The sequence below is a fragment of the Erythrobacter sp. 3-20A1M genome (assembly GCF_018636735.1).
GTDB lineage: Bacteria > Pseudomonadota > Alphaproteobacteria > Sphingomonadales > Sphingomonadaceae > Alteriqipengyuania.
Genome location: NZ_CP045200.1, coordinates 225636 through 283306, shown reverse-complemented (window position 1 = coordinate 283306; position 57671 = coordinate 225636). Strand labels below are relative to the sequence as shown.

46 protein-coding genes, 1 pseudogene and 1 riboswitch (1 of these 48 only partly in view) are annotated in these 57671 nt (G+C 64.4%); of the genes and pseudogenes, 20 read left to right on the top strand and 27 right to left on the bottom strand.

The genetic code is table 11. From position 1 onward, the window contains the following. The 7 genes from odhB to F7D01_RS01280 form a co-directional block, all read right to left on the bottom strand. Positions 1-819: the 5' portion of a 2-oxoglutarate dehydrogenase complex dihydrolipoyllysine-residue succinyltransferase gene (gene odhB, locus F7D01_RS01310; RefSeq protein ID WP_215228486.1), read on the bottom strand. Its footprint begins 456 nt before the window's first position; the window shows 819 of its 1275 coding nt (coding positions 1-819); its start codon is at positions 817-819; its stop codon lies off the left edge, out of view. Positions 820-822: 3 nt separating this feature from the next. Continuing rightward, positions 823-3684, bottom strand: coding sequence for a 2-oxoglutarate dehydrogenase E1 component (locus tag F7D01_RS01305; RefSeq protein ID WP_215228485.1), 2862 nt, complete (start codon positions 3682-3684; stop codon positions 823-825). Positions 3685-3783: 99 nt separating this feature from the next. Further along, positions 3784-4674: a succinate--CoA ligase subunit alpha gene (sucD, locus tag F7D01_RS01300; RefSeq protein ID WP_215228484.1), complete on the bottom strand. Its 891-nt coding sequence runs from the start codon at positions 4672-4674 to the stop codon at positions 3784-3786. A 7-nt stretch (positions 4675-4681) separates the two neighbouring features. Continuing rightward, positions 4682-5251: a hypothetical protein gene (locus tag F7D01_RS01295; protein WP_215228483.1), complete on the bottom strand. Its 570-nt coding sequence runs from the start codon at positions 5249-5251 to the stop codon at positions 4682-4684. A 99-nt stretch (positions 5252-5350) separates the two neighbouring features. Next, positions 5351-6316 (bottom strand): malate dehydrogenase, encoded by a 966-nt coding sequence (gene mdh / locus F7D01_RS01290; RefSeq protein ID WP_215228482.1) that lies wholly within the window; start codon positions 6314-6316, stop codon positions 5351-5353. Positions 6317-6569: 253 nt separating this feature from the next. Then, on the bottom strand, positions 6570-8570 hold the full coding sequence (locus F7D01_RS01285) for a bifunctional diguanylate cyclase/phosphodiesterase (RefSeq protein WP_215228481.1): 2001 nt from the start codon (positions 8568-8570) through the stop codon (positions 6570-6572). 78 nt (positions 8571-8648) lie between these two features. Further along, on the bottom strand, positions 8649-8984 hold the full coding sequence (locus F7D01_RS01280; RefSeq protein ID WP_215228480.1) for a hypothetical protein: 336 nt from the start codon (positions 8982-8984) through the stop codon (positions 8649-8651). Positions 8985-9213: 229 nt separating this feature from the next. Beyond that, positions 9214-9414, top strand: a riboswitch (cobalamin riboswitch). A 90-nt stretch (positions 9415-9504) separates the two neighbouring features. On the opposite strand from F7D01_RS01280, the gene F7D01_RS01275 reads away from it, so the two are divergent. The 4 genes from F7D01_RS01275 to F7D01_RS01260 are packed head-to-tail and all read left to right on the top strand — an operon-like array spanning position 9505 to position 14031. Next, on the top strand, positions 9505-11409 hold the full coding sequence (locus F7D01_RS01275; protein WP_215228479.1) for a TonB-dependent siderophore receptor: 1905 nt from the start codon (positions 9505-9507) through the stop codon (positions 11407-11409). Further along, positions 11406-12356 (top strand): ABC transporter substrate-binding protein, encoded by a 951-nt coding sequence (locus F7D01_RS01270; RefSeq protein WP_251566973.1) that lies wholly within the window; start codon positions 11406-11408, stop codon positions 12354-12356. The genes F7D01_RS01275 and F7D01_RS01270 overlap by 4 nt, the downstream gene beginning before the upstream one ends. Further along, positions 12353-13306, top strand: coding sequence for an iron ABC transporter permease (locus tag F7D01_RS01265; RefSeq protein ID WP_215228478.1), 954 nt, complete (start codon positions 12353-12355; stop codon positions 13304-13306). Before F7D01_RS01270 ends, F7D01_RS01265 begins: the two co-directional genes overlap by 4 nt. Next, positions 13303-14031, top strand: a complete 729-nt coding sequence (locus F7D01_RS01260; protein ID WP_215228477.1) for an ABC transporter ATP-binding protein — start codon at positions 13303-13305, stop codon at positions 14029-14031. Before F7D01_RS01265 ends, F7D01_RS01260 begins: the two co-directional genes overlap by 4 nt. Positions 14032-14099: 68 nt before the next feature. On the opposite strand, the gene F7D01_RS01255 is transcribed toward F7D01_RS01260, so the two are convergent. The 3 genes from F7D01_RS01255 to F7D01_RS01245 form a co-directional block, all read right to left on the bottom strand. Continuing rightward, positions 14100-16310: a M3 family metallopeptidase gene (locus F7D01_RS01255; protein ID WP_371819731.1), complete on the bottom strand. Its 2211-nt coding sequence runs from the start codon at positions 16308-16310 to the stop codon at positions 14100-14102. 251 nt (positions 16311-16561) lie between these two features. Then, on the bottom strand, positions 16562-17221 hold the full coding sequence (locus tag F7D01_RS01250; protein ID WP_251566971.1) for a hypothetical protein: 660 nt from the start codon (positions 17219-17221) through the stop codon (positions 16562-16564). Continuing rightward, positions 17193-17807: a lysozyme gene (locus tag F7D01_RS01245; protein WP_251566969.1), complete on the bottom strand. Its 615-nt coding sequence runs from the start codon at positions 17805-17807 to the stop codon at positions 17193-17195. Before F7D01_RS01245 ends, F7D01_RS01250 begins: the two co-directional genes overlap by 29 nt. A 504-nt stretch (positions 17808-18311) precedes the next feature. Between F7D01_RS01245 and F7D01_RS01240 the strand changes: the two genes are divergently transcribed. Beyond that, a complete protein-coding gene (locus tag F7D01_RS01240; protein WP_215228475.1) occupies positions 18312-20543 on the top strand; it encodes a DUF305 domain-containing protein in 2232 nt (743 codons plus the stop codon). Positions 20544-20814: 271 nt separating this feature from the next. Here the strand turns inward: F7D01_RS01240 and F7D01_RS01235 are convergent, their stop codons facing one another. Together F7D01_RS01235 and F7D01_RS01230 are read right to left on the bottom strand one after the other, a co-directional pair. Continuing rightward, a complete protein-coding gene (locus F7D01_RS01235; RefSeq protein ID WP_215228474.1) occupies positions 20815-21147 on the bottom strand; it encodes a hypothetical protein in 333 nt (110 codons plus the stop codon). A gap of 245 nt (positions 21148-21392) precedes the next feature. After that, positions 21393-22010 (bottom strand): flavin reductase family protein, encoded by a 618-nt coding sequence (locus F7D01_RS01230; RefSeq protein WP_215228473.1) that lies wholly within the window; start codon positions 22008-22010, stop codon positions 21393-21395. A 126-nt stretch (positions 22011-22136) separates the two neighbouring features. On the opposite strand from F7D01_RS01230, the gene F7D01_RS01225 reads away from it, so the two are divergent. The 7 genes from F7D01_RS01225 (at position 22137) to F7D01_RS01200 (ending at position 30352) form a co-directional block, all read left to right on the top strand. Further along, entirely contained in the window at positions 22137-23165 is a 1029-nt protein-coding gene (locus F7D01_RS01225; RefSeq protein WP_251566967.1) for a glycoside hydrolase family 43 protein, read from the top strand. Further along, a complete protein-coding gene (locus F7D01_RS01220) occupies positions 23165-24091 on the top strand; it encodes an alpha/beta hydrolase (protein WP_215228472.1) in 927 nt (308 codons plus the stop codon). The genes F7D01_RS01225 and F7D01_RS01220 overlap by 1 nt, the downstream gene beginning before the upstream one ends. Before the next feature lie 155 nt (positions 24092-24246). Beyond that, positions 24247-27207, top strand: coding sequence for an excinuclease ABC subunit UvrA (gene uvrA / locus F7D01_RS01215; protein WP_215228471.1), 2961 nt, complete (start codon positions 24247-24249; stop codon positions 27205-27207). Continuing rightward, a complete protein-coding gene (locus tag F7D01_RS15355) occupies positions 27200-27325 on the top strand; it encodes a hypothetical protein (RefSeq protein WP_256443713.1) in 126 nt (41 codons plus the stop codon). The genes uvrA and F7D01_RS15355 overlap by 8 nt, the downstream gene beginning before the upstream one ends. A 43-nt stretch (positions 27326-27368) precedes the next feature. Next, positions 27369-28238 carry a hypothetical protein gene (locus F7D01_RS01210; RefSeq protein WP_215228470.1) on the top strand — a complete coding sequence of 290 codons (870 nt, stop codon included), beginning with the start codon at positions 27369-27371 and terminating at the stop codon, positions 28236-28238. After that, on the top strand, positions 28231-29133 hold the full coding sequence (locus F7D01_RS01205; RefSeq protein WP_215228469.1) for a thymidylate synthase: 903 nt from the start codon (positions 28231-28233) through the stop codon (positions 29131-29133). Before F7D01_RS01210 ends, F7D01_RS01205 begins: the two co-directional genes overlap by 8 nt. A gap of 190 nt (positions 29134-29323) precedes the next feature. Further along, positions 29324-30352: a hypothetical protein gene (locus tag F7D01_RS01200; protein WP_215228468.1), complete on the top strand. Its 1029-nt coding sequence runs from the start codon at positions 29324-29326 to the stop codon at positions 30350-30352. Here F7D01_RS01200 and F7D01_RS01195 read toward each other — a convergent pair. From F7D01_RS01195 to rlmN, 8 genes are all read right to left on the bottom strand, one after another. Then, entirely contained in the window at positions 30321-30965 is a 645-nt protein-coding gene (locus F7D01_RS01195; RefSeq protein WP_215228467.1) for a hypothetical protein, read from the bottom strand. The genes F7D01_RS01200 and F7D01_RS01195 overlap by 32 nt on opposite strands. A gap of 120 nt (positions 30966-31085) precedes the next feature. Further along, entirely contained in the window at positions 31086-31595 is a 510-nt protein-coding gene (locus tag F7D01_RS01190) for a septal ring lytic transglycosylase RlpA family protein (RefSeq protein ID WP_215228466.1), read from the bottom strand. Between the two features lie 885 nt (positions 31596-32480). Further along, complete coding sequence (locus F7D01_RS01185; protein WP_215228465.1) at positions 32481-33713, bottom strand: argininosuccinate synthase; 1233 nt, start codon at positions 33711-33713, stop codon at positions 32481-32483. 63 nt (positions 33714-33776) lie between these two features. After that, positions 33777-35030: a cyclopropane-fatty-acyl-phospholipid synthase family protein gene (locus tag F7D01_RS01180; RefSeq protein ID WP_215228464.1), complete on the bottom strand. Its 1254-nt coding sequence runs from the start codon at positions 35028-35030 to the stop codon at positions 33777-33779. Between the two features lie 116 nt (positions 35031-35146). Beyond that, positions 35147-35896, bottom strand: a complete 750-nt coding sequence (locus F7D01_RS01175) for a molybdopterin-binding protein (RefSeq protein ID WP_215228463.1) — start codon at positions 35894-35896, stop codon at positions 35147-35149. Then, a complete protein-coding gene (locus tag F7D01_RS01170; RefSeq protein ID WP_215228462.1) occupies positions 35893-36558 on the bottom strand; it encodes a cytochrome b/b6 domain-containing protein in 666 nt (221 codons plus the stop codon). The genes F7D01_RS01175 and F7D01_RS01170 overlap by 4 nt, the downstream gene beginning before the upstream one ends. After that, positions 36555-37340 carry an SDR family oxidoreductase gene (locus tag F7D01_RS01165; RefSeq protein ID WP_215228461.1) on the bottom strand — a complete coding sequence of 262 codons (786 nt, stop codon included), beginning with the start codon at positions 37338-37340 and terminating at the stop codon, positions 36555-36557. The genes F7D01_RS01170 and F7D01_RS01165 overlap by 4 nt, the downstream gene beginning before the upstream one ends. Next, entirely contained in the window at positions 37337-38584 is a 1248-nt protein-coding gene (gene rlmN / locus F7D01_RS01160) for a 23S rRNA (adenine(2503)-C(2))-methyltransferase RlmN (protein ID WP_215228460.1), read from the bottom strand. Before rlmN ends, F7D01_RS01165 begins: the two co-directional genes overlap by 4 nt. Before the next feature lie 218 nt (positions 38585-38802). Between rlmN and F7D01_RS01155 the strand changes: the two genes are divergently transcribed. Beyond that, on the top strand, positions 38803-39471 hold the full coding sequence (locus F7D01_RS01155) for an outer membrane protein (protein WP_215228459.1): 669 nt from the start codon (positions 38803-38805) through the stop codon (positions 39469-39471). A 65-nt stretch (positions 39472-39536) separates the two neighbouring features. On the opposite strand, the gene F7D01_RS01150 is transcribed toward F7D01_RS01155, so the two are convergent. Genes F7D01_RS01150 through F7D01_RS01140 form a run of 3 tightly spaced genes read right to left on the bottom strand, consistent with a single transcriptional unit; the run spans position 39537 to position 42340 of the window. After that, positions 39537-40031 carry an invasion associated locus B family protein gene (locus F7D01_RS01150; protein WP_215228458.1) on the bottom strand — a complete coding sequence of 165 codons (495 nt, stop codon included), beginning with the start codon at positions 40029-40031 and terminating at the stop codon, positions 39537-39539. Further along, positions 40024-40506 carry a GreA/GreB family elongation factor gene (locus F7D01_RS01145; RefSeq protein WP_215228457.1) on the bottom strand — a complete coding sequence of 161 codons (483 nt, stop codon included), beginning with the start codon at positions 40504-40506 and terminating at the stop codon, positions 40024-40026. Before F7D01_RS01145 ends, F7D01_RS01150 begins: the two co-directional genes overlap by 8 nt. A gap of 19 nt (positions 40507-40525) precedes the next feature. Beyond that, positions 40526-42340 carry a lytic transglycosylase domain-containing protein gene (locus F7D01_RS01140; RefSeq protein ID WP_251566965.1) on the bottom strand — a complete coding sequence of 605 codons (1815 nt, stop codon included), beginning with the start codon at positions 42338-42340 and terminating at the stop codon, positions 40526-40528. A gap of 226 nt (positions 42341-42566) precedes the next feature. Here F7D01_RS01140 and dapA point away from each other — a divergent pair, with 226 nt between their 5' ends. From dapA to alaS, 6 genes are all read left to right on the top strand, one after another. Beyond that, entirely contained in the window at positions 42567-43448 is an 882-nt protein-coding gene (dapA, locus tag F7D01_RS01135; protein ID WP_215228455.1) for a 4-hydroxy-tetrahydrodipicolinate synthase, read from the top strand. A 31-nt stretch (positions 43449-43479) separates the two neighbouring features. Further along, on the top strand, positions 43480-43962 hold the full coding sequence (smpB, locus tag F7D01_RS01130) for an SsrA-binding protein SmpB (RefSeq protein WP_215228454.1): 483 nt from the start codon (positions 43480-43482) through the stop codon (positions 43960-43962). A gap of 185 nt (positions 43963-44147) precedes the next feature. Continuing rightward, positions 44148-44681 (top strand): DUF2062 domain-containing protein, encoded by a 534-nt coding sequence (locus F7D01_RS01125; protein ID WP_215229601.1) that lies wholly within the window; start codon positions 44148-44150, stop codon positions 44679-44681. Beyond that, entirely contained in the window at positions 44678-47113 is a 2436-nt protein-coding gene (locus tag F7D01_RS01120) for a response regulator (RefSeq protein WP_215228453.1), read from the top strand. The genes F7D01_RS01125 and F7D01_RS01120 overlap by 4 nt, the downstream gene beginning before the upstream one ends. Before the next feature lie 113 nt (positions 47114-47226). Continuing rightward, positions 47227-48285: a recombinase RecA gene (gene recA, locus F7D01_RS01115; RefSeq protein ID WP_215228452.1), complete on the top strand. Its 1059-nt coding sequence runs from the start codon at positions 47227-47229 to the stop codon at positions 48283-48285. 407 nt (positions 48286-48692) lie between these two features. Beyond that, positions 48693-51344: an alanine--tRNA ligase gene (gene alaS / locus F7D01_RS01110; RefSeq protein WP_215228451.1), complete on the top strand. Its 2652-nt coding sequence runs from the start codon at positions 48693-48695 to the stop codon at positions 51342-51344. A 16-nt stretch (positions 51345-51360) separates the two neighbouring features. Here the strand turns inward: alaS and F7D01_RS01105 are convergent, their stop codons facing one another. From F7D01_RS01105 to F7D01_RS01095, 3 genes and pseudogenes are all read right to left on the bottom strand, one after another. Beyond that, entirely contained in the window at positions 51361-51549 is a 189-nt protein-coding gene (locus F7D01_RS01105) for a hypothetical protein (protein WP_215228450.1), read from the bottom strand. 52 nt (positions 51550-51601) lie between these two features. Then, positions 51602-53365: a cation:proton antiporter gene (locus F7D01_RS01100; RefSeq protein WP_215228449.1), complete on the bottom strand. Its 1764-nt coding sequence runs from the start codon at positions 53363-53365 to the stop codon at positions 51602-51604. A 417-nt stretch (positions 53366-53782) separates the two neighbouring features. Next, positions 53783-55434 (bottom strand): annotated as a pseudogene (locus tag F7D01_RS01095) (GNAT family N-acetyltransferase). Positions 55435-55573: 139 nt separating this feature from the next. Here F7D01_RS01095 and F7D01_RS01090 point away from each other — a divergent pair. Then, positions 55574-56266, top strand: a complete 693-nt coding sequence (locus tag F7D01_RS01090; protein WP_215228448.1) for a tetratricopeptide repeat protein — start codon at positions 55574-55576, stop codon at positions 56264-56266. 73 nt (positions 56267-56339) lie between these two features. Here F7D01_RS01090 and F7D01_RS01085 read toward each other — a convergent pair whose 3' ends face one another. Then, a complete protein-coding gene (locus F7D01_RS01085; RefSeq protein ID WP_215228447.1) occupies positions 56340-57560 on the bottom strand; it encodes an NADP-dependent isocitrate dehydrogenase in 1221 nt (406 codons plus the stop codon). Positions 57561-57671 lie beyond the last annotated feature (111 nt).

Genomic DNA, 57671 nt, shown 5'->3' with positions numbered 1-57671 from the left:
GGCGTTGGCGGAGGGCACGTCCTTCAGGGCAAGGCACGCCGCCTTCGCGAAGAAGCCCATGAAGCCCAGCTTGATGTCGTGCTTCTTCGCGAACAGGTCCTTGTACTTCTCGCGCGCTTCCATGACCGCGGTCATGTCGCAATCGTTGAAGGTGGTGAGCAGCGCGGCGTTGTCCTGCGCGCCCTTCAGCCGCTTGGCGATGGTCTGGCGCATCCGGGTCATCTTGACCCGCTCTTCCTTGCGCTCGCCCGACGCGGACGGGGTGGGGGAGGGGGCAGGCGTGCTCTGACTCGGCGAGGGCGTATCGCCCTTCGCCTTGGCGGCAGCGATCACGTCCTCCTTGGTCAGGCGACCGTCCTTGCCCGTACCCTTGATGGTCGAGGGATCGACCCCGTGTTCCAGCACCGCACGCCGGACCGACGGGGACAGGGCCTGCGTGTCGTCGCTTGCCGGGGATTCACCAGAGGGAGCCTGCTGACCCGCATTCTCGGGCTTGGCCGCGTCGTCCGACTTGCCTTCCTTGGGAGCGGGGGAGGGCGATGGCGCCGGCGCGCTGTCACCGCCGCCGCTCTTCGCCTCGGCACCTTCGTCGACCGTCGCGATCACCGCGCCGACTTCGACCGTGTCGCCTTCGTTCGCGACATGCTCCGCGAGCACGCCCGCGACCGGGGATGGAACCTCGACCGAGACCTTGTCGGTTTCCAGGCTGGCGATGGGTTCGTCCACCTCCACTGCATCGCCCGGCTGCTTCAGCCATTCGGCGATCGTGCCCTCGGTGACCGATTCACCGAGCTGGGGGACCTTGATTTCGGTTGCCATGCGTCAGCCCTTCGCCTTCTTCTTGTCGTCTTCGATGCGGCATTCGCGTGCCGCCACGCCGCCGTCCGCCAGGCCGAGAGCGACCTGAACCAACGATTCCTGTTGTACCTTGTGCCGGTTGGCGAGGCCAGTTGCCGGGCTCGCCGCGACTTCACGACCGGCATAGCATGGGCGCATCCCTTCGCGGCCCGCCTTTGCCAGCGCCTGTTCGATCAGCCCGTCGACGAAGAACCACGCGCCGTTGTTCTTCGGCTCTTCCTGGCACCAGACCACGGTTTCGAGGTTCTTCATCCGCTCCAGCCGCACCGCCAGCGGATCGCCGGGGAAGGGATAGAGCTGCTCGATGCGCACGATGGAAACGTCGTCCAGTCCCTCGGCGTCGCGCTTCTCCATCAAGTCGTAGGCGACCTTGCCGCTACACAGGACCAAGCGGCGCACCTTGTCGTCGGACACGTCCACCGGGTCCGACAGGATACGCTTGAACTGGCTGTCGCCGGTGAACTCTGCCGCCGCGCTCTTCGCCATCGGATGGCGCAGCAGGCTCTTGGGCGTCATGATCACCAGCGGTTTGCGGAAACTGCGCAGCATCTGGCGACGCAGGACGTGGAAATAGTTCGCCGGGCTGGTGATGTTGCAGACCTGGATATTGTCGTTCGCACACATCTGGAGGAAGCGTTCCAGGCGGGCGGAGGAGTGCTCCGGCCCCTGGCCCTCGTATCCGTGCGGTAGCAGCATAACGAGCCCGTTCGCGCGCAGCCACTTGACCTCGCCGCTCACGATGAACTGGTCGATCATGATCTGCGCGCCATTGGCGAAGTCGCCGAACTGCGCCTCCCAGAGCACCAGTGTCTTGGGATCGGCCAGTGCGAAGCCGTATTCGAAGCCGAGCACGCCGTATTCGGACAGCGGGCTGTCATAGACCTCGAACTTGCCGTGAGGCAGGGTGGCGAGCGGGATATGCTTGTGCTCGTCCTTCTGGTCGACCCAGACGGCGTGCCGCTGGCTGAAGGTGCCGCGCCCCGAATCCTGCCCCGACAGGCGCACCCCGAACCCTTCGGTGACGAGGCTGCCGAAGGCTAATGCCTCGGCTGTCGCCCAGTCGAGCCCCTCGCCCTTCGCGAACATTTCGCGCTTGGCATCGAGCACGCGGTTGAGGGTCTTGTGGATGTTGAGCCCCTCGGGCACCTCGGTCAGCGTGCGGCCAAGGCTGTCGAACAGCTTCTTCGGGATCGCGCTTTCGACGTTGCGGCGCGCGGTCTCCGCGTCGGCGGGCTTGTTGAGGCCTGACCAGCGGCCGCTGAACCAGTCGGCGGCGTTTGGCTTGTAGCTTTCGGCGGCGTCGAATTCCTCGGCCAGATGCGCCGTGAAATCCTTCTCGTAGGTGCCGACGAATTCGCCGTCGATCACCTTCTCGTCCTTGAGCCGGTCGGAATAGAGCACGCTCACCTTCGGATGCTTCCGGATGCGGTCGTACATCAGCGGCTGGGTGAAGCTCGGCTCGTCGCCCTCGTTATGGCCGAAGCGGCGATAGCACCACATGTCGATCACGATGTCGCGGCCGAAGCGCTGGCGGTACTCGATCGCCAGCTTGCAGGCGAAGGTCACCGCTTCGGGATCGTCGCCGTTCACGTGCAGGATCGGTGCCTGCACACCCTTGGCGACATCGCTGGGGTAAGGGGACGATCTGGCGAATTGCGGGCTGGTCGTGAAACCGATCTGGTTATTGATCACGAAGTGAATGCAGCCGCCCGTGTTGTAGCCGCGCACGCCGGAGAAGCCGAGGCATTCCCACACGATGCCCTGGCCCGCGAAAGCAGCGTCGCCGTGGATCAGCACGGGCAGCACCTGCTCGTGCTTCTTCAGATCGTCGCGGATCGCCTGCTGCGCGCGGGTCTTGCCCAGCACGACCGGGTCGACCGCCTCGAGATGGCTCGGATTGGGGACCAGGGACATATGCACCTGGATCCCGTCGAATTCGCGATCGGTGCTGGTGCCCAGGTGATACTTCACGTCGCCCGATCCACCGACATCGTCGGGGTTGGCGCTGCCGCCCTGGAATTCGTGGAAGATCACTTTGTACGGCTTTGCCATCACGTTCGAAAGCACGTTCAGCCGGCCGCGGTGGGCCATGCCATAGATGATCTCGCGCACGCCCATCTGGCCGCCATACTTGATCACCGCTTCCAGGGCCGGGATCATGGATTCGCCGCCGTCGAGGCCGAACCGTTTGGTCCCGACATATTTCTTGCCGAGAAAGTTCTCGAACTGCTCGCCGCGGATCACGGCGGCCAGGATCGCGCGCTTGCCCTCGTCGGTGAACTGGATCGTCTCGTCCGGGCTTTCGAACCGTTCCTGCAGGAAGCGACGCTCCTCCACGTCGGAGATGTGCATGTATTCGAGGCCGACCTTGCCGCAGTAATCCGCGCGCAGCTTGTCGACGATTTCCTGCGGGGTCGCCCATTCGAGACCCAGCGTGCCGCCGACATAGACCTCGCGCTTCAGCGCGTCGCCGGTGAAGCCGTGCCAGTCCAGCTTCAGGTCCTGCGGAATCTCACGGTGGCTAAGTTCGAGCGGGTCGAGATTGGCGGAGAGATGCCCGCGTACGCGATAGGTGCGGATCAGCAGCATGGCGCGGATCGAATCCGCCGCCGCCTGCTCGATCGAAGCGGCATCGGTCGGCTTGCCCGCCTTCTTCGCCGCTTCCTTCACCGCGATCTTCATCGCGGTGGGATCGAGCGCCTGCGTCAGCTCGCTTTCGGACTCCACCCCGGTCAGCGGCCAGCGCGGGTTGCCCCAGCTCGGCCCCTGCTGCGGCCCGTCCTGGTCGCCCAGCTCGGGGAGGAAATCGTGTGCTTCGTTACCCATGCCGGGTCACCTTTTGCATAGCGCGTTTGTCGGCGGTGTATTAAGCCAATGCCCGAACGCCGCGGTCGGTCCCTGAACCCACCGCGGCGTAAGGAAGTGTCAGGCCGTTTCCTTCAGCATCGCGTCGAGCGTGGTGCCGAGTTCGCTCGGGCTGGGCGAGACGCGAATGCCCGCATCCTCCATCGCCGCGATCTTGTCGTCGGCACCGCCCTGGCCGCCCGAGACGATCGCGCCGGCATGGCCCATGCGGCGGCCCGGAGGGGCGGTGCGCCCCGCGATGAAGCCGACCATCGGCTTCGACCGGCCCTTGGCGCGCTGTTCCTTGATGAAGGCCGCGGCCTCTTCTTCCGCGCTGCCGCCGATCTCGCCGATCATGATGATCGACTTGGTTTCCTCGTCGTCAAGGAACAGGTCGAGCACGTCGATGAAGTTGGTCCCGTTGACCGGATCGCCGCCGATACCGACCGCGGTCGACTGGCCCAGGCCGACCTGCGTCGTCTGGTGTACCGCCTCGTAGGTAAGGGTGCCCGAACGCGACACGACGCCGACCGAACCCTTCTGGAAGATGGAGCCGGGCATGATGCCGATCTTGCACTCTTCGGGCGTCAGCACGCCGGGGCAGTTCGGACCGATCAGGCGCGACTTGGAGCCTTCCAGCGCCGCCTTGGCGCGCACCATGTCCAGCACCGGGATGCCTTCGGTGATGCAAACGATCAGCTCGATCTCGGCATCGATCGCCTCGCAGATCGCGTCCGCGGCGAAGGGCGGCGGCACGTAGATGCAGCTGGCGGTCGCGCCGGTGGCGTCCTTCGCTTCCTTCACCGTGTCGAAATTGGGCAGGCCGATATGCGTGCTGCCACCTTTGCCCGGCGTCACGCCTGCCACCATCTGCGTCCCGTAATCGAGCGCCTGCTGGGTGTGGAAGGTACCGGTATCGCCGGTCATCCCCTGCGTGATGACCTTGGTGGATTTGTCGACGAGGATGGACATAGGTGGGTTATTCTCCGGGTTGGACCACGACCGCGAGGGCGACGAGGCCCTGTTCGTCGTCGTCTTCGAAAGTGAGGACGATCATGTTCGCCCCCTGTCGATAGATGGTCTGATCGGCGCTCGCGCCGTCTTCGTCCGCTTCCTCGCCCGCCGTTTCGCCGGCTCCGAAGGCGTCGGTGAACGCGGCCTTCACCGCTTCCTTGCCCGCATCCCCAGCGGACAGGACGCCCATCGAAACGCATACCGGCGCTTCGTCCTGCGACTGCGGCACGATCACCAGCGGATCGCCGTCGCCACGTTGCAGGAAGGTGACGGGAATCGGCAGCGCGGCACCATCGCCGTCGGTCAGCGCGAGTTCGCTCCAGCCGGTGCCGGTGAAGCGCGCGATATCCACCGCGCTGCCGTCGCTGGCCGCAGCGCAGGTCGTTGCCGCGTCGCGCAGGCTGGTTGCCTCAACATCGGGCAGGTTCTCTGTCGGATCGGCAGAGGCCTCCTGCGCCAGCGCGGCGGAGGGGAGGGCGATGGCGGCGCAAGCCAGCGCCAGACCGCGGATTGAATGCGTAATTCCGTAAGCCATCACTTCACTCCTCGACAAAGGGGCTTTCCCCATACGAACCGGGGAAACGATTCCGGGACCATGCATGAACGCCGCCGGAACCGTGTCCCCGTTCGGCGCTCAGTTCTTCAGGCTGCTATCGATACCCTTGCACGCATCGAGGAGTTCCTCGACGGCGTCAGTCGATACCTTGAGGTTCGACTTCTCCTCGTCGGAGAGCTCGATCTCGACCACGTCCTCGATCCCGTCCGCGCCGATGATGGCAGGGACACCGACATACAGGCCGTCGACGCCATACTTGCCCTCGACATAGGCGGCGCACGGAATGACGCGCTTCTGGTCGCCGAGATAGGCTTCCGCCATGCTGATCGCGCTGGTGGCCGGGGCGTAGAACGCGCTGCCGGTCTTGAGCAGCCCGACGATTTCGCCGCCGCCCTTGCGGGTACGATCGACGATCTCGTCGATGCGGCCCTGGTCGACGCCCTTGATCTTTGCGAAATCCTTCACCGGGATGCCGTTGATCGTGGTGTAGCTGGTGACCGGGACCATGGTGTCGCCGTGGCCGCCCAGAACGAAGGCGTTCACATCCTTCACCGACACGTCGAATTCCCACGCGAGGAAGGTCGCGAAGCGCGCACTGTCGAGCACGCCCGCCATGCCGACGACCTTGTTGTGCGGCAGGCCGGAGAATTCGCGCAGCGCCCAGACCATCGCGTCGAGCGGGTTGGTGATGCAGATCACGAACGCGTCGGGGCAATTGTTCTTGATGCCTTCGCCGACCGCCTTCATCACTTTCAGGTTGATGCCGAGCAGGTCGTCGCGGCTCATGCCCGGCTTGCGCGGGGAGCCGGCGGTGACGATCACGACGTCCGCGCCCGCGATGTCGGCATAGTCGTTGGTCCCGGTAATCTTGGCGTCGAAGCCCTCGACGGGTCCGCACTGGCTCAGGTCCAGCGCCTTGCCCTGGGGCAGCCCCTCGGCGATGTCGAACAGGACGATATCGCCCATTTCCTTCTTCGCGGCGAGGTGGGCGAGCGTGCCGCCGATCATGCCGGAGCCGATGAGCGCGATCTTCTTGCGAGCCATAATCCTTGGACTGTCCTTCCTGCGCGCGGGACCGGATCGGTATGACCGGAGGCCGACCCCGTCGTCCCGCGAGCGGGGGGCCCGGATGATCGGGGCCGAGTTAGGCGTCGCGGAAGGGGAATGCAACCGGGAATAGTAGCGATCTCAGGCGGATGAATGAGATTGGTTCGCAATTGCAATAAGTGCTGTGGCTGGAGCGCTCGCTCGCGCTGTGGTCGGGGTTCGGCAACGCCGCGCCGTTGCCGTGAGCCAGCTAGCCCAACCGCCGTTCGGTCGGATTCTCCGTAACCTCCGCCGGTTCGTCCGCAGGGCCGAAATCGTCGCGCTCGCGCGCCAGCAGCATCGACGCCAGATAGTCCGGCACCGCGCGGCTGAAATAATACCCCTGGCCGAGCGTGCACCCGGCCCGGGCGGTCGCGCGCGCCTGATCGAGCGTTTCGATCCCTTCCGCGACGATTTCGAGATTCAACTGCGCGCCCATTTCCGCCACCGCGCGGATGATCGCCTCCGCCTTGCGCCCGGCCTGCGGGCCGGAGACGAAGCTGCGGTCGACCTTGATCTTCGAGAACGGATATTTGTTGATGTAACCGAGCGAAGAGTAGCCCGTCCCGAAATCGTCCATCGCGAAGCGCACGCCGAGCGCGGAAAGTTCGTGGATGAAGCCATCGGTCCCCGCGCTATCTTCCACGAACAGGCTCTCGGTCACTTCCAGCTCGAGCCGTTCGGGGGCCAGCCCCGCATCGCGCAGCGCCGCCTGGATGCCCAGCGCCGCACCGGGGGCCTTGATCTGCAAGGGCGACAGGTTGACGGCGACGCGGACGTCGTCGGGCCAATGCGCGGCGGTTTTCGCGGCTTCGCGCGTGATCCAGTTGCCAAGCGTGACGATCAGCCCGGTTTCCTCCGCCACCGGAATGAATTCGCCGGGGCTGAGTTCGCCCTTTTGCGGATGGAACCAGCGCACCAGCGCCTCGAAACAGCGGATGCGACCGGTGGCGAGATCGACCACCGGCTGGAAGAACACCGACAGCTCGTCGCGCTGGATCGCGCCGCGCAGTTCCTCTTCCAGTTCCCGCTTGCGAGCGAGGTCGCGGGTCATGGCGGCATCGAAGAAGCGGGCGCGGTCCCGCCCTTCGATCTTCGCGTGGTACAGCGCGAGATCCGCCGCCTTCATCAGCGCCTCCGGTTCGCCCGCATCTTCGGGCAGCAGGGCGACCCCGATCGAGGTGTTGATCTCCAGCCGGTCGCCGTCGAAGCGCATGGGGGCGAGAAACTGCTCCAGGAGCTGGTTGGCGAGATATTCCGCCGCGCCCCGATCGTCGACCTCGCAAAACAGCACGAATTCGTCGCCGCCGAAGCGGGCGAGCGTCGCCGTGGCGGGCATCGCGCTGCGCAGCCGGTTTGCGACCTCTTCCAGGACCCGGTCGCCGATCTGGTGCCCGAGCAGGTCGTTCACTTCCTTGAACCGGTCGAGGTCGAGCCAGAACAGCGCCAGTTGCCGGTCTGCCGGCACGCGCATCAGCGACTTGACCAGCGACTGGTTCAGGCCGGCGCGATTGGCGAGGCCGGTGACGACGTCGGTCAGCGCCAACGATTCCATCTTGCGCGCCAGCCGCTCGCTGGTCTGAGCCGCCGCGACCGAATCGCGCAGCGTATTGAACACCGTCATGGTGATCGAACCCATCGCCGGGCCGACCATGATCATGGTCAGGGCCAGAACCACCAGCGCATGCGAACCGTCGAGCAGGCAGGCGATAATGACGGGCACGAAAGTCAGGCCCAGCTGACCCAGCGCGATGTACGGACGGCCCGCATTGCGCGCGCAGATACCGATGCCGTAGCACAAGGCATTGGCGACCATCAGCGTCATCACCGCATCGCCCGGGCGATAATGAACGGTCAGCGCGGCGGCGATGCCGTAGAACAAGGCGTAGGAAAACGCCCCGATCTCGTAGATCCGTTCCAGATGGCGCGTGGTGTTGCGCACATCGTCGGGCGAAAGGAAATATGCGACCGCGACCCGCGCGGCCGCGATGGCACCGAATACTACGGCAATGGCGTTGAACAGCGGACGATCGATGAGCCAAGCGGCGATCCCGACCGCCATCAAACCATTCAGCGCGCCGATCGCCAGGCTGATGGGCTGGCTGTAAAGCGACACGACAAGCAAATGGCGCGCCTGGTTCGACAGCTCGTCGTCCCGGCGACGCGCCTGTCTTCTACGACGCTTCCGCACACGCTCGAAAAGTCTCGACATTCTTTGCGGGATAGTCCCGGGCATCTCTCTATTTGGTTAATGTCGCTATTACTGGCATCGCCAGCGGTTGATGGGGGCCTATGCGGGTGTCATTTCGCGGGAGGAGCGAAAGCGGTCCGCGAGTTCTTCCGCCAGTCGGCGGTCCAGCGTCTTGCAGATGCCACGCCACCATTCGTAGCGCTCCCGATCGCCGGCGAAGAAGGCGGTCTCGGCTTCCTCGGCGGCTCGGCTCGCGGCGTGGAGCCCGTGCTGGGAAAAGTGACGCAGCGCGGCGTTCACCATCTTCGGGTCGGTGGCGGGGTTCTGCGAGCGATTGCCATTATCGTTCGCCGCCCGTGCGCTCGCGCGCCTGGAAAGAGCGCGCACGACTGGAGAAGGCGCCACGCTGCGCGCCGCGGCATAGTAGAACTTCATGATGTACAACCCACCCCGACAGTGATCCCCGGCGACCGTAACCGCCCCTCAGCCATCTGTAGTGCGCGCAGGCTAAGGCTTTGCTGCCGCGAAAGGTTTCGGGGGTGTTAACATTTGCCCGTCCCGCCTCCGGCCGGACCGCCTTTCGTAAACCGTCATGGCCAAATGCGCGTCAACACGCGCGCAAAGGCTTGCCGCGCGCAGGACCGGGCCCTAAGGGGCGCGCGACGTCACGGGTTGTCCGGCGGGCGAGGGATCGACCGGCGGGCCTAAGAGGGAAGAGGGTGGAATACCCTCGCTGCCCCCGCAACTGTGACCGGGGAGCGCGCCTTCCAACACGCCACTGTCCCGAGCAAGTCGAAGGGTGGGAAGGCGGACGGCGCGCGACGATCCGGGAGCCAGGAGACCTGCCTGTGCGTGTCGTTCGGCCGGCGGGCGGGGTGTACCGGTGGCAAGCGGAGCGGGCATTTTCACGCCTGCATTCCGTCATGGGCGACATTTCGCACATGATGGAGAAGTTATGCGTAAATACCTGATACTCGGCGTTTCCCTGGCGGCGATCGCGGCGCCCGCGCTGGCCCAGCCGCCCGCACAGCCCGACGAGAACACCGATCCCTACGCGCTCGAGGAGACGGAGATCACCGTCACCGCGACCGGCACCCGGATCGAGGTGGAGGACACCGGCCAGCCGGTAACCGTGATCGGCCGGTCCGAGATCGAGAGTATCCAGGGGGCCGACATCACTCGCCTGCTCGAACGCGCGCCCGGCGTCACCTTCACCCGCAACGGCCCGCCCGGAGCGACCACCGGCGTCAACGTGCGCGGCGCGGAAACCGCGCAGCTGCTGGTGCTGGTCGACGGGGTGCGGCTGAACGATCCCTCCAGCCCCGGCGGCGGGTTCGATTTCGGCAATCTGCTGTCCGGCACGCTGGCGAAGCTCGATCTGACGCGCGGCTCCAACTCCACCATTTGGGGGTCGGATGCGATCGGCGGCGTGCTGGAGGCGACCACGCGCAGCACCACCGGGATCGACGCGAGCGCGGAATACGGCGCGCGCGACACCGTCTATACGACCGCCACGGCGGGCATCGGCGGCGATACCGGCTATCTCGGCATCGGTGGCGATTATTATCGCACCGACGGTTTCTCCGCCGCCGCCGTCGGTACGGAGCCCGACGGGTTCGAGCATTATTCCATCAACGGGCGGGCGCGATACTACCTCGACCCGGCCAGCGAGATCTTCGCCACGGCGCGCTACGCCCATGGCGACCTCGATATCGACGGGTATCCCGCGCCGACCTATACCTTCGGCGATACTCCGGAGACCCAGCGCACCAAGCAGCTCTCCGGCGCGGTCGGCGCGCTGCGCGATACCGGCACGCTCTACCTGAAGGCCTATTACTCCTTCGCCGATACGGACCGCGACTCCTACGCCTCCGATACGAGCGACACGCCTGCCTACAGCTACAAGGGCCGGTCGGACCGCATCGACGCGCGCGGCGAATACCGGTTGATCGGGCCGCTGCTGGTGGATTTCGGCGGCAGCTACGAATGGACTTCGTTCGAAAGCACCTACGACGCGCGGCAGAGCACCGGTATCGGTGGCATCTACGCGCAGGCGGGGATCGAGTACGGCGCGCTGTCCGCCCATGCGGGTGTGCGCCATGACGAGCACCAGGATTTCGGCGGCGCGACCAGCTTCGGCGCGGATGTCAGCTATGCCATCGTGCCGGGGCTGCGCCTGCGCGCCAGCGTGGGCGAGGGCTTCAAGGCACCCACGCTCTACCAATTGCTGTCCGATTACGGGAACGAGACCCTGGTGCCGGAAAACAGCACCAGTTTCGATCTCGGCCTTGCCTGGGGCGACCGCTCGAAGGACGGCTACGCCGCTGTCACGCTGTTCCGGCGCGATACCGACGACCAGATCGACTTCGTGAGCTGCACCGGCCAGACCACCGGCATCTGCACGAACCGGCCCTTCGGGACTTACGACAATGTGGGCAAGACCCGCGCGCAGGGCGTCGAGGTGGAGCTGGGCAGGGATCTGGGGGCGAACCTGTCCACCCGGCTCGCCTATGCCTTCACCGATACCGAGAACCGGACGCCGGGCGATGCGCGCGAGGGCAACGATCTCGCCCGCCGTCCGCGCCACGCGCTGACCGCCTCGCTCGACTGGCGCTCTCCGCTCGCCGGGCTGGTGCTGGGCGGCGACGTGCGGCTGGTGAGCGACAGCTTCGACGACAATTTCAATGCCACCCGGCTCGACGGTTACGCACTGACCACGCTGCGCGCCAGCCTGCCCGTGGGCGAGCGGTTCGAGCTGTATGGCCGGGTCGAGAACCTGTTCGACGTCGATTACACGAGCGTCGTCGGCTACGGCACGCCGGGCCGATCCGCCTATGTCGGGGCGCGGCTGAAGCTGTGAACCCGCGCGGCTGGACGGCCGCTTTCGCGGCGGCGGCGCTGGCGGGTTGCACCGCCGCGCCGCCGGTGCGCCAGACCGGTGCGGCGCATCCGACGATCGTCAGCCTCAACCCGTGCACCGACGCGATCCTGGGCGAGATCGCCCCGCCGGGCCAGGTCCTGGCCCTCTCGCATTACAGCCGCGATCCGGCGGCGAGTTCGATGCCGGTCGCGCGGGCGCAGCGTTACGGCACCACCGGCGGCACGGTGGAGGAGATCGCCGCGCTCGCGCCCGACATGGTGGTGGCGAGCGACTTCATCGCGCCCGCGACGCGCGCCGCGCTGACCGACATGGGTATCCGCGTGGAAACCTTCGGCATCGCATCCACAGTCACGGACAGTCGGGCGCAGGTTACGCGGCTGGCGGAGCTGACCGATCGACAGCGGGAAGGCGCGGCTCTGAATGCGCGGATCGCGGCGGCGGTGGCGCCCGTTGCCGATGCGCCGGTTTCGACCGTGTTGTGGCAGCCGGGCGGCATCGTTCCGGGCGACAACACGCTGGCGACCGAATTGATGGCCCGGGCGGGGCTGGCCAGCCTGTCCGTCCAGCGCGGGCTGCGGCAGGCCGATTATCTCTCGCTGGAGCGGCTGACGGTCGACCCGCCGCGCCTGCTGCTAGTGGCGGGGAACGAGCGCGGCCAGCGCCACCCGGCGCTGCGCGAGATTCCCGGCATGGAAGTCGCGCGTTTCGATCCCTCGCTGCTCTATTGCGGCGGCCCGACGATCATCCGCGCGATGAAGCGGTTGCGAGAGATACGCGCGCAGCTTTCCCCTCTCCCGCGTGCGGGAGGGGCCGGGGGTGGGCCTGCAACGCTATCGGCCAGCCTCGAAGTCCACCCCGCTGCGACTAACTTCGCCGTTGGCGAAGCAAGTCTCGCTGCCCCTCCCGTGAACGGGAGGGGTGGATGAGTCGCCTCTCCGCCATTCTCCTCGCGCTGCTGGCCCTCGTCTTCGGGCTTTCGTTGCTGGCTGGTCGCGTCTGGCTCGACCCGGCGAGCACGCCCAATGCCGCGATCATCCTGGCCGAACTGCGCCTGCCGCGCGGTGTGCTGGCGATCGTGGTCGGTGCGGGGCTCGGCGCGGCGGGCGCGGTGATGCAGGGCTATCTGCGCAATCCGCTCGCCGATCCCGGCCTGTTCGGGATCGCGCCGGGCGCGGCGCTGGGCGCGGTGGCGAGCTTCTGGTTCGGTCTGACGGCTAATGCCTGGCTGTTGCCGCTGTTCGCGCTGGCCGGGGCCGCCGGGGCGATGGCGCTGCTGGCCGCCATTGCCGGGCGGACGGGCGGGATCGCGCTGTTCACGCTCGCCGGGCTGATGATCGCGAGCCTCGCGGGCGCACTCACCAGTCTCGTCATCAGTCTTGCGCCCAATGCCTTCGCGATGAGCGAGATCGTGACCTGGCTGATGGGCGCGTTGACCGATCGTAGTTGGCGCGAGGTGTGGATCGCCGCGCCGCTGACGATCGCCGGGATCGCCTGCCTATGGCGCACCGCGACCGCGCTCGACGCGCTGACGCTGGGCGAGGGCGCGGCCCGCTCGCTCGGCATGCAACCGGGGCGCACGCTCGCCTGGCTGGTCGTCGGCATCGGGCTGACCGTGGGTAGCGGCGTCGCGGTGGCGGGAATTATCGGCTTCGTCGGACTGATGGTGCCCCATATCGTGCGCCCCTTCACCGACCGGATGCCGAGTTCGCTGATCGGGCCGAGTGCGCTCGCGGGCGCGCTGCTGGTGCTGGTCGGGGACAGCGCGGTTCGCGTGCTGCCCACGGTTACGGAGCTTCGCCTTGGCATCCTGCTGAGCGTGCTCGGCGCCCCGTTCTTCCTCTGGCTGCTGATCCGCATGCGGCGGGGCCTCGCATGACGCTGGCCGCGTGCAACCTCGTCGTGCCCGGTCGGCTGGACCGCGTCTCGCTGGTGCTGGAGCCGGGCGGCATCACCGCGATCTGCGGCCCCAACGGGGCGGGCAAGTCGACCCTGCTGCAATGCCTTGCCGGGCTGCTGGTGCCCGGCACCGGCGATCTCGTGCTCAACGGCAAGCCGCTCGACAGGCTGCATCCGCGTGCCCGCGCGCAAGCGATCGGCTACCTCCCGCAGGAGCCGCAGGTCGCGTGGGACGTCGCGGTCCGGTGGCTGGTCGCGCTCGGACGGCTGCCCCATGGCGACCGGGGCGACGCGATCGTGGCGGAAATCATGCGGCGGCTGGATCTGACCGACTTCGCCGATCGCCCCATCTCCACGCTGTCGGGCGGAGAGCGAGCCCGTGTGCTGCTCGCCCGCGTGCTGGCGGGCACGCCGCGCTGGGTGCTCGCCGACGAGCCGCTGGCGGCGCTCGACCTCGCGCATCAGCGCACGATCCTGCGCCATCTGCGCCGCGCCGCGCGCGACGGCGCGGGTGTGGTGATGGTGGTGCACGACCTCGCCCAGGCGATGAACCACGCGGATCGCGTCGTGGTGCTCGATCGGGGCAGCCTGGCGGCCGACGGCCCGGCGGAGGAAGCTCTGCATCGCGACCTGGTGGAGCGGGTGTGGAACATCCGCGCGCAGTGGATCGGCGAACAGGGGCGCCGCGCGCTGATCACGCTATAGCCGAAACGAAGGCGGGCCGGGTTTCCCATGTGGAGACCCGACCCGCCATTACAGGTTACGAAATGTAACTACTTGGTTACCGGAGTTTGCGCGGTTGCGGTCGTCTGCCCCGGCAATTCGCCGTCCGACGTGGTTCCGGTCGCATCGCCGCCTTCGTCACCCGCGATCAGGCCGTGCGCCTCCAGCAGCGGCTTCACGTCCGGATCGCGTCCCGCGAACGCTTCGTACATCTTGAAATAGTCCTGCGTGCCGCCCTGGCTCAGCACCGTGTCGCGGAAATGCTGGCCGTTCTCCCGCGTCAGACCGCCGTGATCGAGGAACCATTGGCGGCTGTCTCGGTCCAGCATCGCGGTCCACAGATAGCTGTAATAGCCGGCCGAATAGCCGGTCGGGCTGGAGAAGATGTGGTTGAAATAGCTGCTGCGATAGCGCGGCGGGACCAGGTCGATTTCCAGCCCCAGATCGGTCAGCGACTTGCGCTCGTAGGCGTCGACCTCTGCCGGCGTGTCGATCGCCTTGGCCTGCGCGGCGGAGAGCGAGTGCCATTTCATGTCGAGCAGCGCAGCCTCCACGACCTCGCCGAAATCATAGCCCTGGTTGAACTTCGCCGCCGCCTCGATCTTGTCGATCATCGCGGACGGAATGGGCGCACCCGTCTGGTAGTGCTTCGCATAGTTCTCCAGCACCTCGGGATAGGTCGCCCACATCTCGTTCACCTGGCTGGGATATTCCACGAAGTCGCGCGCGACCGCGGTGCCCGACATGCTGGGATAGGTCTGGTTGGCGAAGAAGCCGTGCAGCGCGTGGCCGAATTCGTGGAACATGGTGTTCACATTGTCGAAGCTGACCAGCTGCGGCTGCCCGTCGGGGGCCTTGGGAATATTGAGCACGTTGTAGATGACGGGCTTCGTCCCGTAGAGTTTGCTCTGCTCCACGAAATTGCTCATCCACGCGCCGCCGCGCTTGGACGGGCGCTGGAACGGATCGAAATAGAACAGGCCCAGCTCCGACCCGTCCTTGTCGTAGACGGTGTAGGTCCACACGTCCGGATGATAGGTCGGGATGTCGGTGCGCCGCTTGAAGGTCAGGCCGTAAAGCTTGTTCGCGGCGAAGAAGACGCCGTCTTCCAGCACCTTGTCCAGCTGGAAATACTGCTTCACCTGGTTTTCGTCGAGGTCGAAGCGTTCCGCCTTCACCTGGTTGGCATAGCGATACCAGTCCCACGGCTGGACCTCGTAATCCCCGCCATCGGCCTTGATCGCGGCGTCGAGCATTTGCGCATCGCGCCGCTGCGTCGCGGCGAGGGCCGGGACCATCTGGTTCATGAAGCCGAGCGCGGTCTTCGGATTCTTCGCCATGCGGTCCCACATGGCGTAGGTTGCCCAGTCGGGCTCGCCGAACAGCGCCGCCTTCTGTGCCCGCAGCGCGGCGATCTTCGCCAGCAGCACGCGGGTGTCGTATTCGGGATTGGTGCCGTCGGCGCGGTGGATACTGCGCATGAACAGCCGCTCGCGCACATCACGGTTTTCCAGGCTGGGGAGCAGCGGCTGCTGGGTCGTGTTCTGCAGCGCGATGGCGAACTTGCCCGGCATCCCCTTTTCCACCGCCAGATCGGCCGCGGCCTTGATCTCGCCGTCGGTCAGGCCCGCCAGTTCCTCGCGCGTGTCGACGATCAGCGGCTGGTCGTTGGTGGCGGAGCGCACGTCCTGGCCGTATTCGGTGGTCAGCGTCGACAGCTCGGTATTGATAGCCTTCACCTGCTCGCGCTGCTGCGCGGTCAGCTTCGCGCCGGCATGGACCATTCCCTTGTAGGTTTCCTCGAGCAGCTTGGCCTGCTCGTTGTCGAGGCCCAGCGTATCGCGCCGGTCATAGAGCGCCTGCACCCGCGCGAAGAGGGCCGGATTGAGCGAGATCGAGTCGGAATGGGCCGACAGCTTCGGACTGATATCGGTATTGATCTGGTCGAGCCGGTCGGTGGTGTTCGTACCCGTCAGGGCGAAGAACACGGTCGCGACGCGGTTCAGCATCCGGCCCGATGTCTCCAGCGCGACGATGGTGTTGTCGAAAGTCGGCGCGGCGGGATTGTTGGCGATCGCATCGACCTCCGCCTGGTGGATCGCCATGCCTTGCTCGAACGCCGGAACGTAGTCGTCTTCGGAAATCTGGCGGAAGTCGGGCGCCTGGAACGGCAGCGTGCTGTCGCTGGCGAAATAGCCGGTCCCTTCCGGAATATCGGCACCCGCCATCACCTCGGCGTCGGAAGTATCGGCAACGGCCATGTCGTTCTCCATCGTGGTCGCGCAGGCCGACAGGGCAAGGGCGATACTGGTAGTGGCGAGGATACGGGCTTTCATGAAGTCTCTCTCCGGCAAACGTCGTAGATGGTCCCCGGTTTCGCGAAGGCGGCGGGGAAGGATGTCTTGTGTAGCGAACCGTGCTTGAACCGAAGATTGATTGCGATTGCAACCGCCCTGCGCCCGCAACCCGGTGACAGCGCGCCGGTTACAGCGCCCCGGTCACAGCGCCCCGGTCATAGCGAACGACGCGACCCGTCGCCCGGGGCGTGCCGGGCCGCCGTTGCGGCCTCGCCCAGCGCCTGGTGGTTGACGGTGACCAGACGCGGGCGTCCACCCTTGCGGTCGACCACCAGCCACAGCGATCCCAGCTCGAAGAACGCGCCGCGATCCGGCACGACGGTGAGCTGCGAGAGATCGAGCCGCTGGAGCAGGGCCAGCATGCGATCGTCGAAGACGGTGTCGAAGGTTGCATCGATCGCCGCGGGATCGGTGATTTCGCGCCGGTCCCCGCGACCGTCGATGAACAGCAGCGGCATCCCGACCTGTTTCAGCAAGGCGGCGCGGTCGCCGCTCTTCGCCGCGTCGCGCAGCGTTTCGATCGCCGCTTCGAATTCGCTGGCGGTCGTTCCCGTCGCGCAGGAAATCGCGCCTCCATCGGCCGCATCGTGCGCCCGGTCGAAAGAGGCATCGGGGTTTTTCTGTTCCTGCCAAACCACCAGCAGGCAGTCCTCCGCCGGGCGGACATCCGGCGCGCGCACTATCTGCGCCAGGGCTTTCTCGGTCGGTCGCGGGCCCGCGCCTTCGTTGCGGGAAGCGGGACCATCGGAACACCCGGCGACGAGCAGCGCGGATGCCGCCAGCGCGCTAGCTGTTGACGAGCCTCGGGTTCGCATAATTTCCATCCAAAAAGATATTGGCGCGGCGCTCCGACCGGTGGACGAGGCCACCGGCAACCCTGCCGCCGGCGGTCGTGTAGTCGAGTTCGCGCGCGATGCCATCGTAATCACCGGAAGCGATCGCAGCGTTGAGCATCGGGCTGTCGTCCGGCCCGGCGCCCCCTTCGCCGACGTTGAAGACGAGGTCCACCAGCGCATCGAACTCGCGCTGGTAGAGGGGCAGATTGCCGACCAGTCTCGCGACGGCTTCCTCGGCGGTTTGCAAATCCTGCTTCAGGAATGCGAGCGCCTGCGCCCGGGTGATCCGGTCGCCGACTTGCAGGCCGTCGGCAGGGGTGACGAGATGGCCGACGCCCACCGTGGGATGTCCAGCGACATCGCGATATACGGTCAGGCGCATTCCCTCTTCCTGCGACAGAGCCTTCAGCAACTCCGGGCTGGCAGACTGGAACAGCGCCGGCTGGCGGTGGATGCGCGGATTGTTCGCCATGTCGAGGTCGTAGGACCAGCCATTGACCAGCTCCGACGCGGAGTGCGGCATCAGCTCTTCCGGCAAGGTGTTACCGATCAAGCCAAGCGCCATTGCCCCGGCGACGAGCGGCACCGAGGCTTCTCGCAAGGCCTGTCCGCCGGAAACACGCGCCCGGAAGCCCCTAGCGCGATCGCGCAAGCGCTCACGCTCGCGCCGCCCCCGGGACTTTAGCCGCGATCGGCGGGATGGCTGTGGGTGGCCTTGCGCACCGTGCTGAGGCAAACTTGTCGCGCTTGTACGCGAATTCGTGAATCTTCGTCCGATGGGGGAGGTTATCTGGGGCCCCCTGCGCGGCAGCTGCGCCTTGGCTGAGCTGGGAAACTAACGAACTGGTTCATGGTCATCGTCTCGTCTGGCGGGCGGAAATCGCGCCCTGCGGATAGGTTTCTTGTGATATCAACGGTTCGGAAGCGTGTTCGGTCCACATTTCGCCGATGCTGAGCCACGGCCCAGGGAGCGGGCGTATCGCTCCTCTCCACGGCAAATCGGGCATTTCACCTTGACGGCGGGGTACGATCGGCCATCAATGCGCGTGATCCAAGGGGGACAAATTTCATGCATTTCCGCTCGCTTTCGCTCGCCGCGCTGCTTCTGGCCGGCACCGCCCCACTTGCCGCGCAAAACGCGCCGCCAATCGTTCAGCCGGGTGCGCCGGGGCAGCAGGGCAAGGCGCTGAGCGCGAAGGAGGCGAGCGACCTCGCCGACACGCGCTTTTCACCCGACGACGTGAAGTTCATGCAGGACATGATCGTCCACCACCAGCAGGCGGTCGACATGGTCGCGCTGGTGGACGAGCGCACCAATAACGAGACGCTGCGCGCCGCCGCCGACCGCATCCGCGCGAGCCAGGGCGACGAAATCCAGTTCATGCGCGACTGGCTGGAACAGCGTGGCCGGACGGCACCCGACCCGGCCCACATGCAGCACATGCAGCACGCCGGCATGGGCGACATGGCCGGGCATCACGCCACGATGCAGGGCATGGCGACGCTTGCGCAGATGAAGGAACTGGCCACGCTGAAGGGCGGGGCCTTCGACCGCATGTTCCTGACCCTGATGATCGCCCATCACGAGGGCGCGATCGACATGGTGGATGATCTGCTCGACCAGCCGGGGTCCGCCTACGACCCGGTGCTGTTCGAATTCACCAACGACGTGACCAACGAACAGCAGTCCGAGATCGACCGGATGAGCACGATCCTGGCCGGGTTGTCGACCGATCCGCGCGCACAGCTCGCCGCCGGTCTGACCGATGCGGGCGTCGCGGCCCAGGGCCTGACGCTGGTCGAACACCTGCCCAAGCCGGCGGGGTTCTTCGATCCCGCCAATCCCGGCGGGTTGCAGCCGGAAATCGTCAAGGCCGACGCCGAGTCGGCCGAGGAGCCGACCAGCGAAACGTCGAGCGACGGCAAGGAAGGCACGCAGTTCGGCTCGCGCTCCTCGCTATTGAGCTTCGCCAACACCGACATGGCGTTCCAGGGCGACATGATGGTCGCGGGCAATTACCACGGCTTCAACGTCTATCGCCTCGATCCGCAGGGGATGCCCAATCTGGTGAGCTCGGTCGTGTGTCCGGGCGGGCAGGGCGACATCTCGCTGGTCGGCGACATCCTGATCATGTCGGTCGAGCAGACTCGCGGCCGCGTCGATTGCGGGCTGCAGGGGGTGCAGGGCGATGTGAGCGAGGACCGCTTCCGGGGCCTGCGCATTTTCGACATCTCCAACCCCGCCACGCCGGTGCAGGTCGGGCAGGTGCAGACCTGCCGCGGCAGCCACACGCATTCGGTGGTCGATGCCGACCGCAATCGTATCATCGTGTACAATTCCGGCACCGCCAGCGTGCGCGACGAGGAGGAGCTGGCGGGCTGCGTCGGCGATGTGCCGGGCGATCAGAACACCGCGCTATTCAGCATCGACGTGATCGAGATCCCGCTGGCCGATCCCGGCAAGGCGCGGATCGTGGACCGCCCGCGCGTCTTCGCGGAAGACGGCCAGATCGCCGGGCTGTGGCGCGGCGGCGACCATGGCGACGGGACGCAGCGCACCAGCCGGACCGACCAGTGCCACGACATCACCGTCTTCCCGAGCAAGAAGATCGCGGCGGGCGCGTGTTCGGGCAACGGCATCCTGCTCGACATTTCCGACCCGATGAAGCCCCGGCGGATCGCCGCGGTCAGCGATCCGGGCTTCGCCTACTGGCACTCCGCCACCTTCAACAATGACGGCACGAAGGTGATCTTCACCGATGAATGGGGCGGCGGGGCCCGCCCGCGCTGCCGCACCTACGACCCGCGCGGCTACGGCGCCGATGCGATCTACGACATCGAGGGCGACCAGCTGGTGCGCCGCGGTACCTACAAGCTGCCCGCACCGCAGGGCGACATGGAAAACTGCGTCGCGCACAACGGCTCCGCCGTGCCCGTGCCGGGCCGCGATATCTTCGTCCAGGCGTGGTACCAGGGCGGCATCTCGGTGATCGATTTCACCGACAGCGCCAACCCGAAGGAGATCGCCTATTTCGATCGCGGCCCGATCGACGACGAGCAGCTGGTGCTGGGCGGGTTCTGGTCGGCCTATTACTACAAGGGCAAGATCTACGGCACGGAGATCGCGCGCGGGCTCGACGTGCTGGCGCTGGAGCCGACCGAGGCGCTGAGCCCCGCCGAAATCGCCGCTGCTGCCGAGGCGCAGTATCCCGGAGGCGTCTTCAACCCGCAGACGCAGTACCCAGTCACCTGGCCGCAAGCAGCGCTCGACGCGGTGGAAAAGGAGCGCAAGGGCGGGTGAGGGCTGGCCCCCGCCGCGAAACGAGATAGGATCGCGGTCTAAACACCCCCTCCCACGTCGCCCCGGACTCGATCCGGGGCGGTGCTGCCTCTGGCGGGGCGTCGCAGAAGTAAAGCCTCACCCCGGATCAAGTCCGGGGCGACGATGAGCGAATTGCAGTTTGTGCTCCCAATGGCGGATATTAGCGACGCCTAACGTGTCCCCTAAATCGGTCGTGCAACTAAACTCAAGGTTTCCTTCGGGAGGGCGGATATGGGGTGGAATGCGGACATCATCTAATTTCAGCTTCTTTTATTTTGTCCTGTTCGGCGAGAGGCTGCAAGCCATAGACACGGTCAATCAGGATCGGATCTCCGGCTCGGTTAGAAGCTGGTTTGCTCACATCCAGAAGTTCTGCATCGAGAATGGCGACTTTCACACCGTCAAAATCCCTGCCGGGCATCGAACCTAAGTAGAAATTGATATCCTCTAGAGCATCGGGCTTAAAATAGACGTCCAAACGTTTACTGCACTTATCTTTGAAAATCGATAACCTTAAATGGCCCTCTGACTCTACGCCAGTGACCAGCAAAGCCGTCCCTTCGATCTTATCGGCAGCGTGCAAAGCACAGCTCTCGTGGTTCTGACGCTCCTGGGAGCACGTCGCATTGACTAGAAGTAGACAACACAGCGATGCGCATATTCGAACCATTCAAACCCAAAAATAAGATAGCACAGTTTTTGTCGCCACTGTTCTGGATTTAATCGCCGCGCTGTTCAACCGCGAGGCTATAAGGTCGCTTCCCGCTATCGCCCGACTTCCAGCCCGCCACGCCTCACCTCAGCTCTTAAGTTCCAACAGCCGCCCCCTCACCCCGGCCGGTGCATCTTAAACAGTCCGTCCTCGCCGATCTCGAAATAGTCGGCGGGGCCGCCGCCGCGCAGGATGGGGCGGGGGCGGGCGGTCTGGTAGATGCCGTCCTCCAGCATGGCCGGGTCGATATGGATGCCGACCGCCTCGCCGATCACCAGCCAAGTATCGGTCGCCGCGCCGTCCTTGTCCTCCAGTCGGACGGGCTGGGTCAGCTTGCATTCGAAATGAACCGGACTGCCCGCGACGCGGTCCGGCTTGACCAATCGAGAGGGCAGGGCGCCCAGCCCCGCGAGGTCGAACTCGTCCACCTCCGGCTCCACCTGCGCCGAGGTGGCGTTCATCGCCTCGGCCTGCGCGCGCGTGGCGAGGTTCCACACGAATTCGCCGGTCGCCTCGATATTCGTCACCGCGTCCTTCTTCCCCACGGAAGAGAACGCGATCAGCGGCGGGCGATAATTGATCAGGTTGAAGAAGCTGTAGGGCGACAGGTTGCGCACGCCGTCCGCGCTCAGCGTCGAAACCCACCCGATCGGCCGCGGCGCGACGATGGCGTTCAACGGATCGTGCGGCAGGCGGTGGCCCTCGGCGGGCTCGTAGAAATGATAATCGGTCATGCGCGCTCCCTATGCCGAGAGCGGGCACCGCATCAAGGCTCGTCGCCGCTGTTGTTAGCGCTACCATGATGGGTTACGACATCCAGAGAGGCCCGGATGACGCGGGCACGGCGGGAGAGCGAGCCGATGAAAATGGCATGGGGCGGCCTGACGATATTCCTGCTGGCGCTGTCGGCGCTATCGGCGGCGGCGGTACGGGCGCAGGCCCCGGGCCCGGAGCAGGAGCAATCGTTCCCGACCCGGATCGCATACAACACCTTCACCGCCGATCCCGCGCCGCTGGTCGTGGGCGATACGCTGTACCTCTATGTCGGGCACGACGAGGCGGGCGAGGGCGAGATGTTCAACATGAACGACTGGCTCGTCTATTCAACCACGGACATGCGCCACTGGACCGCGCACGGCCCGGTCATGAACGTCGCCGATTTCAAATGGGCGAAGAAGGATGCCTGGGCCTCGCAGGTGATCGAGAAAGACGGGCGCTACTGGCTCTACGCCGCGGTCGAACACGACAACACGCATCCGGGCAAGGCGATCGGGGTGGCGGTGTCAGACTCGCCGACCGGCCCGTTCCGCGATGCGAAGGGCGCGGCGCTGATCACCAACCAGATGACGCCCAAGGGCACGCATAGCTGGGAGGATATCGATCCGACGGTGTTCACCGATACGGACGGCACCAGCTGGATCGCGTGGGGCAACCGGCAATGCTACATCGCGAAGCTGGCACCGGACATGACCGGGATCGACGGCCCGATCACCGAAATCACGCCCCCGCATTTCGAGGAGGGGCCGTGGCTGCACCGGCGCGGTGAGACCTATTACCTCACCTACGCCTCGCTCGACCGGCGCACGCAGAGCGACGAGCATATTTCCTACGCCACCGCGCCTTCGATCCGGGGGCCGTGGGCCTATCGCGGCCTGCTGACCGGGGCGGGGCGCAACAGCTTTACCATCCATCCGGGCATCGTGGAGTTCCGCGGCCACTGGTACCTGTTCGCGCACGATGCGGGGCTGCGCATCGGGGGGCGCAAGGGCGCGCTGGGGCGCCGCTCGGTCCGGGTCTTCCCGCTGGAATACAATGCCGACGGCACGATGCAGCCGATCGACCAGTCCGATTATCCCGGCCCGATGATCGCCAGGAAGGAGAACGAGTGATGAGATTCCCGCGATTGCTGTTCGCAGCGCTCTTCGCCATTGCCGCGCCTGCGATCCCCGCGCAGGCGCAGGACGATGCGATGACCGCAATCCCCACGCCCGCGCAACCGCAGGCGATCCCGCTGCAAACCGGTCCGCTGCCGGACGCCAACGTGCCGGAAAGCTGGCATAGCCAGTATGGCAGCGTGTTCGCGCGCAATGTGACGGACGCCACGCTCACGCCGTTCCTGCCCGATCCGGCGAAGGCGACCGGTACGGCGGTGATCGTCGCGCCCGGCGGCGGCTTCCGCACCCTGTCGATGCAGAACGAAGGGTGGGACGTGGCACAGGCGCTGGCCGATCATGGGATCGCGGCGTTCGTGCTCAAATACCGGTTGCGCCAGACAGCCGCCGGGCTGCCCGCCTTCCAGAAATCCATGGCGGAGATGTTCTCCGCCGCCGCGAGTCAGCCGCGTGGGCAGGCGCCGGACATCGCCACCGATCTCGCGCCGCAACTGGCGGATTCCCGCGCGGCCTTCGCCCTGATCCGCCAGCGCGCCGGGGAGTGGCATGTCGACCCGGACCGGATCGGCATGGTCGGCTTTTCCGCCGGGGCGATGCTGACGCTTGCCACGGTGCTGACCGATGGCGAGGCGCATCCGGCCTTCGCCGCAACGATCTACGGCCCGCTCGCCCCGGTCACCGTGCCGGCCGATGCGCCGCCGCTGTTCGTTGCGCTCGCCGCCGACGATCCGCTGTTCGGCGACAGCGGCTTCGGCCTGATCGAAAGCTGGCGCAAGGCGAAGAAGCCGGTCGAATTCCACCTGTACGAACAGGGCGGTCACGGCTTCGGTATGTACCCGAAGGATACCACCAGCACCGGCTGGTTCGACGCCTTCGTCGCCTGGATGCGGATGCACGGCTGGGTCGGGGCGGAGGCTTCGTAAAGAACCGGACGTATCGATCCGCCTTTTGCATTTCCCGGCCGCGACCCCACATCTCTCGCGACCGGGCGGAACCGCTGCGACCTTCCGCTCGCTCTTGAACGGCGATGCCGCCCGGCATGCTTGACTTTGCGGAACACAAGGCGAACACGGCCCCTATGGCTCTTACGAAAATTTCCGTGCGCGGCGCGCGCGAGCACAATCTCAAGGGCGTGGATATCGATCTGCCGCGCGACAGCCTGATCGTGATCACGGGGCTGTCGGGCAGCGGCAAGTCGTCGCTCGCCTTCGACACGATCTATGCCGAGGGGCAGCGGCGCTATGTCGAGAGTCTCTCCGCCTATGCGCGCCAGTTCCTCGAGATGATGCAGAAGCCCGATGTCGAGCATATCGACGGGCTTAGCCCCGCGATCTCGATCGAGCAGAAAACCACCTCGCGCAATCCGCGCTCGACCGTGGCGACCGTCACCGAGATCTACGACTACATGCGCCTGTTGTGGGCGCGGGTCGGCATTCCCTACAGCCCCGCGACCGGTCAGCCGATCGAGGCGCAGACCGTCTCCAACATGGTCGACCGCGTAATGGCCCTGCCCGAGGGGACGCGCGCCTATCTGCTCGCGCCCGTGGTGCGCGGGCGCAAGGGCGAGTACCGGCGCGAGCTGGCCGAATGGCAGAAGGCTGGCTTCACCCGCGTACGCATCGACGGCGAGCTCTACCCGATCGAGGAAGCTCCCGCGCTCGACAAGAAGTTCAAGCACGACATCGAGGTGGTGGTCGATCGCCTGGCGGTGAAGGAAGGGCTGGAAACGCGCCTCGCCGACAGTTTCGAGACCGCGCTGCGCCTGGCCGAGGGGCTGGCCTATGTCGACCTGGCGGACGGCGTGGTGCCGGGGCGCGAGGGTGAGGAAGAAAGCGCCGGCGCCCAGGGAAACAAGATGAAAGGCGCCGGCCTTCCCGCCAACCGCATCGTCTTCTCCGAGAAATTCGCCTGCCCGGTGAGCGGCTTCACCATCGAGGAGATCGAGCCGCGCCTGTTCTCCTTCAACGCCCCCCAGGGGGCCTGCGCGACCTGCGACGGGATCGGCGAGAAGCAGCTGTTCGACCCGCAGCTGGTGGTGCCGAACGAGGCGCTCAGCCTGAAGAAGGGCGCGGTGGTGCCGTGGGCGAAGAGCAACCCGCCATCGCCCTATTACATGCAGGTGCTTGCCAGCCTGGCGAAGGAATACGGCTTCGACCTGACCACGCCGTGGCAGGATCTCGCGCCCGAGCAGCGCGACGTGATCCTCTACGGTACGAAGGGCAAGCGCGTGCCCCTCACCTTCAAGGACGGGCGCAAGCAGTACACCGTCAACAAGCCGTTCGAAGGCGTGATCGGCAACCTCAACCGCCGCATGCTGCAGACCGAGAGCGCGTGGATGCGCGAGGAGCTGTCCAAGTTCCAGACGGCGCAGCCATGCGAGACGTGCGGGGGCAAGCGGCTCAACGACAAGGCGCTGGCGGTGAAGGTCGCGGGACCGGAAGGTCCAACCGACATCGCCACGCCCACCAAGATGAGCGTCGCCGATGCGAAGGCGTGGTTCCTCGCGCTGCCCGATCACCTGAACGAGCAGCAGAACCAGATCGCCACCGCCATCCTGAAGGAGATCAACGAGCGGCTGGGCTTCCTCGACAATGTCGGGCTCGATTACCTCAACCTCGACCGTACCAGCGGCACCCTGTCGGGCGGGGAGAGCCAGCGCATCCGCCTCGCCAGCCAGATCGGCAGCGGGCTCAGCGGCGTGCTCTACGTGCTGGACGAGCCGAGCATCGGCCTGCACCAGCGCGACAACGACCGCCTGCTGGAGACGCTCAAGCGCCTGCGCGACCTCGGCAACACGGTGATCGTGGTCGAGCATGACGAGGACGCGATCCGCGCCGCCGACCATGTGGTCGACCTCGGCCCGGGCGCGGGCGTGCGCGGCGGCAGCGTGGTGGCGCAGGGCACGCTGAAACAGATCCTGAAGGCGAAGGGCTCGCTCACCGCCGACTACCTCACCGGGCGGCGCGAGATCGCGGTCCCGGCCGAGCGGCGCACGGGCAACGGCAAGAAGCTCACCGTCCATGGCGCGCGCGCGAACAACCTCAACAACGTCACCGCGTCGATCCCGCTGGGCACCTTCACCTGCATCACCGGCGTTTCGGGCAGCGGCAAGTCCAGCTTCACCATCGACACGCTTTACGCCTCCGCCGCGCGGCAGCTGAACGGTGCGCGCGTGGTCGCCGGCCCGCACGACAAGGTCACGGGGCTGGAACATTGCGACAAGGTGATCGAGATCGACCAGTCCCCCATTGGCCGCACCCCGCGGTCGAACCCGGCGACCTACACCGGCGCCTTCACCAATATCCGCGACTGGTTCGCGGGCCTGCCGGAGGCGCAGGCGCGCGGGTACAAGCCGGGGCGCTTCAGCTTCAACGTGAAGGGCGGCCGGTGCGAGGCGTGCCAGGGCGACGGCCTGATCAAGATCGAGATGCACTTCCTGCCCGACGTCTACGTGACGTGCGAGGAATGCGGGGGCAAGCGCTACAACCGCGAGACGCTGGAGGTGAAGTTCAAGGGCCACTCCATCGCCGATGTGCTCGACATGACGATCGAGGATGCGGAGGAATTCTTCAAGGCCGTCCCCCCGATCCGCGACAAGATGCACATGCTGAACGAGGTGGGGCTGGGCTACGTCAAGGTCGGGCAGCAGGCGACCACCCTGTCGGGCGGCGAGGCGCAGCGGGTGAAGCTGGCCAAGGAACTCGCGCGGCGCAGCACCGGGCAGACGCTGTATATCCTCGACGAGCCGACCACCGGCCTGCATTTCGAGGACGTGCGCAAGCTGCTGGAGGTGCTCCACCGGCTGGTCGACCAGGGCAATTCCGTGGTGGTGATCGAGCACAATCTCGATGTGATCAAGACCGCGGACTGGCTGCTGGACCTTGGGCCGGATGGCGGCGTGCGCGGGGGCGAGATTGTGGCGGAGGGTGTCCCGGAAGATGTCGCTCTCAACGAGAGAAGCTACACCGGCCAGTATCTCAAACCGCTGCTGGCGCGCGGAGCCCGGGAGAAGCCTGTCCTGAGCGAAGCCGATGCGTAGCAGCGGCGTAGTCGAAGGGCCGGAGGAGGTCGCGAAGGTGAAGGCGAGCTACACGGGGCAGTATCTTGCGCTTATGTTGAGGCTTGTGAAGGAGCGGGTTAGCGAGGCGACGGAGTGAGAGATATCTCGCTATCGCGCGATCAATTCCTTATTGAACGTGCATGGGTCTTATCTCGCTGTGTGTCGTATGCGCCAAAACACTTGGCTTGCATCGAGGGCGTAGGGGTACGTTAATGATGGTCAAACCAGACAATCTGGCAACCATGAACTCGGAAATAATTGAGCAGCTGGGAATTGTTCAGAACGCAAAAGATGACCAATATCGCGCTATTGGCTATGATTTGAGTGTTGGACACATCGTCAAACCCGATGGGGAATTAGCCACACGCTATAAATTACCGGCTCAAGGTATTGTTGAAGTTATCTCGAGAGAGAGACTGCATATGCCCCCTAATGTATATGCTAACGTACTTATTAAGACACGACTTTCTAATGAAGGATTGTTGGCGCTTGGCATCGGTGTTGTTGACCCTGGGTACCATGGCCGAATATCAAGTTTCATTGTTAATTTTAGCAAAGATCCCCAAATTATCGAGTTGGGACAATCATTTCTACGATGCATATTTTATCGGATCGATGAAAGCAGCCGATATTCAGTCGTGGATATTCCAGATAATAAATATATTTCGGATTCTAGGCGTAGAGTTGTTTCAGATTTTGGTGATTCGTTTTTAAATTCCGAAAGACTTACTAGCGAAATTGTCGACGCATCTATTGCTAAATATAGAAAAAGCGCATTTATCTGGATACCGGTGATTGCATTCTTCTTAGCGTTTGTCACTTTTCTACTCAACTTTGGTTCGTTCGCTGCGATGCAGCGATGGATCGATCCAAGAGTTGAGGTCAACGCCTCGTCGGAAGCTGATTTGGCGCAAACACTTAAGAGCATAAATAGCAGGCTGAAAAAATTAGAGCAGCGCTCTCGTTCGAGTGCTGGCGATGCGTCAGCTCAGGACCCTGAAGATGAGTAATCTATGCGGCAGTCGCAGCTTTCGTGCTGATAGTGTCAACGAGATTCAGGTAAAGCTTTTCCGAGAGTTGCTTGCCAATTCATGCACTGTTTCCCCGCGAGGATTGCCGACCCAGGAACTTATGTTCGTTGGGATAGAGCTTACCAATCCTCGGCGCCGCATGACCACGCTGAGCGCGAGGCGTTGGTCGCCGAAGCTAGCGATTGGCGAATTATGCTGGAATCTTCGGGGCGAGAGATCGGTTGATCAGCTGGCTTTTTATGCTCCGCGCTGGCTTGAGTTCGCTGATTCAGACAGAGTGATAAGAGGCAGTTGTTACGGCAATAAAATATTCAAGAGAAAAAATGGCAATCCTAGCCAGTGGGACAATATATCGGATATTCTGCGTTCTGATCCAGATAGCCGACGGGCAGTATTGAGTTTTCATGGGGATGATTTCTCTTCGAGGGCAATTCACTCTGGCGACGTAGCTTGTATAACAAGTATGCAATTCTTTATAAGAAATGGGCGGCTTGATGCAATTGTTTCTATGAGAAGTAACGATGTATACTGGGGTCTACCTTACGATATTTTTATAATGACCTCTCTACAAGAGATGATGGCAGAGACGCTTGAAATTGAATTGGGATCGTATTTCCATCAATGCGGTTCGTTGCATTTTTATAGTGATAAGAGGGAAAAAATTTCACGAATTTTGAGAGAGCCATGGGGTCCGAGTCCTGAAATGAAACCTATGCAGGGGCTGAAGGGTCGCGAACGACTGATTGCTTGCGAGAAGAACTTTCGGCGAGGGTCGAAGTTGATCGAGCAAATTCCGTCCAGTGACTTTTGGTCTGAGTGCTGCAACGCTTTGTTCGAACATCAAGCTCATGTGATAAAGAATGGTGCGGAGTGATGGATATTTTCGTTCGTCGTTAGTCGGGTAGTGACCCCGCGACTGGAGGAAGCGCTGTTCCTTTTATCGTTATTGCGCGCTGACGATGTCGAAATTGCATACTGAGCCTGGCTTGGATCATTGCATTTTCCTACACACCCCCACCCATATAACTAACCCGGTCCCCATCCTCCCACAGGAGCCGGACCGCATGAACGCCCCCACCACCACCCTCGTCCCCGCCGAGGGGTTTGCCGACACCACCGCCACGTCCTCCGACGGGCACTTTACCGTCCTCACGCCTGCGCGGCAGGCCGCGTTCCTCGAGCATCTGGCCGATACCGGCGTGGTGCGGCTCGCCGCGCGGGCGGGCGGGGTCAGTGCACAGACCGTCTATCGCGCGCGGCGGCGCTCGCGCGGGTTCGCGCATGCCTGGGACGCGGCGCTGCTTGCCGCGCGCACAAGGGCGGAGGAGGTGCTGGCCTGCCGCGCGCTCGACGGGGTCGAGGAGCCGGTATTCTATCATGGGGAGGAGATCGCGCGCCGCACCCGCTACGACACGCGGCTGCTGCTCGCCCATCTCGCGCGGCTCGACCGGCTGGAGGCCCGCGAGGAGGTCGTCGCCGCGCTCGGCACGCTGGACGACGATATCGACGCGCTGCGGCGTGGCGAGGACCTGCCCGATCCGGCTAAGCGTGCCCCCGCGCAGGCAGGGCCTGCCAACGGCTGGGCGCGACCGGGGGAGGGCACGTCGTCCGCCGGGGCGCACCGCTCCGCTTTCTCCCCTCAGGACACTGTTCCAGGTGTTCCATCCTGTAGGATTTGCGGCGGCATCTGTGGTCCGCTCCCCCACGATCCCGACCGGCCCGGCGGCTCTTTCGAGGACCGCGTGCCACCGCACGACTACCCCTTCTGGGAAGACGCGATGGACGATCCGGGCAACTGGGTGTTCGGGCGCTTCTATCCCGATTTCGGCGCGGTGCTGGACGCGATGGCGGCCGCGCGGCCCGCCGGTGCGCCCGATCCGGAAGCTCTCGCGGCGCGCCACGGGGGCGATGCGGCGGTGATCCGCAGCCTGCAGTGGGAGGCCTTCGACCACGATCTCGACGGATGGTGGGCGATCGTGACCGAAACCGACCTCGCCGCCGCCTACGACGCCGACGATGCGAAATGCGCGGGCCTGTGGGGTAGCGGGGAGGGGGAGGGGGCTAGAGCTGCCCCTTCAGCTCCCAGCTGCTGATCGCGAACAGGATCTGCGTGGCGATGACGAACGCCATCAGCGCGATCGCGCGCCGCTTGCCCTTGGTCAGCGCCAGCCACGCGAAGGCGGGGAAGTTGAACAGCAGGGCCAGGCTGGCGAAGGAGAACAGCGGGTGGCTTTCCACGAACCGCTGCATCGCCGCCGGGTCCTGCGCCTGCCCGCCGCCCAGCGCCATGATCGCGCCCTGCGCGGCCAGGTTGAGGGCGAGGATGCCCCACACGACGACCGGCTTCTGCTGCCAGAAATAGGCGTCGAAATCGGGCCACAGCTCGGGCTCGTCCGGGAACACGAGGGTTGAGACGAGGTAGTAGCCGCCGATCAGGGTCAGCACGCCGAACACCATCGCCATGCGCATGTCGAGCACCTCGCGCGCGCCCCACATGATGTTCCAGAAGGTGGCGAGGTCGAGCAGCACGAGCAGGCCCAGCAGCGGGACGAGCCAGCCGACGCGGACCCTGATCGCGTGCGGGTCGACCCCCGCCTTGCGCCGGGCGCGCAGCTTCAGGATGCGGGCGAAACCGCCCAGCACCTCCGCCACCGCCAGGCTGATGAGGAGCGTGAACAGCTCGAACAGGAAGGGAAATTCGTCCACCCGCAGACCCCCGCGACTACGCCGCCCTCAGCGATGGCCCGCGGCGGCGCGCTTGGCAAGCGGGTGAAGGATGGGGAACGCGGAAGGCCGGCTCGCTAGAAGCGATGCCAGCGGGTGTCCTCAGTCGAGCCGGGCGAGCTCCACGCGGCCGTGCCCGGCGCCGACGATGCCGATCTCGCTCGCGGCCGCGCGGCTGAGGTCGAGGATGCGGTGGCCGGAGAACGGTCCGCGGTCGTTGATGCGCACGACAACGGACTTGCCGTTCGCCTCGTTCGTCACGCGCACGCGGGTGCCGAAGGGCAGGGTGCGGTGCGCGGCGGTGAAGTCGTTCATGTCGAACCGCTCTCCGCTGGCGGTGCGGCGGCCCTGGAACTTGCGGCCGTAATAGGACGCATTGCCGCTGCCGATGACCTCGCCGTCATCCTCGATCGCGACCTCCAGCGGGGGTTCGATCTCGGAGATGTCGACCACGTTGCCGCGGGCCTCGGGCGTTGAGGGGAGGGATGCCACGGCGGCGAAGCTGCTCGTGAACTCGGCCTGCGGTCCGGTCGGGACGGGGGCGGATGCGCTCGCCGGCGAGACCAGCAGCGTGGCAAAGCCGACGCCGAGAGCGAGCCAGGGGCGGGACATGGGGCTGTTGCGTTCCATGGCCGGGGGGATACAGGCTGGGGAGTGCAGATGGCACCCATGCGAGAGCCGCTGGTCCCGCCGTGCCATCATTTCGTCGCAATTCACACGCGCCGAACAGTCAAAACGTCCCCAACCGCCCCCCGGTTCCCGCGAAATAGGGAGGTTTTGTGGGCGACTCGCATGAAATGCGCGATTCGCCAGGGTATGGAGTTGGGAAAATTTTGGATAAACAGTGGCTTACGAATTGGCGCTCGTGAGCTCCAAAGCAAGCACGCAGTGCAGGCTCGCGAGAGCGGCGGCCAAAGCAAATGGGGCCGGCATTGCTGCCGACCCCACTCTTACCGACGCGTGGTCGCTCCGAAGAGCGAACTTGGCGCCCGGTTCTTCGCCTCCCCGCCGCGTGGGTGGGAAGATTTCAAGACCGGCGCTCGCACCGGCATCCGGTATCGTTTACACGCATTCGACCCGAAGGCCGCGATGCAAGGTCCGCAATACCGAGACCGATATCCACACTCGACGGTCATCGTCCGCATCGCTTGGCCGAAGCCGCCCGATGCTTCCTCGCGTCGACCGGAAAACCGGCCTGTGTCGGAGCGCCATACCGCGACCATCTCGGGCGATCGGCTTGCTTCCGGCCAAGGCCTTCCGCATACCGTTCTCGATTGTCGCAGCGGTCTCCCCGCCACATCGGGAAAGCTGAAGTTCCCCTTTGATCTCCGGCTGTTAGAGCCTTCGATCTCCGGTGGGTTTCTGCCCTCTCGACGGTTTGAAACTGCGCCGCGACTATTGCTTTTTCAAGTCGCGCAAGAGCGACTTATCCACCTTTCCCCGATTTTGCGGTGGACAGAGGTGGATAACTCAACCGGTCGGCGCACCGCCGTTCGATCAACGACCGTCGCGCTTCGCCAGCAGCTTCAGCCGCAACGCGTTGAGGCGAATGAACCCTTCGGCATCATGCTGATCGTACGCGCCTGCATCGTCTTCGAACGTTACATGAGCCTCGGAATAGAGCGTCTGGGGCGAGCGCCGGCCGACGACGCTGGCCAGCCCCTTGTATAGTTTCAGCCGGACTTCGCCCGTCACCTTCTGCTGGCTGTGATCGATCGCGGCCTGTAGCATCTCGCGTTCCGGACTGAGCCAGAACCCGTTATAAATGAGCTCCGCATATTTCGGCATCAGCTCGTCCTTGAGATGAGCCGCCCCGCGGTCGAGCGTGATCTGCTCGATCCCCCGATGCGCGCGCGCATAGATTTCACCGCCCGGTGTCTCGTACATGCCCCGGCTCTTCATCCCGACGAAACGGTTCTCCACCAGATCGAGCCGTCCGATGCCGTGCCTGCGTCCCAGATCGTTGAGCGCGGCGAGCAGGGTGGCGGGGCTCATCGCCTCGCCGTTCAGCGCCACGCCGTCGCCGCGCTCGAAGGCCAGGGTGATATATTCCGGCGTCTCGGGCGCATCTTCCGGGTGGTCGGTGCGCGAATATACATAGTCGGGCGTCTCTTCCCACGGGTCCTCGAGCACCTTTCCCTCGGAAGATGTATGCAGGAGGTTCGCATCGGTCGAGAATGGGCTTTCGCCCCGCTTGTCTTTCGGCACCTGGATCTGGTGCTCTTCGGCCCAGGCAATCAGCGCGGTGCGGCTGGTAAGGTCCCACTCACGCCACGGAGCGATGACCTGAATATCGGGATCGAGTGCGTAGGCGGACAGCTCGAAGCGGACCTGGTCGTTCCCCTTGCCGGTCGCGCCATGGGCGATCGCATCGGCCCCGGTTTCGTGGGCTATCTCGACCAGGCGCTTCGATATCAGCGGCCGCGCTATCGAGGTGCCGAGCAGATAGTCACCCTCGTACCGGGCGTTGGCGCGCATCATCGGGAAGACGAAATCGCGCACGAACTCCTCGCGCAAATCCTCGATGAAGATATGCGCGTCCGGGATACCCATGGCCCGGGCCTTGGCGCGCGCCGGCTCCAGTTCCTCGCCCTGACCGAGATCGGCGGTGAAGGTCACGACCTCGCAGCCTCGCTCGACCTCCAGCCATTTCGCGATGACGCTGGTGTCGAGTCCGCCGGAATAGGCGAGCACAACCCGCTTGACGGAGGAGGGGGTGTCGTTGGTCATGATTGTCGTACTCCGATGGATCGCGCGCCGGTAACAGCGCCGCTGGCAGGCTGCAATCGCAGGTCAGCTTTCCACGGGCAGAAGGGAGCTTTCCGCTTCGCCCATGTAGTCGCGTGTCAGCGGCACGGCGTGGCGGTCGCGCACATACTGGATCTGGAAATTGCCCATCCCACCATACTCGAACACCGTGGCGGCCCCTGCGAGATAGAACGTCCACATGCGGAAGAAGCGCGCATCGAACAGCGCCTCTATCTCCTCGCGATGCGCCATGCACCGGCGATACCACTCGCGCAGCGTCTTGGCGTAGTGAACCCGAAGTACTTCGACGTCGCTGGCGATCAGGCGATATTTCTCGCTTGCGGCCAGGGTCTCCGACAACGCCGGGATGTAGCCTCCGGGGAATATGTACTTGCGCGTAAAGGCGTCGGTGGATCCCGGAGGACCGAAGCGCACGATGGAATGCAGCAGCATCACCCCTTTGGGTCGCAGTATCTCTGCGCAGGTGCGGAAGAACGTGTCGAACTGGGACCGACCGACATGTTCGAACATGCCGACCGAGACGATGCGGTCGAACTGGCGCGCCTGGCCCGGAATATCCCGGTAATCGGTCAACTCGATCGTGATCCGATCCGCAAGACCGGCCTCGGCTACCCGCTCGCGCGCGAGCGCCGCCTGTTCCTCGGACAGCGTGATGCCGGTCACCCGGCAATCGAAGTGGCGGGCGAGGTAGATCGCCATGCCACCCCAGCCGCATCCAATGTCGAGGATCTCGTTGCCGGGCTCGATCGAAAGCTTGGCAGTGATATGCGCCAGCTTCGCCTCTTGCGCCTGCGCAAGCGTCATGTCGTCGCGCGGCCAGTAGGCGCAGCTGTATTGCATGTGCTCCGCATCGAGCATCAGCTCGTAGAGGGCGTTTCCAATATCGTAATGTGCGGCGACATTGCGTTTCGACGAAGTCGCATTGTTGATCTGGCTGACGGCGAACTCAATCGTTTCCCGCAGTCGGCGCAAGGTCGCTGGCGCGGCAATGCGCCTGCCATCTTCCCACCGCGTGTTGGCACGAAAGAGGGTCACCAGATCGAGGATGTCGCCTTCCTCGACGATCAACCGCCCGTCCATGTATGCCTCGCCGACGCCGAGGCGTGGATCGAGCACGATATCGCGCGGGACCCGGCGATCGGCGAAGCGGATGGTCACATTTGGATAGCCCGCGGCCGGGCGACCGAACTCGGCAATCTCCCCATCAGCGAAGCCGACGAGCAATTGCCCATCGGTGACGATCTTGCCCAGAACCTGCTTGAGGAGTGTCTTGCTCATTACGTGCCCGCATTTGCCGTTATCTCCTCCCCACGACGCGTTCGCTGCCTATGGCGCGCGTGATAATCAACCGGTTTGCGGAAAAGAAAATATTGGGCGTCGGGGCGGCGAAGCGATCAGACGCCAGCATACCATTGATAGCCGGTGGTATCCTCCCAATACCCGCCTTGGCCGCCCGCAATATCGTCAAGCGAAGCGACCGCCTCGATCGCGGTAAGATATTTCGCATGCTTGTAGCCGAGCTGTCGCTCGATTCGCATGCGGAGCGGCGCGCCGTTCTTCACCGGCAGGGGCTCGCCATTGAGCGAGTGGGCAACGATCGTCTGCGGATGGAAGGCGTCGATCATGTCGACGCTTTCGTAATAGGGTGTGCCGTTCAACGTATCGGCGCAGCGAAACACGATGAAGCGTGCTTCGGGCCGCAGGCCCGCCGCCTCGAGCAGTACGGAGAGGCGCGGACCCGTCCACTGGCCGATCGCGCTCCACCCCTCCACGCAATCGTGACGCGTGATCTGGGTTCGCTGCGGGAGGCCGCGAAGATTTGCCAGCGACAGGCTGAGCGGATGCTCGACCAGCCCGCGCACGTGGAGCCGCCAGTCGGCGAAGCCGGTCGCGGCATGGGCTTGATAGCTGAGAGAAGACGGCTCCGTCGTCCCGTTGCCCCGGAAGCTCGGGGAAATCTGCGAGGCAGCGTATTCCTTTACCAACCCGCCGCGACCGCCCACGAGGCGCTGCACCCGCCGGTGCCAAGCCTGCGCCGTCGCGAAGGCCGAGCGGCCCGCGGCGCTATCGCCGACCTTGCTGCATGCGCCAAGGAACAGCGCTCCCATACCGGCGATCACGCCGCGCCGCCCGAACCCGCTCATGCCTGTCGGCCTCCGACGATCATCGCCTTTAATTGCCGCACCGGCCCTGAGACGAGGACGAGCAGAACATGCAGCACGAAGAAGGCGAACAGAGCCCAGGCGCTTATGAAATGTATGGACCGCACGCTTTGCCTGCCGCCGAGCAGTTCGATGACGGGGGAAAACGTGGGCTCCCATCCCGGCGATATTCCCATCCCGGTCAGCACCATCACCGGCAGCAATATGCCCAGGACGATCCCGTAGGCGACCTTCTGCAGGAAGTTGTACTTGCTCTTCCCGTGGTCGAAATCGAGGCGCAGATGCGCCGCGATATCGCGCCGGATGGCGGGCCAGCGCCATTCGCGCCTGTACGTGGTGATGTCTCGGCGAAAATGGCCGTTCATCAGCATGGCGATCCACCCAAACAGGAGGGTGAGGGCGAATATCCAGGCAAAGAGGATGTGCCAGTCGCGCGCCGCCGCCAGGCTGTAGTACCCCGGAATGGTCGCCCAGCCGGGGAAGCGCGGAACGGCCGCCCAGGCATTGTCGGGTACGAAGCCGTACTCCCCCCAGTACAGCCACGGATGCGCGTTGGAAATGTTAAGGCCCGACATGAACAGGACCACAAGGGAGGCGAAGTTCAGCCAGTGCCAAACGCGGGTGGAGAGGGCATGGCGGTTCACAGCCGCGCCGCCTCGACCGGTCGGCCCATCAGTTCGCGCGCGAGGTAGATCACGTCGCGCGGCTGCCGCATTAGATGCTGACCGCTGTCGACGAACAGAGTCTGCCCCGACGCCAGCCAGCCTTCCGCGAGAAACAGGGCTGCGTCGGCCAGTTCCGCGGGTTCGGTCCGGCGTCTGAGCAGGTTCAGTCGATGGGAGATGGCCACCTCCTCCTCGGTCTGGTCGTGACTTTCGAGAATGGCCCCGGGGGCCAGGCCGTAAACGCGGTCTCGCGGGTCGGACAGCGCGGAAGAAAGCATGGCGATCTCCGCGTTCGCCGCGCATTTGCTCATGGTGTAGCTAAAGAAATCGGGATTGATGTTCTCGATCTTCTGATCGGTGAACTGAATGAACCGCCTGCCGGACCGGGCTCGCGCGTGGCGGAAAAATGCTTGTGCGAGAACGGCTCCGGCCTGCGCGTTCACCCGCATCGCCTTCTTGAAGATACCCTCGTCGAGCGCGTCGACCGTGTCCGGTTCGAATACCGCCGCGGAATTGACGAGGAGAGGCCAGTCGGAAAGCTTTCCGGCAAGGTCTTCGACGAATGCAGAGGCGGCTCCGGCATCGGACAGGTCGCACCGTACAGGCTCCGCGCTCGGCAGACTGTCCGCCAGCTCGCGTGCGGCGCGCGCGCTGGAATTGTAATGGATTAGCACATGCCAGCCCCGCGCGGCAAAGGCGCGGCTCAGCGTCGCTCCAATGCGTTTGGCCCCGCCGGTCACGAGTACCGCGCGCGGCGTCATCCTGCTTCGACGACCTCTGCTGCGGCGTCACGATCGCGTTCCGCACGGGTTTTCTTCTGGGCGGAGGTTTTGAGCTGACCGCAGGCAGCATCGATGTCGCGGCCTCGCGGGGTACGGACCGGCGCGCTGATGCCCGCCTCGAATACGATATCGGAGAAGCGACGGATCCGCTCCGGACTGGAGCATTCGTAGGGCGCGCCCGGCCATGGGTTGAAGGGGATCAGGTTCACCTTTGCCGGAAGGTTGTACTTGCGCAGGAGCCGGACAAGTTCGTGCGCGTCGGCATCGCTGTCGTTCTTGCCGTCCAGCATGACATATTCGAACGTTATCCGCCGGGCGTTCGAGGCACCGGGGTAAGCGGCGCAGGCGGCGAGCAATTCTTCGATTCCGTACTTGCGGTTGATCGGCACGATTTCGTCGCGCACCTCCTTGGTCACGGCGTGAAGCGACACTGCGAGATTGACGCCGATCTCTTCTCCGCAACGGTCCATCATCGGCACCACACCACTGGTGGAAAGCGTGATGCGGCGTTTGGACAGGGCGAGCCCCTCGCCATCCATGACCAGCCGCATCGCATCGCGCACATTGTCGAAATTGTAGAGCGGCTCACCCATGCCCATCAGCACGATATTGGTCAGCAGCCGACCGTCGGAGGTGTATTGCGCGCTGGTCTCGGCCTCGTCGAGCCCGTCCATGCGCCCCTTCGGCCATTCGCCGAGTGAATCGCGCGCTAGCATCACCTGGCCGACAATCTCGCCAGGTGTGAGGTTGCGAACCAGCCGCATCGTGCCGGTGTGGCAGAACCGGCAATTGAGCGTACAACCGACCTGGCTGGAGATGCACAAGGTGCCGCGGTCCGCGTCAGGAATAAACACCATCTCGAAATCATGACCGTCGGCGGTTCTGAGGAGCCACTTGCGCGTCCCGTCGGAGGAGTGCTGCGCCTCGACCACGTCGGGCCGACCGACGACAAAACGCTCCGTCAGCCAGGGACGCATCGATTTGGCGATATCGGTCATCTCCGCAAAATCGGTGACGCCCCGATGATACAGCCAGTGGTAGACCTGCTTGGCGCGCAGCTTCGCCTGCTTCGGATCGAGGCCCGCCTGCTCGAACAGATCCCGGATGCGATCCTTGGGAAGCCCCATCAGATCGCTTCGACCGTCCGCGCGCGGGGTTATGTCGCGCGGTGCGGGAACGGGGTCGACCTGTCCCGGGATGCTCATCAACGCTGTGTCGGCCATCGACGTCTTATAGGGACGGATTGCCTAGGAACCAAGCCGGGCGCACCGCTCAGGACCGATTGAGCTATCCATCGTACCCGGTGAACGTTTCAACCAGCCATTGTGATAAGAATGTCACGCTTTGCTGTTGTGTTACGTTAATGAAACTTTCTGTCCCGGCGCTCCGTTTTGGCTCACATGCGGTCGTGACCGCGTGAGAACTTTGACGGAGAACATACATGAAAAAGTCCATTCCCCTCTTCGCCGCCGTTGCCGTCGCTGCAGTCGCGTCCCCCGCCGCAGCCCAGTCAGTCGGCGATGCGCCTTTTACAGGCCTGCGCGTCGAGGCCCTGGCCGGTTACGATCAGTTGCGTGCCGGAAGCAGCGTGGATGACGATGTGAACGTGGACAACGATCAGTCGGCCGAGGGCGTGACTTACGGCGGTGCCGTCGGTTACGACGTCGATCTCGGCGCGGTGGTCGTCGGTGCCGAAGCGGAACTTATGGGTTCCTCCGCCGATACCGACTACGATAACGGCGATTTCGAAGGTTTCGGCTACGGCAATGTCTCGGCCGGGCGCGATATCTATCTCGGCGCGCGCGTTGGCGCGAAGGTCGGCCCGCAGGCGCTGATCTATGCCAAGGGTGGCTACACCAATGCCAAGCTCAACGTTCGCAGCAATGACGGCACCGCGACCTTCGACGACAATTACAAGCTGGACGGATACCGTCTGGGCGCGGGCGTGGAATACGCCTTCAACCCGCGCATGTATGCGAAGCTCGAGTATCGCTATTCGAACTATAGCGACGCGAAAGTGGATTTCGGCGGCAGTCTGCCGGACAGCGATCGGTTCGACGTCGATACCGACCGGCATCAGGTCGTCGCGGGCGTCGGCGTACGCTTCTAATACCTGAAATTATGTACGCAGGACGGCCGGGGCATTTGCTCCGGCCGTTTGCTTTCGAGCTCAAGTCAGCGTCGCACGCAGCCCACGCTGGCGGCGTCCATTGCCGTCGCTACCCCCGAAAGATCGTAGATGTCCGAAAAGCGACGACCGCGCAGATCGGTCGCGCTCACGATCATTCGCACCCCCGATCGCATCGCGGAGATAATGGCTGCATCCATCCGCGCGTCCTGCGCCCAAGCGTCGCCTTCGCCGCCGGTAAGCCGGAAGCGTCGATCGTTGATAATGAGGGTGATCGGCTTGCCTTCCGCCAGCTTGCGGGACAGGCGCACATGGACCTGGCCGCGAATATCGCGCCGGGGCCACGTTGCAACGCTCGCATAGGGCTCGAAGTCGCGAGCGAGCCGGCTGGGCCGCGGCATGGCAATGGCATAGCAGCGTGGTGCCTCCGGGTCGCGAAACGCCGCCCAGTTTTCGAATACGCCCAGCGTGTCTCTGGCAAAGGCCGGGGCCGACAATGCGGCCAGTGCGAGAATGGCAAAAGTTGTCGCGAGCCTAACCATAGGCGATTTCGACCACTTCCCATTCCTTCGGGCCGGAAGGCAAATGCACCGTCCGGAGGTCGCCGACCTGCGCGCCGCGGATCGCGCGCGCAAGCGGACTGGACCAGCCGATGCGACCGGCCCCTGCATCCTGCTCGTCGTCACCGACCAAGGTCACGCGGGTCTCGCGATCGTCCTCGTCGGCCAGTGTGACCGTCGCGCCGAAGAAGGCGCGGTCGGTGTCGGTTTGCTGTGCGGGATCGATGACCCGAGCGGATTTCATCCGGCGGGCCAGATGGGCCAGCTCGCGATCGATCTCTCGCATCCTCTTGCGGCCATAGAGATAGTCTCCGTTCTCCGACCGGTCGCCATTTCCCGCGGCCCAGCTGACGATCTCCACGATCTGGGGCCGTTCGGTGCCCAGCAGGTGGTCATAGCGCGCCTTCATAGCGGTGAACCCACCGGGAGTTATGGGATTTCCCTGCGTCGCCCTCATTGATCGATCGCGCGCGGTATCAGCGCAGGAAGTCGCCGACCATGCGGGGCCGGTTCCAGCTCGCCTTGTCCGGATAGAGTTGTTCGTAAACCGCGGCGTTTTCCAGCACCCGTTGCACGTAGTTCTTGGTTTCGTAGATCGGAATCTGCTCGATCCACGTGACCCAGTCGATGCCACCCGTGCGCGGATCGCCGTTGGCGCGAATCCACTTGTTCACATTGCCGGGACCGGCGTTGTAGGCAGCCACGGCAAGTGGATAGGACCCCCCGAAATAGTCCATCATCCGCGCGAAATAGCCGGCCCCCAGCTGCATGTTGTATACCGGATCGCTGATGAGATTGGCCGACATATAGGCAATGCCCTGCTTGCCCGCCTGTTCGCGTGCCGTGCCGGGCATCAGCTGCATCAGGCCCCGGGCGCCCGCATGGCTGATCGCGTTTTGCGCGAACTGGCTTTCCTGTCGTGCGATGGCGTGGGTCATGGTCCAGTCGATATTGGCCGGCAGGGGAATGGTCGGAAAACCCTGCGCCGCGAACCGGTCGTAGCCATCGGCAGCGGCAGCCTCAGCCACATTTACCGCCAGGTCGCGCCGGCCGATGTCGCGCGCCAGATCGGCCACGAGCTGATGTTCTTCCAGCGTGTCGGCCTGATCTGCGATGGCACGATAGAACTGGATGCCGGTGCTCCAAGGCGCATCGACGGCGACCTCTCGAACCGCGCGCGTCAGGGGCCGGTTGGCGAACTCGCGCCGCGATTGCTCGTCGGGCAGCACCGCGTCCTGCGGACCGAGGGAAGGGACGCCGCGGCCGAGCTTCGCCAAGGCGAGTTGGCCGTAAAAGCGGTCTGGATAGGCCGCTGCGAGGTTCCAATAGCGCTGGGCCTCCGCCGTGTCGCCTGCCCGCTGCGAAGCCAGGCCCGCCCAGTAAAAGCCCTTCGACCGGGTCTGCGGCGTCTGCGCCGCCGCGCCATATTGATAGAAGAGAGGTGCCGCCCGCATTCCATCGCCCAGCGTCCACAACGCCTTCGTGCCGCCGAGCCACATCAGCGAGGTGTAGTCGTCGCGCAAACGATAGCTCATCGTGCTGATATCGGTGCCCGGCGCGAATAATGTCGGAGCCGACGCGGCGATGCGCACTGCCGGATCGCTCCCCGCGGAACGCGCGACGCGCAGCATCACGCCGACGAAATCCTCCGGATCGAACGCCACCCCATCATAGGATTGGCGGCCCGCCAGCAGGTTTATAGCGGACGGAAGCTGTCCCGAATTGCGGTAGTAATTCGCCAGGTTGTAAGCATAGCCGGGATCGCTGCGTGCTCCGGCCGGTTCGGCAAGACCCGCTGCGGAAGGGGGGCTACCCTGGATGAGGGCCAGACGCGCCCCGAAGGCGTCCCTTGCAGCGGGCGAAGTGTTGCTAAGCTGTCGTGCGGCGGCCTCAGCCTCGCCCTGCCACAGCAGCGCATCCATTCGCGCATTCTGATCTTCGGGTGTCAGGCGCGGGCCGAACAGAGCCAGCATGTACGCTTCGGACGGGCCGCTCATCATTCCCCCACGCCACGCGGCGCGCGCCACGTCGAACGCCTCGGGCCGATCCAGCGTGGCTAGGGCCAATGCATAACGCGCTTTGGCCGAATTGGTCAGCGGCGGCAGCGCATCGAAATACGCGACCAGGCGTTCGGGCGGCAGCGCCGTTTCGTCGAGGGCGTTCTCGGCCCTGATACGCAGCGTGTCGGCCTTCGGGAAATCGGGATAGGTAAGCAGGAACGACGCGTAGTCTTCGAACGGCAGATCCCTGCGCTGGATCAGATATTCCCACCGCGTGATGGCCTGTGCCATTCCACTTGGCGCGCGTGCGACCAGGTCGGCACGCGCGCGATCCCAACTGCCCCCGTCCTGTGCGAAAGCGGGGGCAGCGTTTGCCAGTATGGTTGCGCTGGCCAGACCGGCGGCGAAGAGCTTAAATCTTGTCATGCTGGACATTGTGCCCGGCGGCTCCTTATCAGGCAGTGAATGAAGGACCCTATCCTGGATGGGTCATCCTTCCAACGAAAGGCGAATGTAAATGTTCTCGGGTTCGATCCCCGCTCTGGTGACTCCTTTTCGCGACGGAACGTTCGACGAGGCGACGTTTCGCCGGCTGGTCGACTGGCAGATCGAAAGCGGTAGCAAGGCATTGGTCCCCTGCGGCACCACCGGGGAAGCTTCCACGCTGTCGAATGCGGAACACCACCGCGTGATCGAAATCTGTATCGAGCATGCCGCCGGCCGGGTGCCGGTCATCGCCGGCTGCGGCAGCAACGACACGCAGAACGCCCTCCTGCACATGCAGTTCAGTCGCAAGGCGGGCGCGGCTGCCGGGCTCTGCGTGGCACCCTACTACAACAAACCCAGCCAGACGGGTCTGATCGCGCATTTCAGCCACCTCGCCGAGAACAGCGAACTCCCGATAGTCCTCTACAACGTTCCCGGCCGGACCGTCACCGACATCGCGCCGGAGACGACCTGTCATCTGGCAAACACCTATCCCGATCGAATCGTGGCAATCAAGGACGCGAGCGAGGACTTGTCACGCGTTGCCGACCATCGGATGGGAATCGGACGCGAATTCTGCCAGTTGTCGGGCAATGACGAGCTGGCGCTGCCGTTCAACGCCGCCGGCGGGGTGGGGTGCATTTCTGTGACCGCCAATGTCGCCCCGGTACTATGCGCCCGGTTTCAACAGGCCTGCGCCGATAATGATCTGATCGAAGCACGGCGGCTCAACGACCAGCTTTATCCGCTGCATTACGCGATGTTCGAAGACAGCAGCCCCGCGCCGGTGAAATACGCCCTCAGCCGCGTGATGGAGGGGATGACCGACGAAGTCCGCCTCCCCTTGACCCCCTGCAGCGAACACGCGCGCAGGGCGGTCGATCAGGCGCTCGAACACGCGGGGCTGGTCTAGTCGCCCTCGAGCGCCTACATGCGCGCTCCCCATGGCCAAGCCCAAACCAGAAACTTTCGACAAGCAGAAGACCGTGGCGGAGAATCGCCGCGCCCGGTTCGATTACGCCGTGGAGGACAAGTTCGAGGCGGGCCTGGCGTTGCAGGGAACCGAAGTAAAGGCTCTGCGCGCGGGCGAGGCGTCGATTGCCGAAAGCTATGCCGAAGTGCGGGACGGGCAGGCGTGGCTGATCAATGCCAACATTCCCGAATACACCCATGGTAACCGGCAGAATCATGAACCGCGCCGTCCGCGCAAATTGTTGCTTCACGCGCGTGAAATCGAACGGCTAGTCGGTGCCACCGAGCGCAAGGGCATGACCCTCGTGCCGCTGAGCATCTATTTTAACCGACAGGGTCGGGCGAAGGTCGAACTTGCGCTGGCCAAGGGGCGGCAAGCGCAGGACAAGCGGGAATATCTGAAGGATCGCGACTGGCAGCGGGACAAGGCGCGGATCATGCGCGACCATAACTGATCGCGCGTAGCAATTTCGCTCGTTTCAGGGGTGGTTTTTGATGGCGTTTTCGCCATATCGACGCCCATGGTCGCCTGCTCGCCTTCTCACCGTGAACGTTTGATCGCCGCGTGGTCCTCGTGCAAGCTCGGCTGGTCATGAAAGGCGAGGGGGAATCCGGTTTCGGGAACTGGGCGAAGCGCCGTATGCCCGAACGGGAGGAGCTGGCCCGCAATCGCTGGCTCGCGCCGATCGCACACCGGTTTCTCAGCCCCGAATTGTGGCGTTTTACGCGCCGATCGGTGCCGCGCGGGGTGGCCTTGGGTCTGTTCTGCGGCTTCATCGTGCCGATCGGGCAGATTTTCCTTGCCGCCTTCATGGCGCTGCCGGCCCGGGCCAATGTCCCCCTGGCCGCAGCGGTCACCTTCATCACTAATCCGTTCACGTTTCCCTTCTGGGTGGTAGTCGCCAATCGGCTCGGCGCGCGCGTGCTGGCGATCGACAGCCACATCGGCGGTGCGGTGCTTGAGACCGAGGGGTTCCAGACGCTGCGTGGCTTTTTCGAAGCCGCCGGCGTTACTGTCTTCGGCTTTGTGGTCCTCGCGATCGTATCGGCGGCGCTCGGTTATCTGATCTCCGGATTGCTGTGGCGCATCGTCGTGACGCGGCGTCGCAACCGTCGCTTGCGCGCGATGGAACGCCGTCTCAGCGAGCGACTGGCGCAGGACGCCGGCGAATGAAGAGCCTTCAGGTGCGGAGCGCTTCTGGTTCGGGCCAGGAGGGAATGATCTGGGTCCTTGCGTTGTTGGGCAGCATAGCGCTGGTCTGGCTAGCGAGTGGATCCGCCTTGCTGGCATTGGCCTATGCCGGGGGTCTCGCGACCCTGTCGGCCTTGGTGCTGCTGGGAATTCGAGGGCGGAAAAGCGGTGCCGATAGCGAACTGGCACCCCCCGACTGGTCGGTTACTTCGGCGGCGATCGCGAAACACGCGCACCCTTTGGCGATCACCGATCGGGCCAACCGACTGGTGTGTGCCAATGCCCTCTTTGCCGACAAGTGGGGAACCTGCGCCCCCCCGGCGATCGGCGCGCCTCGCGAAAGCGTGGAGGATCTGACCAGACTCGCGCGCGAAGCGTGGCGGGATGGTCGGGCGGAAGCGTTGGTGTCCCTGGACGACGAAGGCCAGTCCTGGACAGTTGTCGCCGAGCGTGCCGGGCGGGGTGACGACTTTCTCGTCTGGGGGTTCCACCCGCGTTCTGACCGCGATGCAGTCGACCAGGCAACTGCAATCGTTGCAGGGATATTCGGCAATGTCCTGGGCCGTGCAGGTATCGAAGCGGCGATAGTCGGCCCTGATGGTATCATCCGCTCCGTATCGTTGAGCTTTGCCGAGAGGGCGGTTGGCGACCGGAACGCGACCCTTGCCGGTCAGGATTTTAGCTCGCTGTTGCGTAGCGACGAGCGCGACAGAATCTATTTTGCGCGTGAGGGTAGGGAGGGGCCATCACATAGCCTGGTGCACGTGCCGCTCTCGACCGAGTCCCAAGGCGCGGTTGCGGCAGATGAAGCGCCTTCGCTGATGCTGTTGTTGGAAGCCGGAGTGGGTATCGGCACCGGGGACATATCCGCGCCCAGTGCAACTCCGCAGCTCGAAGCGTTGCTCGGTGCATTGCCCATGGGTCTCGCGATGACGGAGCGGGATGGACGCTTCCTGTTTGCCAACAAGGCTTTCCTGCGGGCAACCGGGCGCGAGCTGGAGGGACTGCCGCAATATCCCTCCGATCTCGTGGTGCGCGAGGACAAGGCAGCGCTGGCCGACGCGGTACGCCGTTACGGGAAGGGCTCCGTGAACAGCGGCGATTTCGCCGCCCGATTGCGGCACGAACCGGACGAGCCGGTGTCTATCGGCTTGGCGGGCGTACGCGGGTTGGGCGAGGCCGCAGTCCTGATCAGCCTCGTCGATTCGCGCGAAGAGGGTCAGTTGCGGCGAGAGATGGCGCAGGCGACCAAAATGCAGGCGGTCGGGCAGCTCGCCGGCGGTGTCGCGCATGATTTCAACAACGTGCTGACGGCCATCATCGGTTATTGCGATCTCATGCTGCTGCGCCACACCCCGGGTGATGGCGATTACGACGACATCCAGCAGATCAAGACCAATTCCAACCGCGCGGCCAGCCTGACGCGACAGCTGCTCGCCTTTAGCCGTCAGCAGACGCTGCGGCCGGAGGTGTTGCAGCTGCCCGACGTGGTCAGCGAAGTGAGCCAGTTGCTGAGGCGCCTGCTCGGCGAGAAGATCGAGCTCGAAGTGCGTCACGATCGTGATTTGGGACCGGTGCGCGCCGATCCGGGTCAGCTGGAACAGGTCATCGTGAACCTCGCCGTGAACGCGCGCGATGCGATGCTGGCGGGTGGTGGGCGAACCGGTCGTTTGACCATGACGACCCGGCAGGTGACCGCGAAGGACGTGCGCAAGATGGGGTCGGAGATACTCCCGGTGGCGGACTATACCGCCCTCATCGTGCAGGACACCGGGGGGGGCATTCCGGCCGATATTCTCGGAAAGATTTTCGAGCCGTTCTTCACCACCAAGGAACAGGGGAAGGGCACCGGACTGGGTTTGTCGACCGTCTATGGCATCGTGAAACAGTCGGGCGGCTTCATCTTCGCAGACAATGTAACGAGCGCCGGTTCTCACCCGGGCGCACGGTTTACCATCTATCTCCCGGTCCATCGCGGCGAAGTTCCCAAACCAAGGGAAGCCGCGCGTTCCGAGCCTGCGAGGGAATGGTCGGGAGGGGGCAAGGTCCTTCTGGTGGAGGACGAAGATACGGTGCGGCTTGTGGCCGAAAGAGCGCTGACACGGGCAGGCTATACGGTCACGGCCTGTGCCAATGGCGAGGATGGGCTGGCTGCAGTCAGCCGGGGAGACCAGTCGTTCGACCTTGTGGTGTCGGATGTCGTCATGCCGGGAATGGACGGGCCTGCCATGGTGCGTGCTATCCGCGCCCATAAACCCAGGTTGCCGGTTCTCTTCATGTCCGGCTACGCCGAAGGGCAATTGCGTTCGGAAATCGATGTGCCCAACATGCATTTCATCGCCAAGCCGTTCAATGTTCAGCAAATCAGCGAGAAGGTCGGAGACGTTTTACGGTTCGCGCGTGCAGAAGTCTGACCGGGGTGCGCAGAGAAAAATTCGTTCCCCCCTTGTTCTGATAGAACAAACGCGGTACAACGCTTTTGTCGAAAAGGAATTCGGCACCCTTTCAAAGCGTGGGAGACAATGCGATGTCCGCCAATCTGAAGCTGGTTGAAAAGGAATCCAACGTGGACCGTCAGAAGGCGCTCGACGCCGCTCTCGCACAGATCGATCGTGCTTTCGGCAAGGGGTCGGCGATGAAGCTCGGCTCGCGCGAGGCCATGAACGTGGAGGCGATCTCCACCGGCTCGCTCGGCCTCGACATTGCCCTCGGCGTCGGCGGCCTGCCCAAGGGGCGCGTGATCGAGGTTTACGGGCCGGAAAGTTCGGGCAAGACCACGCTGGCCCTCCATGTCATCGCCGAAGCGCAAAAGAACGGCGGAACGGCAGCCTTCGTCGACGCCGAGCACGCGCTCGATCCGGTGTACGCGAAGAAGCTGGGCGTCGATATCGATGAACTCATCGTCTCGCAGCCCGATACGGGCGAGCAGGCTCTTGAGATCACTGACACACTGGTGCGCTCCAACGCGATCGACGTGCTGGTGGTCGATTCGGTGGCGGCGCTGGTGCCGCGGGCCGAGATCGAGGGCGAGATGGGCGACAGCCATGTCGGCCTGCAGGCGCGCCTCATGTCGCAGTCGCTGCGCAAGCTGACCGGTTCCATCAATCGGTCTAAGTGCATGGTGATCTTCATTAACCAGCTGCGCATGAAGATCGGCGTGATGTACGGCAATCCGGAGACCACGACCGGCGGCAACGCGCTCAAGTTCTATGCCTCGGTCCGGCTCGATATCCGCCGCACCGGGCAGATCAAGGATCGGGACGAGATCATCGGCAACTCCACCCGCGTGAAAGTGGTCAAGAACAAGGTCGCTCCGCCTTTCAAGCAGGTCGAGTTCGACATCATGTATGGCGAGGGGATTTCTAAGATCGGCGAAATTCTCGACCTTGGCGTAAAGGCTGGGATCGTGGAAAAATCCGGCTCCTGGTTCTCTTATGACAGCATCCGGATCGGCCAGGGGCGAGAGAACGCCAAGACCTATCTCAAGGAACACCCCGAAGTTTGCGATAAGCTGGAGGCTGCGATCCGTGGCAAGACCGACGATGTCGCCGAGGAGATGATGACCGGTCCTGACGCGGAGGACTGAGCGACAAGCTCCTCAAGCGGGCCTGCTCATTCCAGCGAGCCCGGAAAAACGGAAGGCCGGCGCGCACCGCTCCAATGGTGCGGCGCCGGCTTTTCCGTTTGGGCGCGTTTGATGCGGGAGACAGTAGCCCGTCGGTGTGATCGGCCGATCCGATCCGGTCATGGACGCTGCCTCTTATCTGCAGGTCATCTCCCCGGGCTGCGCGCGAAGCCCGCTCTCTATCGCATCAGGCGCTTGATGATTCCCTCAGGCGACTGGAAGACTGGGTAGCAGAACACCGGCAGGGCACCATGTTCCGCTTTTCCGCCGCGGCCTGGATCGTCACCGCTAGCGCCTGAGTTCGACCGGCACGATAGGCGCGCCGAATCGGCTTGTGACCGCGTGCGCGAGCGCTTACCTCCCCGCTTATGCAGTCGACCAACGAAATTCGCCGTTCCTTTCTCGATTACTTTGGCAAGCGCGGCCACACGGAGATCGCGAGCGCGCCGTTGGTGCCGTACAACGATCCCACATTGATGTTTGTCAACGCCGGCATGGTGCCGTTCAAGAATGTGTTCACCGGGCTTGAGCCGCGACCGGCTCCGACCGCCACCAGCGCGCAGAAATGCGTGCGCGCCGGTGGCAAGCACAACGATCTCGATAATGTCGGCTACACCGCACGCCACCACACCTTCTTCGAGATGCTGGGCAACTTCAGCTTCGGCGACTATTTCAAGGCACAGGCAATCGAGCATGCTTGGACGCTGCTGACGAAGGAATGGGGCCTGGGCCCCGAGAAGCTGTTGGCAACGGTCTATCACACCGACGACGAAGCGTTCGAACTGTGGCGCAAGATCGCCGGTCTGCCCGAAGATCGCATTGTCCGCATCGCGACCAAGGACAATTTCTGGGCGATGGGCGACGACGGACCGTGCGGTCCATGCTCGGAGATATTCTACGACCATGGCGAGGATATTCCAGGCGGACCGCCCGGATCGCCCGATGAGGATGGCGACCGCTTCATCGAGATCTGGAACCTCGTGTTCATGCAGCATGAGCAGGTGGCTGGAGAGATCGTCGGCGATCTGCCGAACAAGAACATCGATACCGGCATGGGGCTCGAACGCATCGCCGCGGTGATGCAGGGCGTCCACGACAATTACGATACCGACACGTTCAAAGCGCTGATAGCGGCGAGCGAAAATCTGACTGGCGTCGCTGCCGAGGGCGGCAACACCGCCAGCCACCGGGTGATCGCGGATCATCTGCGCTCGACCAGCTTCCTTATCGCCGATGGGGTGCTGCCATCTAACGAGGGGCGCGGTTATGTGTTGCGCCGCATCATGCGTCGCGCGATGCGCCACGCGCATCTGCTCGGCTCGGCCGAGCCGCTGATGCACCGGCTCGTCCCCGCACTCGTAACCGAGATGGGCCAAGCCTATCCCGAGCTGTCGCGCGGCGAAGCGCTCATCCGCGAAGTACTCGAGCGCGAGGAGACGCGGTTCCGTCAGACGCTGGAGAAGGGCCTTCGCCTGCTCGACGAAGCGACCGAGAGCCTGGGAAAGGGCGATACCTTGGACGGGGGGACCGCGTTCAAGCTCTACGACACCTACGGTTTTCCCTATGATCTGACCGAAGACGCGCTGCGCACCCGCGGCATTGCGGTCGATAATGCGGGCTTCGACGCTGCCATGGCGCAGCAGAAGGCCGCCGCGCGCGCCGCGTGGAAGGGTAGCGGGCAGGCCGCCGACAGCGAGCTATGGTTCGATATCGCCGAGCGCGAAGGAGCCACCGAATTCACCGGCTACGCCGCGACCAGCGGCGAGGGTCGTGTCGTCGCGCTGATCCGGGACGGCACGGAAGTCGAAGAGGCGAAAGAAGGCGATACGGTAACCGTGCTCGCGAACCAAACGCCCTTTTACGGTGAAAGCGGCGGTCAGTCGGGGGACACCGGGACCATCACGACTCCTGAGGGGTTGAGGATCGAAGTTACCGACACGGGTAAACCCCTTGGTCGCCTGCACACGCACGAAGGCACCGTTGTCGCAGGTTCTGTCCGGCCGGGCGATACGGTGCATCTCGAGGTCGATGCCGAGCGCCGCGCACGCGTGCGGGCGAACCATTCGGCCACGCACCTTGTGCATGCCGCGTTGCGCCACCGGCTGGGCGATCATGTGACGCAGAAAGGATCGCTCGTGGCGGAAGATCGTCTGCGGTTCGATTTCTCGCATCCCAAGCCGTTGACGGCAGAGGACATCGCTGCCGTCGAAGAGGAGGTGAATGCGGAAATCCGGGCGAACGAAACCGTCTCCACACGCCTGATGTCTCCCGACGACGCAGTCGCCGCGGGTGCGCTGGCGCTGTTCGGTGAGAAGTATGGCGAAGAAGTTCGCGTGCTATCGATGGGCCGGGCGGGCGAGGGCGGTCGCAATTATTCGGTCGAGCTGTGCGGTGGCACACATGTCGAGGCGACCGGCGATATCCAGTTGTTCCGGATCGTGTCGGAAAGTGCGGTCAGTTCGGGTGTGCGCCGGATCGAAGCGCTGACCGGAGAGGCGGCGCGTCGCTGGCTCGTCGACCGCGAGGATGCGCTCAAGGAAGCGGCGAGCGCGTTGCGTACCAATCCGGAAGAGGTCGCCGAGCGGGTTACCGCGCTGCTGGACGAGCGCAAGCGGCTCGAGAAGGAACTGGCCGACGCGAAGAAGCAGCTGGCCCTGGGCGGGGGCGGCGCAGCGGCGGCGAAGGCCGACGAAACGGTTGCCGGCGTAACCTTCAGCGGTCAGGTGATCGACGGCTTGGAAGCCAAGGAGCTGCGCGGGCTACTCGATCAGGAGAAGCAGCGTATCGGTTCGGGCATCGCGGCGATCTGCGCTGTCAACGATGGCAAGGCGGCGTTCGCGGTTGCGGTTACCAAAGACCTCACTGACCGGTTCGATGCGGTGGCGCTGGTTCGCGTTGGAGTGAGCGAGCTTGGCGGGAAGGGTGGTGGCGGCCGCCCCGACATGGCGCAAGGCGGCGGCCCGGATGGATCGAAGGGCGAGGCGGCGCTCGCCGCTGTGCGCGAGGCGCTCGCCGCCTGACCCTATCGTTGCGGAGCTAGCGTGCCCCGCCGGTCTTGCGACCGATCTTCTGCTGGCTGCCCTTGGGCACGTCGCGCCCGCCGGTATCGGCAGGTTTGTCCCCGTCGCGAGCGGGAGGCTCGGTCTGCGCGCCCGGTTCGGCCACGTTTTGCGGCTTGAACTTCTCGTCGTTCGGGATGGGCTTGGTCGGGTCTTGATCGGACATGATTTCTCCTTTTCCCCATCAATGTGTGGGGCGGGCGAAAGTTCTCGAAAAATCAGCCGTTCGCGGATGAGGTCCGCAATTTGGGCGTGTGATCGAGCGCGCCCTCGTGCTGAATTTTGGCCCGGAATTCGTCGCGTTTCTCATGAATGCTGGCGATCACCGGTCCCATGGCGACGCCGATATCGGTCAGCACCGCTTCGGACAGCTGGAGCGAGCTTTCCAGCGTCTCGGGCACCGCATGGCTCGCCCCTGCACGGTACAGCGCGCCGGCGTGTTCGCTGTCCCGCGCCCGGGCGACGATGAGGAGGTCGGGAAACGTCTGACGCAGCTTGGTGGTGATGCGCTGCGCAAGCACCGGCTGATCCATGGTGAGGACGACCGCGGCGGCGGAGCCCAGATCCATCGCCTCCAGCGTCCGCGTGCGGGCCGCATTGCCGAACAGGGCGCGATAGCCGTCCCGGCGTGCGCGCTCGATCAGGTCGGCGTCCGAATCGATCGCCAGATAGGGCTTGCCGTGCGCGACCAGCATGTCCGCGACCAGGCGCCCGACGCGGCCCGCCCCGATGATGAACACGCGTGGCGCATCGTCCTCCAGCGCATCTTCCACCACGGGCGAGGGATCGACATGCCGCCCCACCAGGCGTCCGATCATCGCCAGAACGGGCGTGATGGTGAGCCCGATGGCGGTCACGATCTGCCAGAACGCAGCGGTGCCGGGCTGGATCAGCATGGCCGAGCCCGCAGCGCTGAGCACGATCAGCGTGGTTTCCGACGGGCTCGCCATCAGGATCCCCGTCTCGGTCGCAGTGCTGCGGCGCGCCCCCATCAGGCGCAGCAACACGCCGGTGACGAGTGCCTTGAACGAAAGGACGAGGACCACCGCGAGCATGATCGGGCCGAAGTTCTCCCAGATGCTGACCAAGTCGATGCTCATGCCCACGGTCAGCAGGAATACGCCCAGCGCGAGGCCCTTGAACGGCTCCATGATCGTCTCGACCTCGCCGTGGAACTCGGTTTCGGCGATCAGCAATCCGGCGATCAGCGCGCCCACGATCGGCGACAGGCCGGTGGCGGCAGTGGCGAGGCTCGCGCCGATCACCACCAGCAGGCTGGCGGCAAGGAACAGTTCGGGGCTCTTGGTGCGGGCGGCCTGCGCGAACAGGCGGGGGAGGCCGAAACGGCCCAAAATCAGCAGGGCCGCGATCACCGCCGCGCCTTGCCATAGCGTATCCCAGATGCCCGACAGCCCATCCGCCTGCGCATAGGGGGCAAGCGCGCCGAGCAGGAAGATGATCGGGACGATCGCGATATCCTCGAACAGCAGCATGGAAAGCGCTGCCTTCCCGACCGAGGAGGAGGTGCCCGAAATCGGCAGCACGATGGCGGTGGAGGACAGCGCCAGCGCCAGCCCCAGCCCCAGCGCACCGGTCCAGTATTGTCCCATCATCGCCAGCACGATCGCGATGACGCTGCCGATGATGATCAACTCCATCGCCCCGAGCCCGAAGACGAGGCGGCGCATCTTCCATAATCGGTCGAAGGAAAGCTCCAGCCCGATCGTGAACAGCAGCAGGATGATGCCGAACTCTGCGAAGGGCTCCAGATTCTCCGGATTGTCGATGGTTATGTAGCCGAGCCATCGGTTCTCGAACGCGAACTGGCCCAGCCCGTACGGTCCGACGAGGATACCGACCAGGATGAAGCCGATCACGGGGGTGATGCGGAACCGGGCGAAGACCGGGATCACGATTCCCGCTGCGCCGAGGATCACGAGCGCATCGGCGAGTTCGGGTGAGGGGGCGAGATCTCCGGCCATCGTTACCGCCTATCTCCGAGCGACGCGGATGTCACGCGGCGGCCCCGACGTCCCGCCCCAACGGGAGGCGCATCCGCGCTATGGCCTCGTCGCGTCGTGCGGCGGATACCGCCAACCGAATGGGGGACAGGACAATGGAACGCACAATCGCCGTTTGAAAAGTGTGACTTTAGACAAAAGCGCAGCGGCGTCAGTGCATTACGGATAGGTAGGCGCAGCCGGGTGTGACCTTCCGCCGAGGGTGCTTGATCGCCAACGCGATCGCAATACACCGAGCGTGGGTAGCGGTTATCGGCACGGTTCGAATTGGCAGCTGGCATGTACATGGAATGCCACACCGTCGCCCCGGTAGGAAAGCTGGCTTCGCGCGTTCCACCGCGCCCCCCGTCGAATGCGAAAGTCGCGCGCGACCTTCTGCTAACCCCCACCCGGCGAGCGCGGACCGTGCGGCTTGGAATCCGCCGCCGCGCTCTCCGCGGCGGCTTCGCCGATCCGCTCGCTGACCTGTCCGACACGCTTGTCCCATTCGATGCGGTAGAGGTCGAAGCGCCGGTCGGCGAGGTTCTGCACCGTGCCTTCCGCGCGCGCCCAGCTCAAATCGGCGAGGTTCACGTCGCTGATCGTCAGGTCTCTACATTCTCGCTCGCCTCGGCCGCGATGCCGTCGCGCGCGAAGGGGAAGTCGCAGGGCGTCAGGATGCAGCTTTGCGCGTACTGGATGTCCATGTTTCCGACATTAGGCAGATTGCCGACATTGCCCGACAGAACGGTGAAGCACTGGTTTTCGATCGCGCGGGCCTGCGCGCAATAGCGCACGCGCATGTAGCCCTGGCGGCTGTCGGTGCAGAACGGGATGAAGATGATCCGCGCACCTTCGTCCACCAGCCGACGGGCCAGTTCGGGAAACTCGCTGTCGTAACAGATCAGGACGCCGATGGGGCCGCAGTCCGTCGGGATCGCATCGATGCTGTCGCCGCCTTTGATGTTCCACCAATAGGCCTCGTTCGGCGTCGGGTGGATCTTCTCCTGCGAATGGATCGAACCGTCGCGCAGGCAGACATAGGCGACGTTGTGGATGTCGCCATCGTCCATCCGGGTCGGATGGCTGCCGCCGATGATGTTGATATTGTAGTTCAACGCCATTTCCGAAAGCCGGGTGCGGATCTTCGGCGTGTAGCGGCTGAGCGCCTCGATCGCCTCCAGCGGGCTCAGTTCCTTCTCTTCCGCCGACAGCAGCATCAGCGTGAAGAGTTCGGGAAAGACGATGAAATCGGATTCGTAGTCCGATGCAACGTCGACGAAATATTCGACGTGGCGCATGAACTCGTCGAAGCCGGTGACCGCGCGCGCCTGCAGCTGGCAGGTCGCGATCCGGACGCTTTCGACGTCGCGCGGGACGCGGTGCTTTGGCGGAGCGTCGCTGTCTACATAGGGATTGCGCCACACCATGCGCACCGCATTGGCTTTCGACGGCTTGTCCTCCGGCAGGTAGCCGGAGATGATGCCCTTCGCCTCGAACCCGTTGGCGAGCTGGAAACGCAGGACCGGGTCGTGGATTTTCGAATCGACGACCTTGGCGAGGTAATCCTCCGGCCCCGAGGCATTGTTGGTCTTGCGCCGCATCGCCCGGGCGAGGCCGGGCATCCGCCCCCCGAAGACGATGCCCGACAGGTCGAGCCGCTCGGCCAGCGCGCGGCGTTCTTCGTACAGCCGCCGCCCGATGCGGGTGCCGCGCACCTTGGGATCGACGCACATCTCGTAACCGTAGAGCCACTCGCCCTTCGCGTTGTGGCGGCTGCCGAAGCCGTTGCCGGTGATCTCGTCCCAGGTGGCATCCGAGAAGGCGAGCCGTTCGGACAGGCGCATCGAGGCGCAGTAGCCGACCAGCTTGCCGTCGAGCTTCGCGACGAAGCACCCTTCGCGGTAATTGTTCAGCTGCCCGCGAATTTCCCCATGGGTGTAGGGCGGCAGTTCGGAATAGGACCGGCGGATCAGGTCCGCGATCCCGCGAACGTCCTTCATCTGGGCCTGGCGAACTTCGAGGCGGGCCTTGCGGCGCGTTTCGGTCATATGTGGTAATTCCGGTGGATGTTTGGCTTTCGGCGCTCCCTAGCCCTGCGGGGCCTGCGAGTCACGCGGGGCCGCGTAGGGAATTGCGCCAGTCCGATGCGCTGGATAGGCTCTGGCGCGGTTCTTAGGGGGATTTGAAATGGGTATCATATCGAGGGCGCTGGCTGCCGCTTTACTGATCGCGACGGCTGTCACGCCTGCGGCTGCAGCAGCGCAGGACGAGACTTTTTCGCCTGATTGGGACGCGATGAGCGGCGCTCTACGTGAGCGGCGGTTCGCCGACCTGCTACGCTTGGCGGACGAGGCTATCGCGCATAGCCCTCCGCTGGAGGACAGCGAGGGTCGCAGGGTCCTGTGCGCGCATTCGGACGTCGAAGCAGTACTGTATGCCGCGCTCCCCGATCCCGATGGGCAGGGCACGATTGTGCGAAACGCGGCACCATGCAACCTCCTCTTCTATCGCGCCTATGCGTTGGAGGAATTGGGCCGCCGCGCGCAAGCGATGGAGTTGATGGGTAGCCTTACGAGGTATGCGCCCTTCTGGCCTCAATACCACGCCGAATACGGATACGTGCTCGCACAGTCGGGCCGGCCTGAGGAGGCTCTCGCGCAGTATCGACAGGTTATCGATGCGCTGGAGCTACTGGCCGACGAGATCGATAAAGAGCACTGGAGCGCAGTGGCGCAGCGCGGAATCGGGTATGCGCTAATCGACCTCAAGCGCTGGGACGAGGCGGAGGCGGCCTATCGCAAGAGCCTCGATCACGACCCTGACAACGCCGTGGCGCAGCACGAGCTCGAGTTCATCGCGCGCGAACGCCCACGCGACTAAGCGTCAGACAAGACGAAGGCCGCCGTCCCTTTCGGAATGGCGGCCTTCGCAATTGCTCGAAATGGCGGCGGGCTCAGCTCCAGTTGGCCATTTCCTTCTCGAGGCCGGTCACGATCGCCTCGAAGAACTGCTCGGTGGTGAGCCATGCCTGGTTGGGGCCGATGAGCAGCGCGAGATCCTTCGTCATCTGGCCGTTTTCCACCGTCTGGACGCACACGCGCTCCAGCGTTTCGGCGAACTTCACCACTTCGGGGGTGTCGTCGAACTTGCCGCGATACATCAGGCCGCGGGTCCAGGCGAAGATGCTGGCGATCGGATTGGTGCTGGTCGCCTTGCCCTGCTCGTGCTGGCGATAGTGGCGGGTGACGGTGCCGTGCGCCGCCTCGGCCTCGACCGTCTTGCCGTCGGGCGTCATCAGAACGGAAGTCATCAGGCCGAGCGAGCCGAACCCCTGCGCCACGGTGTCGGACTGCACGTCGCCGTCGTAGTTCTTGCAGGCCCAGACGAACTTGCCGTTCCACTTGAGGGCGGAGGCGACCATGTCGTCGATCAGGCGGTGTTCGTAGGTGATGCCAGCCTTGTCGAACTTGTCCTTGAATTCATTGTCGAACACCTCCTGGAACAGGTCCTTGAAGCGACCGTCGTACTTCTTGAGGATGGTGTTCTTGGTCGACAGGTAGACCGGCCAGCCGCGGTCGAGCCCGTAGTTCATGCTGGCGCGGGCGAAGTCGCGGATCGAATCGTCGAGGTTGTACATCGCCATGGCGACGCCCGAGCTCGGGAATTCGAACACGTCGATGTCGATGTTCTCGCCGTTCTCCCCTTCGAAGACCAGGCGCAGCTTGCCCTTGCCGGGGATCAGCGTGTCCTTCGCCCGGTACTGGTCGCCGAAGGCGTGGCGGCCGACCACGATGGGATCGGTCCAGCCGGGCACGAGCCGCGGAACGTTGTCGATCACGATCGGCTCGCGGAAGACCACGCCGCCCAGGATGTTGCGGATCGTGCCGTTGGGGCTGACCCACATCTTCTTGAGGCTGAATTCTTCGACCCGCGCTTCGTCGGGGGTGATGGTGGCGCATTTCACGCCGACGCCGTGTTCCTTGATCGCGTTCGCGGCATCGACCGTGATCTGGTCCTCGGTCTCGTCGCGCTTCTGGATCGACAGGTCGTAATATTTCAGGTCGACGTCGAGATAGGGGAGGATCAGCCGCTCGCGAATCCATTCCCAGATGATCCGCGTCATTTCGTCGCCGTCGAGTTCGACGATGGGGTTCTTGACCTGAATTTTTGCCATGTTTCGCCTGTCCGCTTGTCTGAAGTTGTCTCTTGCGGGCGGGCTTTAGCAGAGCGGCGCGCGAGGGCAAGGCGAGGGGGCACGCAGCACGAAAGCAAAGAAAAACCCCGC

Bases quoted from the DNA above. Each gene is read 5' to 3' on its own strand.
- F7D01_RS01305 (WP_215228485.1), bottom strand. From the start codon at position 3,684: ATGGGTAACGAAGCACACGATTTCCTCCCCGAGCTGGGCGACCAGGAC.
- sucD (WP_215228484.1), bottom strand. From the start codon at position 4,674: ATGTCCATCCTCGTCGACAAATCCACCAAGGTCATCACGCAGGGGATG.
- F7D01_RS01295 (WP_215228483.1), bottom strand. From the start codon at position 5,251: ATGGCTTACGGAATTACGCATTCAATCCGCGGTCTGGCGCTGGCTTGC.
- mdh (WP_215228482.1), bottom strand. From the start codon at position 6,316: ATGGCTCGCAAGAAGATCGCGCTCATCGGCTCCGGCATGATCGGCGGC.
- F7D01_RS01285 (WP_215228481.1), bottom strand. From the start codon at position 8,570: ATGTCGAGACTTTTCGAGCGTGTGCGGAAGCGTCGTAGAAGACAGGCG.
- F7D01_RS01280 (WP_215228480.1), bottom strand. From the start codon at position 8,984: ATGAAGTTCTACTATGCCGCGGCGCGCAGCGTGGCGCCTTCTCCAGTC.
- F7D01_RS01275 (WP_215228479.1), top strand. From the start codon at position 9,505: ATGCGTAAATACCTGATACTCGGCGTTTCCCTGGCGGCGATCGCGGCG.
- F7D01_RS01265 (WP_215228478.1), top strand. From the start codon at position 12,353: ATGAGTCGCCTCTCCGCCATTCTCCTCGCGCTGCTGGCCCTCGTCTTC.
- F7D01_RS01260 (WP_215228477.1), top strand. From the start codon at position 13,303: ATGACGCTGGCCGCGTGCAACCTCGTCGTGCCCGGTCGGCTGGACCGC.
- F7D01_RS01255 (WP_371819731.1), bottom strand. From the start codon at position 16,310: ATGGCCGTTGCCGATACTTCCGACGCCGAGGTGATGGCGGGTGCCGAT.
- F7D01_RS01250 (WP_251566971.1), bottom strand. From the start codon at position 17,221: ATGCGAACCCGAGGCTCGTCAACAGCTAGCGCGCTGGCGGCATCCGCG.
- F7D01_RS01245 (WP_251566969.1), bottom strand. From the start codon at position 17,807: ATGGCGCTTGGCTTGATCGGTAACACCTTGCCGGAAGAGCTGATGCCG.
- F7D01_RS01240 (WP_215228475.1), top strand. From the start codon at position 18,312: ATGCATTTCCGCTCGCTTTCGCTCGCCGCGCTGCTTCTGGCCGGCACC.
- F7D01_RS01230 (WP_215228473.1), bottom strand. From the start codon at position 22,010: ATGACCGATTATCATTTCTACGAGCCCGCCGAGGGCCACCGCCTGCCG.
- F7D01_RS01225 (WP_251566967.1), top strand. From the start codon at position 22,137: ATGAAAATGGCATGGGGCGGCCTGACGATATTCCTGCTGGCGCTGTCG.
- F7D01_RS01220 (WP_215228472.1), top strand. From the start codon at position 23,165: ATGAGATTCCCGCGATTGCTGTTCGCAGCGCTCTTCGCCATTGCCGCG.
- uvrA (WP_215228471.1), top strand. From the start codon at position 24,247: ATGGCTCTTACGAAAATTTCCGTGCGCGGCGCGCGCGAGCACAATCTC.
- F7D01_RS15355 (WP_256443713.1), top strand. From the start codon at position 27,200: ATGCGTAGCAGCGGCGTAGTCGAAGGGCCGGAGGAGGTCGCGAAGGTG.
- F7D01_RS01210 (WP_215228470.1), top strand. From the start codon at position 27,369: ATGGGTCTTATCTCGCTGTGTGTCGTATGCGCCAAAACACTTGGCTTG.
- F7D01_RS01205 (WP_215228469.1), top strand. From the start codon at position 28,231: ATGAGTAATCTATGCGGCAGTCGCAGCTTTCGTGCTGATAGTGTCAAC.
- F7D01_RS01200 (WP_215228468.1), top strand. From the start codon at position 29,324: ATGAACGCCCCCACCACCACCCTCGTCCCCGCCGAGGGGTTTGCCGAC.
- F7D01_RS01190 (WP_215228466.1), bottom strand. From the start codon at position 31,595: ATGTCCCGCCCCTGGCTCGCTCTCGGCGTCGGCTTTGCCACGCTGCTG.
- F7D01_RS01185 (WP_215228465.1), bottom strand. From the start codon at position 33,713: ATGACCAACGACACCCCCTCCTCCGTCAAGCGGGTTGTGCTCGCCTAT.
- F7D01_RS01180 (WP_215228464.1), bottom strand. From the start codon at position 35,030: ATGAGCAAGACACTCCTCAAGCAGGTTCTGGGCAAGATCGTCACCGAT.
- F7D01_RS01175 (WP_215228463.1), bottom strand. From the start codon at position 35,896: ATGAGCGGGTTCGGGCGGCGCGGCGTGATCGCCGGTATGGGAGCGCTG.
- F7D01_RS01165 (WP_215228461.1), bottom strand. From the start codon at position 37,340: ATGACGCCGCGCGCGGTACTCGTGACCGGCGGGGCCAAACGCATTGGA.
- rlmN (WP_215228460.1), bottom strand. From the start codon at position 38,584: ATGGCCGACACAGCGTTGATGAGCATCCCGGGACAGGTCGACCCCGTT.
- F7D01_RS01155 (WP_215228459.1), top strand. From the start codon at position 38,803: ATGAAAAAGTCCATTCCCCTCTTCGCCGCCGTTGCCGTCGCTGCAGTC.
- F7D01_RS01150 (WP_215228458.1), bottom strand. From the start codon at position 40,031: ATGGTTAGGCTCGCGACAACTTTTGCCATTCTCGCACTGGCCGCATTG.
- F7D01_RS01145 (WP_215228457.1), bottom strand. From the start codon at position 40,506: ATGAGGGCGACGCAGGGAAATCCCATAACTCCCGGTGGGTTCACCGCT.
- F7D01_RS01140 (WP_251566965.1), bottom strand. From the start codon at position 42,340: ATGGCACAGGCCATCACGCGGTGGGAATATCTGATCCAGCGCAGGGAT.
- dapA (WP_215228455.1), top strand. From the start codon at position 42,567: ATGTTCTCGGGTTCGATCCCCGCTCTGGTGACTCCTTTTCGCGACGGA.
- smpB (WP_215228454.1), top strand. From the start codon at position 43,480: ATGGCCAAGCCCAAACCAGAAACTTTCGACAAGCAGAAGACCGTGGCG.
- F7D01_RS01125 (WP_215229601.1), top strand. From the start codon at position 44,148: ATGCCCGAACGGGAGGAGCTGGCCCGCAATCGCTGGCTCGCGCCGATC.
- F7D01_RS01120 (WP_215228453.1), top strand. From the start codon at position 44,678: ATGAAGAGCCTTCAGGTGCGGAGCGCTTCTGGTTCGGGCCAGGAGGGA.
- recA (WP_215228452.1), top strand. From the start codon at position 47,227: ATGTCCGCCAATCTGAAGCTGGTTGAAAAGGAATCCAACGTGGACCGT.
- alaS (WP_215228451.1), top strand. From the start codon at position 48,693: ATGCAGTCGACCAACGAAATTCGCCGTTCCTTTCTCGATTACTTTGGC.
- F7D01_RS01105 (WP_215228450.1), bottom strand. From the start codon at position 51,549: ATGTCCGATCAAGACCCGACCAAGCCCATCCCGAACGACGAGAAGTTC.
- F7D01_RS01100 (WP_215228449.1), bottom strand. From the start codon at position 53,365: ATGGCCGGAGATCTCGCCCCCTCACCCGAACTCGCCGATGCGCTCGTG.
- F7D01_RS01090 (WP_215228448.1), top strand. From the start codon at position 55,574: ATGGGTATCATATCGAGGGCGCTGGCTGCCGCTTTACTGATCGCGACG.
- F7D01_RS01085 (WP_215228447.1), bottom strand. From the start codon at position 57,560: ATGGCAAAAATTCAGGTCAAGAACCCCATCGTCGAACTCGACGGCGAC.